Source organism: Lentibacillus kapialis (genome assembly GCF_014646635.1).
In the GTDB taxonomy this organism is placed as follows: Bacteria; Bacillota; Bacilli; order Bacillales; family Amphibacillaceae; genus Lentibacillus; species Lentibacillus kapialis.
Map to the genome: position 1 here is coordinate 1 of NZ_BMNQ01000016.1, position 53,765 is coordinate 53,765.

Below are 53,765 nucleotides of genomic sequence, written 5' to 3' on the forward strand. Positions count from 1 at the left end.
GTAATGAATCCTCATTCCGCTATTTGGGTAAGAATAGGGCAAAACTAGGATGAAAAGAGGAAATAGCGGAATGAGGATCCGCTAACGTGTTGGAAAGGCTTTAATTGACGCAAATAACGGAATGAGAATCCGCCAAAGCTGGACTATCCATACCGAACGGTTTCTCATTCCGCTATTCGTGTGAAAACAGGGCAAAACTATCGCGGCGGTTTTAGCCGATCAGGGCCCACGGGAGATAAGGAAACTCTTTAAGAGCACAAGCGAATCGCTATTGACTTATCGAGAAGTCACGCTACAACATTAGTGCTGGAGCCGGACGTGGCAATATTCGACGAAGTATCAATAGGGCTAAAAATTATATACTTTCTGATCTTTAAATAAAGAAGCACCGGCAAATCGGTGCTTCTTTTTAAAACCCTTCATCAAAGCGGTAAATTAAACGGAATTTGTCTTCATCCGACAGCTCCGTTACATGAACCGTAACATTATGCCCCATAAACACTTCATCTTCTGTCATGGCGATAATCATTGCTTTTGTATCATTTTTTAGATCATAATAAATATCACCGACAACTGGTGAGTCACCGCTGACATCACCGGATATCTGAGGTGATTCATCTTCTGCGAGTTGCACTTCCGATACTAGCGTTTTGTCATAATAGGCGATATCTTCGCTCTTCTCTGCTTTTCCAGGGACCAATACGACATATTCGCTGTGTTTCACACCATTATCCCGTGTTGTCACGACATTTCCGTCTTCCACATTATCGACCTTTTCAATCTCGTTAAGGGAATAATGATCAAGAAAATCGGGTGCGGGTTTGATAATTAAAATGTAATCACCCGGTTCAGGTTTCTTATTTTTATCAATAGTGTAACGTCTTCCGTAAAAGATAAAGGAATCATTATGTTTTGGTCTGCACGGTTCAATATTGCTCGCTCGTGTTATGTCCTGCTGCATATCCTTTAAACGATAAAGGTGTACGGATTGTTTAAACATAGGCTTCACGGAATATACCTTATGAAGTTCATTTTTATAATAGACAAATTGTCCTTTTCTGACTTGAAACAGCTTCATTCTCTTACCTCCTCCGATATTATCTATTATACCACTTTTATTTTCCGCAATACGATACAAAATAAACATAAAATTGATGATTATACAAATTTATGTAGTTATTTTTTCAAATAGTTATCTTCATTCAATTGCTTTCCAACTTCTCAGCCAGAGATGAAAGTTCTTCCCAGCGTGCCATTTTCGCTTCCAATTTATCCTCCATTTCCTGTTGCTCCTTATAAAGCTCCTGCACTTTTTCGGTATCACTCCCCGCGCCTGCTATCCGTTCCTGAAGGCTGTTAATGGTTGCCTCAAGCTCTGTTATTTCGTCTTCGATTGTTTTCCATTCCTTTTTCTCATTGTAGGACATTTTCTTTTTCTTTGGAGTTTTTTGCTCAGGTTTTTTTGCTGGTTTGGGATCGTGTTGTTTTTGTTCCTCTCTTTCCCGTTCCAGAAACTCGCTGTAGTTGCCGTAAAAATGTTCAATCGGATGCTGTTCCTTAAACACAAGCATATGATCAACGACACGATCAAGAAAATACCGATCGTGCGATACCGTCATGACAACACCCGGGAATTGATCCAAATATTCTTCAAGAACACTCAGTGTCTGTGTGTCCAGATCATTGGTCGGCTCATCCAACAGTAACACGTTCGGCTCCGACATCAGAACCTTAAGCAAATAAAGACGGCGCCGCTCACCGCCCGATAATTTCCGGATATAATTCCACTGTTCACGCCGTGAGAATAAAAACCGTTCCAGCATTTGTTCTGCTGTAATGGCCTCACCGTTCTTTGTATAGATGACTTCAGCCACTTCCCGGATGTACTCGATCAGCCGCTTATCTCCATCGAGTTCTTCATCATCTTGCGTATAATAACCGATTTTAACAGTAGGTCCAATGTCCATGCTACCTTTATCAGGCGTAATACGTCCGGCTATAATATTCAAAAGCGTTGTTTTTCCCGATCCATTCGGTCCCACAATCCCAAGTCGATCACCAGGGACAACCAGAAAATCAAAATCCGTTAACAGCTGACCGGAACTGTAACTTTTTTCAATTCCTTCAAGCTCAATCACTTTTTTGCCAAGCCTTGTTGACCCTGCTTCAATAGACACATCCTGCGATTCGGTATCAAACGTCTGCCTTTGCATTTCCTGAACTCGCTCAACCCGCGCCTTTTGCTTCGTTCCGCGAGCTTTTGGCCCCCGTTTCAGCCAGGCAAGTTCCCGACGCAATGTATTCCGGTGCTTCTCTTCTTCACTTTTTTCCAATGCTTCTCTCTCAGCTTTTTTCTCCAAAAACAATTCATAATTGCCGTCATACGTATAAAGATTGCCTTTATCCAGTTCAAAAATTTGATTAGTAACCCGATTCAAAAAGTAGCGGTCATGGGTTACGAGCATCAGAGCACCCTTGTACGAGGACAAATGCGTTTCCAGCCAATCGACCGTTTCATTGTCAAGATGGTTAGTCGGTTCATCCAAGATCAGCAAATCAGCGGGCTGAATTAGTGCTTTTGCGATAGCCACCCGTTTTCTCTGGCCGCCTGAGAGCTCCTCCACCTTTTTATGAAAGTCCTTAATTCCCAGTTTAGTAAGGATTGTTTTAGCGGCAGAATTAGCTTCCCAGGCTCCATATTCATCCATTTGCTGCTGCTTTTCCAAGAGCCGTTCCTGAACTTTTTTGTTTTCGGAATCATGTTGCAGTTCAAGAAGCACTTGCTCATATTCGCGCATGATTTTCATGATCGCCGCTTGCCCGTAATAGATTTGCTCGATTACATTCAATCCGGGAGCTAGTTCAGGTTCCTGGGGCAGATACTCAATCTGATAATCTTTTGCATGATCAATGGTTCCTGTCTCTGCTGTATCGATCCCCGCGATGACTTTCAAAAAAGTTGATTTGCCAGTCCCATTGACACCAATAAGCCCGATTCGGTCATCCGGTTTGATGATACACGAAATACCATTCAATAATGTTTTGTCGCCGTATGATTTATATAAATTTTCAACCGTAAGCATGATATTACCTTCCTATTATGAATCTTCATCGTTATGGCGTGTCTTAAATAGCTGCTTGATTAATATGACAATTAAAAATAACAGCCAGGACGTGGCAGCATAGAAAATAAACTTACTAAAGGAATCCATTTTCTGAAAAAAGAAGGCCATTCCTGTCCAGATAAGACCTATTATAACGATTTGATAGACTAACCCTTTAATTTTAATTGCCTCCAGATAAAATGTCTGCCTCCAGTGTACCTTATTATAGCCGACTGTACCATCATAAACATTTGAAAGCCTCACAAGCGACAAAAAACCGTTACAGCACTGCCTGTTCCGCAATCTGCTGACGATACGCGTACAAACTCAATCAGCCATTCAATTCCTTGATAACATTGGCTGTTTCAATAGCCGCAGCAGCTGCTTCCGATCCTTTATTGCCGGATTTTGTTCCGGCACGTTCAATCGCCTGCTCAATCGTTTCGGTCGTCAGCACCCCAAAAATAACCGGTTTGCCGGATTGCATTCCCGCTTGGGATATCCCTTTGGCCGCTTCACTGCATACATAATCGAAATGCGGTGTTGAACCGCGGATAACCGCCCCAAGTGTGACAACAGCATCATATTCATCCTTGGCTGCCATTTTCTCAGCAGCCACAGGAATTTCAAATGCGCCCGGAACCCAGGCAATATCAATATTCTCTTCTTTGACACCATGCCGTTTTAACGTATCGACTGCGCCTTCAAGTAATTTGCTCGTAATGAAGTCATTAAACCGTGCTGCAACCATGCCAATTTTCAAGTCTGAACCGACAAGGCTGCCTTCAAATGTTTCACCCAAATTAGATCTTCCCTTCCATTGATTAATAAGCATTCCGGCTAAATGGGCATTAGTTATGATGAAAACTGAATAAATGCCCCATCTTCTGATATTTCGTGTGCATATAGCGTTCATTTTCCGCCGTTGAACCTGTTTCAATCGGTACACGTGCATTGACTTGAATGCCATATGTCTGAAGCCCCTGCATTTTTGCTGGATTATTGGTTAAAAGATTCACTTTTTCTGCACCTAAATCGTTTAAAATCTGTGCGCTGATATTATAGTCACGCATATCCGGTGCAAACCCCAGCTGTTTATTGGCTTCAACGGTATCCATCCCAGTATCCTGCAGGTGATAGGCACGCAATTTGTTAAGCAGCCCGATGCCGCGGCCTTCTTGCCGCATGTATACAAACACACCGGTGCCTGCTTCATTGATTTTATTTAAAGCCTTCTGCAGCTGCGGCCCGCAATCACAGCGATGAGAACCAAATACATCACCGGTCAGACATTCGGAATGCACCCGTGTAAGCACCGGCTCTGCCTTGTGAATGTCGCCTTTTACAAGCGCAATATGTTCCTTATCATCCAAATCATTCGTGTAACCATATACGTTAAAGGTGCCAAATTCGGTCGGAAGCGTTGTTTCCACATCCCGACTGATGTGCACTTCATGTTGTTTGCGGTAAGCCATAAGATCAGCAATCGAAATCAGTTTTAAATCAAATTCTGCGGCCATTTTCCGCAAGTCCGGCAAGCGGGCCATTGTGCCGTCATCTTTGATAATTTCACAAATGACACCTGACGGGAAAGAACCGCACAATTGCGCCAGATCCACAGAGGCCTCGGTGTGACCCTGTCGTATTAAAACGCCGCCATCTTTAGCAATCAGCGGAAAGACGTGACCCGGCTGCTTGAAATCATCCGCTTTAACATCCGGCTCAAGCAATGACCGAATTGTTTTGGATCGTTCTTCAGCGCTTATACCGGTCGTTGTATCATTATGGTCGATACTGACCGTGAATGCTGTTCCAAACGGGTCACTGCTCTGACTCGTCATTAGCGACAACCTCAACTGCTTAGCTAAGTCTGCTTTAATGGATGTACACACAAGACCTCTGCCATTGGTGATCATAAAATTAATGACATCCGATGTCGCTTTTTCCGACAATGCCACCAGATCTCCCTCATTTTCCCGATCTTCATCATCAACCACAATAACCGGTTTTCCTGCCTTCAAATCATTTATCGCATCTTTAATTGCATCCAACACCTTGTCCACTTCCTTCGCTGTTAAAGTTACTGTTGATTCAGCATATTTTTCATATGTTTCGCCAGCAAATCACATTCAATATTCACGTAATCGCCTTGTCTTTTGTCCCCCAAAACTGTCTCTGACACTGTGTGCGGTATAAGTGATATCGTAAATGTTTTGCCGCTGATCCCGAATACTGTCAGACTGACGCCATCCACGGCAACTGAACCTTTCATGATAAAATAAATCATCAGTTCACCCGGTATTTCCACATCAAAATATAGCGCATTTTCCTGTTTTTCTTTACGAACAATCGTGCCGAGCCCATCCACATGACCGGAAACAAAATGGCCGCCAAATCTGCCATTTGCAGGCATCGAACGTTCAAGATTCACACTCGAACCATTCGCGAGCGTCCTTAAAGATGTTGCTTTGATCGTTTCCGGCATGACGTCCACCTGAAAACCTGTTTCCGAAAAAGAGGTCACGGTCAGACAAATACCATTCACCGAAATACTGTCGCCCATTTGAATATCTTCCAGAACTTTTGAAGACCCGATTGCCATCTGAATGGACGTGTCGGAAACCTGCTGTATTTGTTTAATGATTCCCTTTTCTTCAATAATCCCCGTAAACATTTGAATCGTCCTTTCGCGGTTCCGCTACTATTTTAAAATCCCCGCCAATCATTTCGGTCTTTAAGATATCCAACTGCAGTGTTTCTGTCATACGCTTAAAACCATTGCCGGCAATCGATGACGGTGCTTCTCTTCCCCCGATTAATTTCGGAGCCATATATTGCACAAGCTGATTGATTTTACCACTTCCCAGAAATGAACCGTTCACCGCAGCACCGCCTTCAACGAATAATGACAGGACTTTTTGATCTCCCAAATACGTGAGCACATTACCGGGTTCCAATGAATTAAGTGGAATAACGCTCACACCGCTCTTATTTTTAAATAGTGCTGTTTGTTCTTCGGTAATATTCTGTTCAGTTAAAATCCAAGTAGTAGCTTGTTGATCATTGACGACATTTGCATTCAACGGTGTGCGAAGATTGCTGTCAAGAATAATGCGCAGCGGATTTTTGCCTCCGGCAGGAATACGCGCTGTGAGACTTGGATTGTCAGCAAGAATCGTATTTACACCGACCAGAATCGCATCATGGGTATGACGGTACTGATGAACGTCACGCCTTGACGCCTCACCCGTGACCCATTTGCTGTCACCGGTATATGTTGCCGTTTTCCCGTCCAGACTGACAGCTGACTTCATGGTGACATACGGTGTTTTGGTCCGGGTATAATGGAAAAAATACTTATTTACTTCTGCAGCCTCTTGTTGCAATACACCCAGCTCAACATCTACACCTGCCGCTTCTATCTTTTTAATCCCGCGACCGGCAACTTTTTCATTCGGGTCCTTTACAGCAATAACTACCCGAGTTACCCCCTTTTCAATGATCAAATCAGCACACGGCGGTGTTCTGCCATGGTGGCTACATGGCTCAAGTGTGACATATATAGTGGCACCTCTTGCTTTGTCGCCGGCCATTTGGAGCGCATGAACCTCTGCATGCGGATGCCCCGCCTTTAAATGAGCACCAATCCCCTCAATTTCGCTATCTTTGACAACAACTGCGCCCACTGGTGGATTTGGACTCGTTTGCCCTGAAACTGATCTGGACAGGTTTAATGCCAATTGCATATAATGTTCGTCGTTCACAGCAGCTCCTCCCTTTGAAAAACATCTCGGGACTCCAATTGATCCCCAATAGGTATTAAAAGTGAATATTAAAAAAGCCCCTGAATTCGCTTCAGAGGCATAAGGACAGAATTTCATCGTATCGTTCATAAATCAAACCAACTAAGCATATCACAATTGAAAAACACCAATTGCATACACTTAACGCTTTGAAAACGATCCGAAAAATTCCTTCTCCCATCCAGACTGTCACTGTCGGTTCCGGAGTTTCACCGGATCCACCGCTTGGTTCTACACCGCGCGGGTCACGGACTTTGAGGCTAAGCCTCATCACCGTCGGTCGGGGATTTCACCCTGCCCCGAAGGAATGTAATTTATGAATATTTATTATAGTTATAACGTAAATGCGCGGAATATGCAAGTTTACAGATCTTTTTCACTATCGTACTTTTAAACACAGGAAAATAATTGTTGCTCACCCGAATACAACCATCATGAGAAGCTGCAGTCTCTACTACACACAAATGCAATCATCACTGTTTCGCTTCAATCCGCTCCTGTACAATTCCCAGCAAGTAATCAACCAAGATGGCCAGTATCGCTGCAAAAATGGCACCTCCGTATATTTTTTCCGTATCCCGTACGTTGATCCCGGCAATAATTTCCCTTCCTAAGCCATCGCCACCAATAAATGGTGCAAGGGTCGCTACACCTATCCCGATAACCAGTGCAATCCGCAGTCCGGCCAGTACAAAAGGCAGTGATAAGGGAAACTTGACTTTTAATAATAACTGAAGACGAGTCATTCCCATACCAGTTCCAGCCTCAATTGATTCCTTATTCACTTCCTTCAGTCCGACCACTGTGTTCCGGATAATCGGAAGGAGCGAGTAAAGGAACAGCCCAATCACCACTGTGTTAAATCCAAGTCCAAATATAATCATCAAGACTGCCAACAGGGCTAAGCTTGGTATAACCTGGATCATATTGGCAAGTGCCAGAATAATTGATTCAAACTTTTTATTTCCGGTGCATAAAATGCCAAGAGGAATGCCGACGATTAATGCAAAAAGAACGCCAAGTAAAACCATTATAATATGCTCATACGTCATTTCCAGCAGATCCATCCAGCTTCCGGAAAAATAGTCGAAAAAACTGAGCAGTGCTTCCATTAGCTATCACCTACTTTAGTAAGTCTTCTTTTTCCAGATACTCCTTGGCAACATCTTCTATTTCTTCTCCGTCAAGGTCAACTTTTCCATTCAAGTCACCCATTATTTCTTCATCAAACCGACCAATTAATGGTTCAATCGCATCAGCAATTTCAGGGTTCTCATCCAGTACTTCCCGGCGTACCACAGGGGCAGCATCGTACGGCGGGAAGAAATTTTTGTCATCCTCCAGAATCTTTAGATCGAATGCAAGAATACGCGGATCCGTAGAATAGGCAAGGACAACATCCACTTCCCCATTCTTCACCGCATCATACACAAGACCAATTTCCATTGGATTCGTATCGCCAAACTCAAACCCGTACGTGTCTACAAAGGCAGGGTAACCATCATTTTCGCGCTCCAGCCATGCCGTGTCGAAGCCGGCACTGAAATCGCCCGCCATATCTTCCAAGTCTGATACCTTTTCAAGATTATGCTTATCAGCAAGCTCTTCTCGTACCGTAAATGCATACGTATTCGCATATCCCAATGCATCAAAGAATTTAAAGTTAAAATCCTCACCACTGAAGAATTCCTTCGCCTGATCCAATGTAGCTTCGGAATCCTGGGGGTTATCAATATCAGTAAACGATGAAAGAGCAGTACCGGTGAACTGGGTCGACATGTCGATATCTCCGCCCTGCATTCCTTCCAGCACAATCGGACTTGTTGCCATATCCGGAGTTATCTCAACATTCAGGTCAGTCTCCTGTTCAATTAAATCCTTATACATATGTGCAAGAATTTTGGTTTCCGTATATGTCTGTGCCCCAATTGTGATAGTTCCACCACCCGAACACGCTGCAAGTGGTGCAATGAACAATAGGATTAAAAATGAAGTGATCCCTAATTTTTTCATGCCTTCTCCTCCATTTGCATTGAATTTTGTGCTGAACTTTCCCTTTTAACAAAAGTCTTCTCTACCCGTCCAAACAGAAAATCAATGGTAAGCGCCAGTACCATGGCAAGAATGGCAGCTGCCATAATAAGCGGTTTGTTGTTAACACCCATCCCGCCAATAATCAACTGCCCCAGACCCCCGGCACCGATCAAGGCCGCCAGTGTGGCCCAGTTGATAATATACACCGTTGTCAGCCTGATTCCAGACATAATATACGGCATGGCAAGCGGCACTTCAATTTGGATCATTTGCTGCAGAGAACTGTACCCCATACCTCTGGCAGATTCGATGATTCCGTCATCAATGGATTCGAAAGCAGCGTATGTATTGCGTAGAATGGGCATTAATGAGTATAAAAACAGCGCAATAATAGCCGGCTTTAACCCGATCCCAATCAAGGGAATAAAAATGGCCAGCATCGCCAGACTCGGAATCGTTTGGAAAATATTGGTAATAGTAAATACAATCGATTGAATCCATTTAAAACTTGTTTTAGAAAGAAAAATACCAAGGGGAACAGCGACCACACATCCAAGCAAAATAGCTACAACCGAGATCAGCAGATGCTGCAGAAGAGCTTCGAAAATATCAGACGAACGTTCGACAAACACATAGAAATAATCACTGAATTCATGCATTATATGCCCACCTTTCCTGCGAATACATATCCCGCATATGGCCGACAATACTCCCCCTGGTCAAAAGACCCACCAGTTTACCACTGGCCCCTACAACCGGAATGTAGGATGATTTGCTCTCGTCCAGAATATGAATGGCATCCGCCAGCAATGAATCCGGTGCCGCACTATGTGTGAATGGCTGGATAATATCTTTCACCTGCATATTTTCATTATCAAATTCTCTTGATACACCATAGATCGAAACATAACCTTCGATGTGGTTATCATCATCCACAACAACAAGGGAATCAACCTGTTTCTTTTCCATCATATTCATCGCAACTGCCAACCCCCGGTAAGGCAGGATTGTAGCAGGCTTTCGCATCATGACATCGGCAACAGTCGGCATATTGATTGCTGGTTGCAAACGCTTTTTTCCGATGAAGTTTTTCACAAAGTCATTGGCCGGTCGACGTAAGATTTCTTCCGGACTGCCATGCTGGACGATCTTCCCATCCCGCATTAACACAATTTTATCTGCAATTTTCAGTGCTTCATCCATGTCATGGGTCACGAACACAATTGACTTTTGGATTTCCTTTTGCAAACGAACCAATTCCTCTTGAAGTTGTTCACGACTGATAGGGTCCAGCGCACTGAATGGTTCATCCATTAAAATAGTCTCCGGTTCGACCGCAAGAGCCCTGATAACCCCAATACGCTGTTGCTGGCCACCACTTAATTCAGAAGGATAGCGCTCCCGGTATACTTTCGGGTCCAACCCGACAAGTTCCAGTAATTCATTCACGCGGCTATCGATTTGCGTTTTATCCCACTTTAATAAATGGGGTACAACCCCGACGTTTCGTGCGATGGTCATATGTGGAAATAATCCAATATGTTGAATGACGTAACCAATTTCCCTTCTCAGTTCAACCGGATTAACGGTTGAGATATTATTTCCGTTGATGAGGATGCTTCCCTGCGTCGGGTTGATCAGACGGTTAATCAATTTCATTGTTGTTGTTTTTCCGCAGCCGCTAGGTCCGATTAACACGGTAATTTCCCCGTCTTCACACGTTAGGTTAATATCTTTTAAAACATCTTGACCCCCTTCATATTTTTTATAGATATTTTTAAATTCAATCATTCGGACTCACCACCTTCTGAATATTTACAACCAAGATTGCCGCACCCTTCTAAATATAAGACCTTCCCACTCCATTTCGCGCCTTGCTGCTCCATTAGCCCACATAGATGCCCAAACCGCGTTTTTTGATTTGCCCGCCGATAATCGTACGCTGTATTTCTGATGTCCCTTCCCAAATCCGATCCACCCGGACATCGCGCCAGAGTCTTTCCACCGCATTTTCACGCATATACCCACGACCTCCGAGTATTTGCACTGCCTGATCACATACATTTCCGGCCATCTCGGAGCAATATAATTTTAAGGCGGCAGCACGGGCATGATTGGCTTTTCGATCATAACTTTCCGAGATATCGCTGCACACGCGATATAACATACTTTTCGCAGCCATAATCGCAACCGTCATGTCTGCCAATTTAAATTCAATCGCTTGAAAATTGCGAATGCTTTTGCCGAATTGTTGACGTTCGGCAGCAAAATCATTTGCCGATTCAAGAGCTCTTGTTGCCGCACCGACACACCGTGCTGCAATGCCTAACCGAGCTTCCACAAACCAGTCTTTTGTCAAATCATATCCTTCCCCGACGTTGCCGAGTATTTTCATTTCATCCACCAGTACATCTTCAAAAATAAATTCCGGATGCTCGTAAGCGAAATGATGCGTGTAAAGTGGGGTCCGTTTCACCTTCACGCCTTCCGTATCCTTATCGACAAAAAACACTGTCGCTTGACTCGGATCACCATCCACATGGGCATGCACAAGTAAATAATCTGCTGCATCACCAACTGTCACAAACCATTTTTCCCCATTGATGCGAAAACCGCCATCCACCCGATCAGCTCTTGTAATACATTGACTTGGATCAGAACCCGCCTGCTCCTCTGTAATCGCATAAGCATCACGGCGTAACCCCTGATTCGTCGGGATAACGTATTCTTTCTTTTGCTGTTCGGTTGCCAGTCTCAAAGGATAAGCCGGCTGAAACACCGTGTCCCAAATTGCGTTGGTTACTTTGCCCAGTTGTTCGTTAATCAGCATTTGTTCAAATATTGTAAGACCTTGCCCGCCATCTTCCTTAGCATGATTAATAGCATTCAATTCCCAATTCAAAACATCCTGATTAATTACGTACAAACTTGCCTGATCAAGGCCATCGTTTTCTTCACATTGCGACTCATAAGGCATCAAAACTTCCTCAGCAAATCGCTGTGCTTTTCTTTGCAGGTTTTGATGTTTCAAAGATAGAGACGACTGAAAACTATTCGTTTCTGTTAAGTTCGCCATGCTAACATTCCCCTTTCACTATCCTTTAATTTGATCGGATGCACCGAGCAAATGCTCACCCCCATCAACTTCAAGTGTTGTACCGGTGATATAACTTCCAGCTGGTGATAACAGATATGCTGCAGCCATCGCAATTTCATCAGCTCTTCCAATCCTGCTAACCGGAAGCCGGCTAACCCCTTTTTGTATCTGATCTGTGTTATATTGTTTCAAGCCACTCGTTGCAATTGTTCCCGGCGCAATAGCATTAACAAGAATCCCATGTTCCCCCCATTCATAGGCCAGTGTTTTTGTCATATTCATGACACCTGCCCGTGCAGCACCGGCATGAACCATACCGGGAACCCCGGATTGAAGGCATAGGACGATATTTATGATTCGGCCAACTCTGCCTTTTTCGATTAACATGCGGGCAAAGGCAGAACTCATTTGCCATGTACCTTGTAAATTTAAATCAACAACGGACCGAAATCCATTCGCAGAAATATTCAAAGCTTGTGCGGTAAATTGCCCTCCCGCATTGTTGATTAGAAAGTCACAACCTCCCCATTTAGCTGAAACAGTATCAAACAATTCCGTTACTTCCTGCTCTTCGCGGATATTGACCGGAATGCAGTCAGCACTGATATGTTCCGTGTGTAATTTCGTGACCGCTTCTTCCAATGTTTCGGCTGTCCTGGCAACCAAAATTACATGCGCCCCCAACTCTCCAAGCAACTGGGCCATGGCCAAACCAATCCCCGTACCGCCACCGGTTATCAGTACCGATTTCCCCGTCAAAAGTCCAGGTGCAAAAATCTCTTGTTTCAAGTGTCTATGCCCCCTTTTAGCTCGTTTATCTCCTCTGAAAGACAGATTATTTCCTTTCTGAACCCTTTATAGAAAGCGCTTTCAAATGTTACAGCACGCTCCATTCAATAACGAAGGGACAATTTTCCATACTAATACGGATACCTTCATCAACGGTTATGATTGCTTTATGACTTAGTCCCGACAAATGTTTTATATTGATCAACTATTCTTTCTTGTGCAGCCTGGTATTGTCCGGAAAGCTCTTCCACTATCTCAGTAACGGGTTGAATTTTTTGGTTTCCCCCAACACCTTGCCCCGCACTTAAGATATCCTTCCATGCCCGAATTTTTGAATTCTCCTCTCCGGATAAATCGAGTTCCCCTTTTTCCGGAAGATTGGCCGGGTCCAGGCCGGCATTCACAATACTGGGTATCAGATAATTTGCAGGTATGCCGCTGAATGCAGGGGTATAAATAATGTCCTCAATAGAAGAGGCAACTGTCATATTCTTGTATGCCATATCTGCCCCGCTTTCTTCTGCAGTTAAAAATCGAGTACCCAAATAAGTTAAATCAGCACCCAGGATCTCCGCTGCCAGAATATCTTCTCCTTTTGATATAGCCCCGCTTAAGATAATTGGACCGTCAAAAAAACGACGGATTTCGTGAATAAAGGCAATCGGATTTAACACACCACCGTGTCCGCCGGCACCATTTGCGACAAGAATCAATCCCTCACTGCCTTTTTCCAATGCCTTCTTGGCAAATTTCACATTAATAACATCCGATAATACAATCCCCCCGTATTGATGAACAATTTCTACAACAGCACTTGGATCACCTAACGACGTAATAACAATTGGTGGCTGATGCTTTTCAATTAACTGAAGATCCTCGTCATACCGTTTATTCATTGATTTCGATTTATGGCTAATGAAATTAATCCCCCAAGGGGAAACGACTTCATTCGGATGTTCCTTCTTAAATTGTTCCAATCGCTTGTTTATTTCGGTCATCCACTCATCCAGAATGTCGTTCGTTCGTGCATTCAACGCTGGAAATGTACCGATAATTCCAGACTGACATGCCTGAATCACCATTTCCGGATTGGAAATTAAAAACATTGGTGCCATGATAGCAGGAATTTTTAGTTGTTGCTTAAGTTCCTGGAATTTGTTTTGCATAAGTTTAACACTCCTTTTTGATAGAAAGAACCTTTATTGGCTCTTTTTGCAACATATGGAATATCTCATAGATTACTATGCAAAAAGCATGCCAGTAGCTAATCAATGCAAAAGCCATAAAAATAGTGTATATTCTGAATAAATGAAAAATAAATGAGTTGAAAAGGACTCAATGAGTTTATTCAAACTCATTTAATTAATCTTAAAATCCTTTGTGAAATTTTAACCCCCATGGGAATCATAACAATGCTGAAATTTTTCACGGGCTCATCTCGAAAGTCATTCCAATCAAAAGAGTGAGCCCAGCAACCAAACAATAGAAGTAATGATGTAAAACCACTAATTTAAATGTGTTATCACTACAAGAAACTCGTCCCCCCTTTTAAAAGTTCTTTTGCTATCGTACGTTTTTGCATTTCTGTCGTTCCATCCGGTATTCGTTGCTCGCGGGCCCATCTCCATACATGTTCAAGGCCCAGTTCATTCGTTAATCCCATACCGCCATGAATTTGCATACACTTATCAAGAACAGACTGTGTCATTTCGGTGGCATGTGCTTTAACCATGGAAAGTTCCTTGACAGGTGATTTGTTTTGGTTCTCTACTTTCCACGCACAATGCAGCACCATATTTTGAGCAGCGTATATTTCCAGCGCACAATCAGCGATCATCGTCTGTATTGTCTGATGCTTTCCTATTGTTACACCAAAGGTTTTTCGTTCATTTGCATACTCAATCGCCTTATCTAAAGCCCATTGTGCAGTGCCAACGCAGTTTGCTGCCACAGATAACCGTCCAAGGTTGATGCCATCCAGCGCTGTTTTATAAGCCTGATGAACATCGCCTATAATATATTTTTCATGCACCCGGGCATCCTCAAGTGAAATGATTCCGGTATCCCCGCCCAAATTGCCTAACAGGGGGATAGCAGAGTCACTTACACACGTAACCCCATCCAATGGTACAAGAAAACACGTGATGCCGCCGCTTTTTTGGCGCACCATTTCCGGATCTGTAATCGCAAAAATCATGGCATAGTCGGAATAGGGAGCATAGGAAATCCACTGTTTGGTACCATTTAACACCCAGTGATCACCGTCTTTCACTGCCCTGGTTTTTAAATTCCATATATCAGAACCCGCGTCCGGTTCCGATAATCCAAAACACAACCAGGTATCCCCACTCTGTACTCCAGGTAATATGTCAGCTTTCACTTCCGGCTTTAATCCTTTTAATACCGGTGTAAGCCCATCAGTAAATAAACCAATTGGGAATATATGCTGAGTCAGCAAATCCTGGCCATGTTTTCTGTACAACAATTCGTGGATCAGAACCATATTCAACGGACCGAATTCATCACCTGATCCTCCCAGTTCAGGGTCCGCAAACATATGGAAAAAACCTGCTTCGGCAGATTTCTTGCGGACCTTACGTATTGCATCCATTGTTTCCTTAGCGTATAATCCATTTTCGTCATAAAAATACCTGTCATTTGTTAATTGCTGCTGATATTGCTTTTTAACAGGGTCAACTTCCTGTTCTATAAATTTATCAATGGAGGCAACGACTTCCTTTACCTGATCTGGAATCTTAAAATCCATTATCATCCGCTCCTTTGCTTATGAGTTCGATACGTTATTTCCTTCCGGCTATGATATACGTGCATACTTAAAGTCCATCAACAAGACTTTCTGGTTCACTTGTACTGACAGCTGTTCTAATGAAAGCGTCAACAGCAACAGCACCCTGACCTTCAGGAAGTACTAAAAGTGGGTTGATATCCATTTCTAAAATATTATTCCAGTTCGCCTCAGCATAAGCTGCCACAGATTCCGCCGCATGTACAACCGCCTCTATATCCCCTTTAGCGCGTCCCCTGAACCCTTGTAGTAATTTTATTCCTTTGAGTGAGTAAAGCGCTTCCAAAATTTCACCTCGATTTGTTGGCAGTAGAATGGGAACACTGTCATTTATCAAATTAACGAGTTCGCCCCCCATACTAATGACCAAAGCCAATCCGAATTGGTCATCCCGTTTAATGCCCAGATTTAATTCTGTTACAGCATCCGGTATCATTTTTTCCACTAAAAACTGCATATCATGTTCCACCTGATCCGCCAAATTCTCATTCATTTGCATAAGTGCCTGCTTAATTTCATCTTCCGCCTGCAAACTCAGTTTGACTGCACCGATATCGGTTTTATGGGAAACCTTGGAGCTTACACCTTTCACCACAAATGGACCTTCCATTCCGCTGTCCAGCAGATGTTCATCATGAATGGAGACAATCTTTCCATAAGGTACCTTGAGACCGTATGCATAGAGTTCTTGTTTCCCCCTCCATTCGTCTAACACAACAGCGTCGTCGTTCTGTTGAAGTTGATCACTGGATTGTAATAAGGTCGTTAAAACAGGGTTGAGATTCCTTCTTCTTTCGTTATATTCGGTAACAGCACGAATCGCGGTAAATGCATCTGTCATCCCCTGCAGCGGTGCAATACCATTCGCAATCAATTTTTCACGGAAAAGGAAAGGCATCCCTTCAGGCAATACAGATACTACGAGCATCTGTGCCTGCAGTTGGTTATTCACCCGTATGAATGCATTGATGGCAGCTTCCCAGGACCGGATATCACTGTTATCCTTACTCAAGTAATCCAAAATGAGTAATGTCGTATGGAAAGGTCCTTTTATAAAGCTTGTAAAACATGCTGTTAATTTCTCTTCATCCCCCCATATGGATGTATTATAGTCAAGCGGATTGGACACATGTTCAAACGTCGTCAGCAAAGAGCTCAGTTCCTCCTTTTGCCTCAACGTTACATTTGGAAGCGCAAACCCTTTTTTCTCTGCTATATCAGCAATAATGGCAGATTCGCCACCTGAACATGTCAGAGCACCCAGTTCGCGCCCTTCGAAAGTGCCCGCTATGGAAAATAATTTTAATGTTTCCAAAAACGCTGACAGTGAATCAACACGGCAAATGTTGAAACGTTTGAACAACGCCTGATACAGGTCATCCGATCCAGCCAGGGAACTAGTATGACTCAAGGTTACCTGACCCCCGACTTCAGAAACCCCGGTTTTGAATGCTACAAGGGGGATTCCTTTTTCCAAAGCCGTTTTCGCCGCCTGCATAAATTTTTCCACATTACCTAACCCCTCAATGTGTAAACCAATTGCTGTAACCCTTGGATCGTCGCACAATGCTACGATATAATCCGCAATATCAAGTACTGCCTGATTACCGACACTCATTACGTACGCGAGCGGCAATGATCGATCATTCATAGTTATATTAAGACTAAGATTTCCACTCTGGCTTATAACAGCCACACCTTGCTCCGCCGACAGCGATCCATAACTATCCGGCCATAACGGTACATGATCCAGGAAGTTGATGATCCCGTAACAATTCGGACCTGCCAATGCCATATCACCAGCAGCCTCTATGAGACTTTCGTGCAATTGGTAATTGCCGATTTCTGAAAATCCTGCAGCATAACAGACACAACCGGAAACGCCCATAACTTTCAATTCCTTTACAACCTCAATTGCCTTGTCGCCGCGTATCGCAATAAAAGCTGCGTCAGGCACCAGCGGAAGTTCACTTATGCTACTATAGCAAGGGACACCTTCCACTTCTGTCACGGTTTTATGGACAGCATAAATTTCCCCTTTGAATCCTGCTTTTTTGCAGTTTTGAACACCATGCCGGATAACGTTTTTTCCCCCTATAAAAACGATACATTCCGGTTTAAGCATCCGCTTTAAATTTTCCTGCTTACGATCCACGTATTACCACCCCCATCTTGCTAAAGCGTATTCATCAATACATACTGCAATTTTCATGCCAAAAATCAAAAGCCTTGTGCTGCCATTTTCATCAACCGTTAAATCATTGAAATTGAGTATTTTAATACTCACTGAGTTCTTTTAAATTACATATCTGTCACTCCAGGCAATAAGGAATGCGTTAATATTTCAGGCATTTTATATATCATTTATGCTATACTTATAATAGGAATATTCTTACTTCTTGGATTGAGGGTGTTACAGAGTGGATGAATCAATCAACACGGATAAAGTCGAAATTACAGGGGAGACACTGAAAGAGCTGTTGGATTATTTATCCGACGAGATTATTATTTTTAATCACAACAGACAAATTATTTATGCCAATAAGGCTTGTGAAAAGAATTATGGTTTAACAAGAGAAATGCTGCTGGGCAAGTTCAATCATGACTTATTTCAAAAAAAGCTTTGGACACCATCCATTTACCCGGAGATTGATAAGAGTAAAAAGCCCATCTCCATTATTCAAACGACAAATACGGGAGCAGAATTGCTTACCTCAGCCATCCCTATTTTAAATGACCAGGATGAGGTTGAATTACTGATTACAACGGCAAAAGAGTTACATGACCACAAAACGGTCACGTTAAATACAAACAATAAAACGCCGACACTGGAGGAACATGGAATCATAACACATTCCTCGAAAATGCAGGATATCATTGCTTTTTGTCAAAAAGTTGCCATCACAAATTCCACTATTTTAATTCAGGGGGAATCCGGTACTGGAAAAGGGGTTCTGGCCAATTATATTCATCAAATCAGCAAGCGGAAAAGCATGCCTTATTTAACCATTAATTGTGCAGCTATACCCGAGGAGTTATTAGAGTCCGAACTATTCGGATATACAAAAGGGGCCTTCACCGGCGCTAATCCTTCAGGAAAAGCCGGCTTACTTGAAATGGGGAATAATGGAACCGTTTTCCTTGATGAAATAGGCGATTTATCACTGTCTCTGCAAGCAAAATTACTCCAAGTGATGCAAGATAAGGAGTTTATTCCAATTGGAGGAAATGCAAAGAAAAAGGTCAATATTCGTTTCATTGTTGCGACCAATCGTAATTTGGAAAAGCTTATTGAGAAAGGACAGTTTAGAGAAGATTTATATTACCGTTTAAATGTAATCGATATCACATTACCACCACTCAGAGATAGAAAGGAAGATATTATTCCACTCATCTATCACTTCTTACATAAATTTAACGAAGAATATGAATCAGATAAGCCTATTTCACAGGATGCTCTGGATATATTGGAATGGTACTCCTGGCCGGGGAATATACGTCAACTGGCAAACTTAATGGAGAAGCTGGTCATTATAAGTGATACGGTTATTGATCATCATGCACTTCCCGAGGTATTCCACCAAAAAAAGAATACACCTATTCCGTTAAATCAACCTGACACACTGGATGATGCGGTTGATCAAGCAAAGCAGCATATGATACGCCATTCCTTTAAAAAACATAGAAGTTCGAGAAAAGTTGCAGAAGATTTAAAGATAAGCCAAACCACTGCAACAAAGCTTATTCGGGAGTATTGCAACGATTTACGCCAAAAACAATAATGTTGGATGAAGCCCAATGTTATTGTTTGGGCTTCATCCAATGAAATGCCTCCGTCTAATGTTATTGAGGGATTTTCAAAACAATTTTTCCAAAACTTGTTCCTTCATCCATATAATTTAGTGCTTTTGCAGTTTGCTCGAGTGGAAATGATTGATCGACAACCGGTTGAAGCTGATGACTGGTATATAAATCAAGTAACCGTGAAAAGTCTTCAGGGCTCCCCATCGTTGTTCCTCTAATGTCCATATTTTTAAAGAACATTCGGGGCAACACCAATTCCGGCACCGGGCCGGTAGTTGCTCCAAAACTGACAATGCGTCCACCGGGAGAAATCACCTTAATAAATTGATTGAAACTGGGTCCTCCTACTCCATCAATAATCAGTTCGAAGCTGCCGACTTGATTGCGAAGTTGTTTGTCCCAGTCTTTTGATCGGTAGTTCACACCGTCAACAGCACCGAGCCGTTTGGCATGTTTAATTTTTTCCTCACTGCTTGATGTTACATAGACATTTGCACCTGCTGCAACAGCCATTTGCAAAGCAAAAAGTGCTACACCACTGCCAATACCCGGTATAAGTACATTTTCTCCCTGTTTCACCTGACCTCTTGTGAATAGGGAACGATACGCCGTAACCCCTGCTAAAGGAAGAGAAGCAGCTTCTTGCCATGCAAGGTGCTGCGGTTTTTTATAAATGTTTTCGGCCGGGACTGAAACATATTGGGCATAGGTACCATCTACAGGCATACCAAGAATATTAAAGTCTGAACTTGAGTATTCTTCTTTCCGCCCCCAATTCAAACCCGGATTAATCACCACCTCCATACCAGGTTCAAGTTTATCTGTGTTTGCTCCAAGTTCAACAATCTCTCCCGCTCCATCCGCACCTAAAATGGATGGAAGTTTCATTTTGGGATAAAGCCCTTTCGTTATAAAAAAATCCCTTCGATTTAAAGCAGCATATTTTAATTTCACAAGTACCTCACCACTTTTGGGTTTCGGCCTGTCAACTTCTTCGTAACAAACCTTTTCCGGACCTTCAGCCTCTTTTAGTACAATCGCTTTCATTTTTACAACCACTCCTTTCAATTCGCTCATACGTTATGATGTATAGTCGATATGATCGCATCTTATAGTATAACGCATGAAGAAGTCAGTGAAGTTAATGTGAAACAGGGCCACTGAACAGCCAATAATGTAAATATAATATGTTTTCTGAAATGATTCAAGATGAAAATACGTTTTACGGGGTTTTATGCTCTTTCATATTTTTTCTCTCCTAGTTTTCCAGGGCATAGCTTCGATGCAGTTTATCATGTTATCCGAAATACCTTCTTAAGAAAAACTCGGCGTTCGCCTCGTCTTATAGGGAATGCTGAAGCTTTTCTTATAAGGTCATCCATAATTTATACTTTCTGACGTTACAAGTAAAAGGAATGCCTACATCTTTTCACCTATATGCTTTCTATTTTCCCCAACGAAACTACCATTTAATATATTCCCGCTTTATATTACGATATTAATAGAATTAAAATATTTTAAAATTAGTAAGGAGGAGAATTATGGCTCGAAAAGCATTGTCCGTTTTTGTCCTATTAATGTTAGTTGTGGGAACTGTGCTGATGGTTACGACTGAAACTTCTCAGGCCGGCAATGGGAAACACAAAGACGGTTATCCGAATAATGGCAACGTTAAAAATGTCATCGTCATGATCGGCGACGGGATGGGTCCGGCATTTCCGACGGCATACCGATATATGAATGATGACCCGTCCACACCAAAAATGGAAAGAACGGTATTTGATAACCATCTCGTTGGAAGTGCTGTAACTAATCCGGAAGACCCTGAGGAAAATGTAACGGATTCAGCGGCTGCAGCTACCTCAATGGCGGCCGGTATCAAGACGTATAATGGCGCCATTTCCGTGGACAACAACAGGAAGCCTGTTGAAACAGTATTGGAGGTTGCCAAAGATAACGGGATGGCTACTGGACTTGTAGCCACATCACAAATTAATCATGCCACACCTGCCGCATTCGGAACACACAATGAGTCGCGCCATAACTACAATGAGATTGCCGACGATTTTTATGATGACATGATAAACGGTGAACACAAGGTAGACGTTATGCTCGGCGGCGGTACGGATTACTTTGACCGTGAGGATCGGGATCTGATCGATGAATTTGAAAGCGACGGCTACAATTATGTGACTGAAACAGAGGAAATGGTAGAAAACAACAACAATCAGCTTCTTGGCCTGTTTGCCCCGGTCGGATTACCAAAAGCAATCGATCGTGAAGAAGAAACCCCTTCCCTTAACGACATGACAACGGAAGCATTGGAACAGCTGGACAAAGAAAAAGATGGTTTCTTCCTGATGGTTGAAGGGAGCCAAATTGACTGGGCAGCGCACGCCAATGATTCTGTCAGCGCCATGAGCGAGATGGAAGATTTCGCAAATGCCTTTAAAAAGGTTATCGAGTTTGCCAAAAAAGACAAGCATACACAAGTTGTACTCACAGCTGATCACTCAACCGGCGGATTTTCAGTAGGCCGCGATGGCGACTATAACTTTAACCCCGAAGTTATTGAAGCTGCCAAGCGCACGCCGGAATTTATGGCTCAAGAAATAATTGATGGTGATGATACTGAGGATGTGCTGGAAGAATACGTCCAATTTAGACTTACAGAAAAAGAGCTTTCATCTATAGAGGAAGCTGCTGAAACGGACGACTTTGATACAGTATACAGTGCTATTTCCGATGTGTTTAACAAACGTGCCGGTGCAGGATTTACAACCGGCGGGCATACAGGCGTTGATGTCCCAGTGTATGCATATGGACCTCAGAGCGAAGTCTTCTCAGGCTTGATTGATAATACGGATATTGCCAACGAAGTCTTTAAGTTTTTGAAATAAAGACTGTTCACCAAATACAGATAAACAGGCTGCCAATTAGATGACAGCCTGTTTATCTGTATATGACTTAATAAATGTCTACTCAAGCGGCAATTCAAACCAAAATGTATTATAGCATCCTTCAGACATGACGCCGATTCTGCCGCCGTGATTGTCTATGATTTCTTTAGCGATTGCCAGTCCAAGACCGCTTCCGCCTGTTGTTTTGTTTCGGGAATGATCCAGCCGATAAAAACGTTCAAATATATTGTCAGCTTCTTCTTCAGGGATAAGTTCACTTTGACCACCTACTGAAACAAAATAAACCGAAGCCTGCACCTCACCCTGAACGTCAATCATTTCGCTGCCGGTGTAATAATAGATCGCATTCTCCAGTAAATTGCTGATAACCTGCTGTATTCCCTCCACATGAATAGACAATCGCCGCGCTTCAGCTTGTACAGTAATTGGAATGTCCTCCTGTGCCCGGCGCCAGCTGAACATATCCGTACACTGTCTAATCAGATCTGACATCTCAGCTTCTGTGTACTGGGCATAATCCCTGGAAGCGAGATAATCCCATTCTTTCAGCTGCTCCACCTGTTCCATCATCAGCGTCAGCCGTTTGGACTCATTATGCAGTGATGTGTACAGTTCCCGGCTGCCTTCAATGTCACCGTGCTCCAGCAACTGAAGGTAACCATTCAAATTGGTTAAGGGCGTCCGCAATTCATGGGATAAATCTGAAATCAGCTTTTGTCGGTACTCATCGTTCGCTTTGAGCTGCTTAACCAGCCCATTAAAATGAGAAGCAAGCTCGCCTATTTCACCTCTTGTTGTCACCTCAATAAATTCCGGATATTCACCTTTTTTCAGCTGTTTGGCAGATACGATTAAACTTCTGACCGGCTTAATTAATTTTTTTGTCAAGTAAAAATGAAGCAGGCTTCCCCCAACAATCGTTATCACTGAAAAAATCAGCAGGTAGTTGAACAGAACAGCATTAAACTGACGCTGTTGCGGGCGGTTCAACGTCCCCATAGCATCAACTAGAAAGCAAGCTGTATTATAAATTGCGAGGCCGCTGAGGACGATAGCTGAAGCAACTACCACAATATTCAACAGCGATAAACGCCACAGGAATCCATTCGGAAACAACGATTGCATCCATTTACGCGCTGACAAACTTATACCCCATTCCCCGGACTGTCTGGATGCGTTCCGGCCTGGAGGCATCCACCTCAATCTTTTCACGGAGTTTCTTAATATGCGCATCAATCGTCCTGTCCAGTACCGTATGATCCGCATACGGATAAAGCTGCTCAATCAGTTGTTCACGATTAAACACAATGTTCGGGTTTTGCATAAAATAATAAAGAAGGCTAAATTCATGTTTGGTTAATTTAATCTGATCATTATAAAGCAGTACTTCACCTTTTCGAGGTTTGATGCAAAGACCACCATGGACGATTTTTTGGCAAAATTGCCCTGTACGTCGCAAAACCGCCTCAACATGAGCCATAAGCTCATCCGGATCAAATGGCTTCGTGACATAATCATCAGCGCCAATTCTTAAACCGGTTATCTTATCACCCGTCCGGGCTTTTGCGGAAAGCATGATAATCGAAACATCATGACGCTCCTTTTCACGCACCCACTCACAGAATTCTTCCCCGCTCATTTTTGGAAGCATCAAATCAAGAATGACGAGACACGGATGGTGCTCTAAAAAAACTTCTTTTGCCGTCTCACCATCAGGAGCTTCAATCACATCATAATGATTTTTCTCCAAATGCAGACGGATCAGCTGCCGTATCATCTGATCGTCTTCCACTACTAAAATTGTCTGCTCCATGAATAACACCCCTATCCCATTTTAAGCCAGATTAGGGTTTATTGCATCTTTTCAAACTCCTGCACCATCATCTCATAATTCATAGCTCCCAAGGCCTTAAACTGAATTCGTCCATCTGAATCAATCATGAAGGAAGATGGGATTGGCTGTATTTGATACTGATTAGCCACTTCTGTATTTTCATCCATTAATATAGGAAATGTCATGCCGAATTCCTCGGAAAATTCCTGTACATCACTTCTGCTGCTTTCGGTGCCGGTAAGATTTACCGCTAAAATTTCGATATCTTTATTCTCATAAAACTTCTGAAGATCCGGGACCTCTGCCCTACATGGCGGACACCAGGTTGCCCAGAAGTTCACCATGACTCGCTGACCGCGCAATTCGGATAATTTGATTTGTTCACCCCCCATTGTCTTCAGCTGAAAATCAGGTGCTATATTGCCTACTTGAAGCCCTACTGAATCCGTTTCAGTATTGTCATCAGATCCACCTGTACTTCCGCCGGATCCTCCCGAACCTTCAGCCGCATCTTCCTCAACCGTAAACGCATCATCTTGTGCCTGCTGTTTATCCTGTGAATCAAAAGCAAGATCATAAATAGCCCACACAAACATTCCTGTTAACACAACAATAATGATTCCTTTTTTCATTTATACCCCTCCTATTAACCGAGATTTGATAACCATGTACCTTCGACAGCTTTCAACAGGAAGTTTGAAAGACGTGTCATGTGACCTGTAAACAGTAAAACCCCCATTAACATCATAACTGCCCCGCCGACTTTCATGATTTTCTGGCTGTAGCGGACGATCAAACGAGTCGAGCCGAGGAAAAATGTCAATATAAGAAAAGGAAGCGCAAAGCCAATCACATACATGATGGTATAAAGCGTTCCTTGTGCAGGATTGCTTGCAGCCACCACCAATATAGAGGCAAAAATCGGCCCAATACAGGGTGTCCATCCTGCCGCAAATCCCATACCGACAAAAATCGTTCCGAAGTAACCGGCCGGTTTCCGTGCGAATTGCATCCGTTTTTCCTTCATAAAGGATGAGATGTTAAGCCAGCCTGCTACGAAGAGCCCCATTATAATGATGAAAATACCGGCAATACGCTGAATGAATAAACCTGAATCGCCTGTCAGCATTCCTTGAATCCATTGACCTAAAAAGGAAATACCAACACCAAGACCAATAAATACGGTTGAGACTCCCAGCAGGAAAAATACAGAATGAATCAGCAGTTTACTGCGTATCTTCATGTCTTTATTGTCTTTTAGTTCTTTCACACTCATCCCGGTAATATATGATAGATAGGCCGGGAAAATTGGTAATGTACATGGCGATAAAAATGACAGAATGCCGGCCCCCAATGCCAGCCAAACCGTTAAATCTGCAGCTGCCGTCATCATGTCACCTTCCTTTTGTTATAGATAAGAGCGATCAAACTTATGGTAAAGACAAGAATCAAAAACCATAAGGACATCATATAGCCATAAAGTGTTGTATAGGGCAGGATAAATGTTAATATAGTTTGCCCCAGGCTCCAGATAGTGAATATCAATGCCGTCATCGTAAAAGGCCTGATCTGTTCATACCGGATTAAAAACAAGATCAGCAGTATGAAAAGCAATCCCATATGGCTCCAGGACATTGTATTATCATTCCATACGGCTTCAATAAATTCATACAAAAACGCCGATCCGAGAAATATCGGAACAAGCGCCGATAATACCGTCCCGACATACATCTGTTTGCGCGTGGCTTTGTACACAATATTTACCAATAATAGCAGGACTGCCATATAAAAAGCATGCGCATCGCTTGGATAAGCAAGCACTGCCAGCGGGTCTGTCACGAATATATGGATATTCAGCACAATTTTACCCGCCCATATAAACAGGACAAAATTGATGATAAGCGACGTGCCTTCTTCCAATTGCTGTTTTTTTTCATGCTTTACTGATGGACTGCTTATGTAAAAAAAGATGATGCCCGCTAGAATGCTCACAAAAACAATCGCAGCCTCTTCAAATACCCAACCTGATGTCATGATATATCCTCCGTTCATTTCGCACCCATTATAAAACATTTATGTGAAAATTTAATGAAAAGAACCCGACTTTTTTATAGTGTTGGAAAATATCAATTTTGGAAACCTTACAGCTTCTACGCTCGCTATAAGACGGGTCGAGTGCCAATTTTTTCTAAAAGAATGATAATACAAATCGAAAACACTCTACTATAAGTGCGTGTTCAAAAAGGAGGATAAAAAGGACCAAGAAGTTCGAGGCGGCGCAGTTTCGAGCAGCGGAATGTATGCTTTTAAATACATGAGCAGCGGAGAAACAAGCCAACGAAGAAATTCGAAGTGTCATTTTTACCGGACTATTTGAACAACCTCTATAATACGATTAATATCATTACATGGAGGGGGCACATTGATGAAAATGCGAAAGGGATGAATAATTGTATTACAGATCGGGATGTACCGGCAGCTATGTGGGGCATGGCAGCGGCGATATCACGCCATTGCCTTCTCAAATTGATGGGACCCCGCGCGAAATTGAGGCTGCCTCGCGCGAAATCAGGGCTGCCTCGCGCGAAATTGAGGCTGCCTCGCGTGAAATCAGGGTTGCCTCGCGCGAAATTGAAGCTGCCCCGCGCGAAATTGAGGCTGCCTCGCGCGAAATTGAAGCTGCCTCGCGCGAAATTGAAGCTGCCTCGCGCGAAATCGAGGCTGCCTCGCGCGAAATCAGGGCTGCCTCGCGCGAAATTGAGGCTGCCTCGCGCGAAATTGAGGCTGCCTCGCGCGAAATCAGGGCTGCCTCGCGCGAAATTGAAGCTGCCCCGCGCGAAATCAGGACTGCCTCGCGCGAAATTGAGGCTGCCTCGCGCGAAATCGGGGCTGCCTCGCGCGAAATTGAGGCTGCCTCGCGCGATCTTGTTATTTCCCTGAGTCAACTTGCCGTTGCTCACTTGGATCAGATTTTATCCGCTTATAAACAGCATCAAGTCGATTAAATACCCACTGCAGGGCAAGTCCTTGAATCGCAATGCCAAGAACGGAGACCACGGTCAGTGTCCAGACCGACATGGACTGGTCAATTTCAAACACCCTATGGCCAAAGAAGAGCAAGTAGCCAAAGACCACGAACAATCCTTCAAAATAGGTGCTTACAGAGTTCTCGATTTTCCAGATAAGGGCACCTTCTGTAAGCAGCAAAAGCAGAACAATGAACAGGATCAGTGATTTTGACTGAATCGTCAGCTTTTCAACAAAGGGCACGACATAGTATTTTGTGATTGTTTTTATACGAAAAAAATAGATGATCCTTACGATTCTGGCCATCTGGAAAAATTGATCAAATGGGATAATCGCGATTAACAGGAAGGGATTTTGCTTGATAAAATCCCATTTTGCATCCGATAAGACAGTACGAACCATAAAATCGGCAAAGAACACAGCCCATACAATCCAGCTAATTGTCGAATTATAGGTATCATCTGTCCAAACCGTTATAATAGTAAGCATAACGAGTATAATCATGATGCCTTCATAAATGATCTTTGCCACTTTTTGCATGGTTTGTCCCTCTTCCAGTTAGCTGATATCACCTATTATATTAAAAAAACCAGGGAAGTGTAACCCTGGCTGATTTCACAATGATGATACCTGTTATTAGGCGAGTACATCTTTGTATTCAGGCGTCTCTTCTATTTTCTTTTTGGCATATGAACACGTAGGATAAATTGTCTTCCCCTCATCACGTGCATAAGAAACCATCTTTCCAACAAGCTTACCGGCGATTCCTTCACCACGAAGTTCTTCTGTTACATACGTATGATCGACATTCAGCACCTGTTCGCCGCTTTCCTTAAACGTGATTTCCGCCTTTGGATCATGTTCATTTTCACCGATATAAAATTTGTGATCACCTTTTTTGATATCTTCCATCAAGATTACCTCCTTCTTTTAAAAGGTTCGCTGCTTCCCTTCCCCAATTTCTAAACATTGAGATTTATATTTACATTTTTCCCGTTTACAGCAAAAATAATCTTTTAGCCTTAACCAACCCACGGACCCGTAACTATAATGGCAACAACAAAGATGACCATCAAATAATTCACCGAAACCATAAACATTTTATCCGCCCATTTTCGGGTATCTTTAACAAACAGACCGCTGATCGCCAAGGCAAAGTATCCGATATTAAGTAATGTTGCAATGACAACAAATGCGGTACCAAGTGAAAACAGATAAAACGGCAGCGGTAAAAGACATGTGATATAAATAACCATCTGCCGCTTCGTCATTTCCATGCCATGAACGACCGGCAGCATCGCAACATTTGCCGCTTTGTATTCATCATACTTCCGGATAGCAATCGCAAATGTATGCGGCATCTGCCAAATGAAAATCATCAATGCAAGCATAACCGGAACAATATTAGACACTGGTGCTAGCGCAGCCCAGCCTATTAACGGTGTTACTGCGCCGGAAATACTGCCTATGACTGTATTTAGTGTATAGCGGCGCTTTGACCACATCGTGTAAAGCACAACATAGGTAAACCATCCAACAAGTGCATAAATAACAGCCTCCAGTGTGGTAAAGGCTAACATCACTATACCACTGACGCTTGACGCCACGCCAATCCACAGAACTGTGCGAAGCCCGATATTGCCGGTAACAGTCGGACGCGTTTGTGTCCTGTTCATCACAGTATCAATATCGACATCATACCAGTTATTAAGGACAAGTGCTCCGCCCATCACAAGTGTGCTGCCAATGATCGTCAATAAAAATATACCAAAATTGGCTGCAAAGGAAGCGTCGGTAAAATAGACGGCAAGCCAAAATCCTGCAAAAATCGGAACAGCATTGGCAATCAGCACCGGAAGTTTAAAAAGTGACTTCATGTCCGCCGCGATTGAAGTTTGGTCTTCTTTCTCTGATGCAAAATCAGTACTACTTAAATCTGATGAGGTGACAACTTGCCTGCTCATCCTATTCATCCTCTCAGTTAGCATATAGTGACATTTCATTGAGTGGGGTGATTTTTCCCACTGACAATAATCGGTTTACTATACCTTACTACACGATTCATTAGAAAAACTCGGCATTCGCCTCGTCTTTTAGCGAGTGTTTCGTATAAGGTCATATCTTACAAACCTATACCGGCTCCAATGTATCTTCATTATAGAATACATTTCGGCTGGCGAACTCTTTTGGTGCAGTTATGATCCTTTTAATGCGAGCTATGCTTGCACTTTCGACTCCGGGTGTATAAGGCGTATCCAGCTTTAATTTTGCTGAATATATCCAATTGGGCAATGTTGCATGTTTTTGCCTGTTACCGACATATTCGATGACTGCAGCAACCTTTGTCAGCTTATCCCGATCTGATTCACTTAGATTGTCTATCTTCTGTTCTTCAAAATTCAGCTCATCAAAATATTTTACATAATCGGTTGAATACAAATCAATGAGCAGATTCGTTAATGCAAAATTAAAATCAGCGGCCTGTATTATACCGTGAACTCTTTCCATGATTTACCCAGATCCTTTCCGACATAATTCAGGAACATTTTTTGCCTGTCGCGCAAAAACTTTCTGCCGATATATTTATCGAAAATTCCAAGCACTTGATCCAGCGTCTCAATTCCAAGAAAATCAATTAAGTATTCCGCATCAGTAAAGTCCCTGAATGGTTCCGCTCTTGATGATAATATTTTCATGGCCAGCATCTGCTCTGCGCTGGGTCCGAATACTTTGAGGTGCTTGTAAGTGAATAATTCTTCCAGTTCCTCATTTTTAACATACTTTAATGGCTCTTTAATATCCTGATTAATCCACTCTTTATCTAACTTGTACGTTTCAGCAATATCAGTCAATATAGCTTCAATTTGTGGTGATGTTTCAAATATCGCGTCAATATCTTTTGTCGCCGGTCTGACATCGAAAGAGATCATCATGACCGTTCCACCATATATGTTTAACGACATGTTCAACATATTTTCCCCGAGACGCTCATCCAATACGTCGAGAATTTCCAGAAATAGCTCTTTTGAGATCTTTTCTGTAGCCATATGAACAATCTCCTTTATCTGAACCGATTATTCACGCTTATAACAGTAACGACGTGGCGCATTTCCCTTTGGATAACGACACAGAATCGCCCAAAACATACTTTTCTTTATTATATCATGTTTCAGTTCTGCATGCCCGACTTCACAAAAATGTCATCCTAATCAATCCGCAGCACCTCGTATTTAAATCCTAAATACTGATAATGTTGCCGTTGGTACATCTCCCTTGCTGTATCCTCGCCATCAGCAACCAGGATAATGATCCGGTCCTGGAACTTGTCCATGACAAATCGCTGCAATTGACCGCCGATACCTCTTCGCTGCATTGTCTCTCGGACGTTCAGGTCATCTATTTCCACGATGGAATCTGATACAATCACATTCATCGTTCCTGCAGGATTACCTTTATAATAAGCGAGCACTTTTATATTGTTTTTATCGTTAAATTGCTTCTGATTCAGATGCACCTTTTCATTGGCAAACGTTTCCCCGTTTTGCTTATCCGTTTCATACTGCAAGTTAATGAAATCATTCAAATTGGGCTCAAAAACTTCCTCAACCCGGATATCCGGGTTATCCTGTTGAACCGGAAAATCGCTTGGTTCAATGGCATATAATTCGATAAATCCAATGTCACATCCATTACTTTCCATATACCTCTGCAACTCCGGTGTCGGTTTCTTATTTTCCGGAAACACAAATTTTAAATGCATCTGATTGTGTTTCTGATGGAATTTATTTTAGAAAAACTCGGCATTCGCCTCGCCTTATAGCGAATGCCGAAGCTTTTCTTATAAGGTCATCCATAATTTATACTTTCTGACGTTATAAAAAATCCTCTGTATACCTAAATTCTTCCAGTGAAGGCATTTGTTTAAATTCAATAAAATTACTGTCATATCGGATCAGCATCTCCGGATAATGATAATGTCTATATTGCGCATTCTCCTCGACAATATACCCTATCGTCTCGATATCTTCAAATGTTGGTTTCTCCATTTGTAACCCCCCTGCTATATGGCAACTGTCTTATGAAACAGTTCTATTATACCAGAAAAACAGAAACCACATTAGCGCGGTTTCTGTTTTTCATTCGGCTTTCATTTTCACCTTAAGCTGTTGCAGGTGTTGCTTTACGCTCTTTCGTTTTAAAGCAGCAATCAATGCGAATACGGCCTAACAAAACGAGTCCTTTGATTTTGGAACCGATAAGCCAAACTTCGGCCTGAGATACAGCGCTACGAATGTTCCTGCCAGTGCCATAATACCCCAAATATAGCCGTGCAGGCTAAATGATGCAATGCCACCGAAATATGCACCGATATTGCAACCAAACGCCAATCGGGCGCCGTATCCCATAAGTAGTCCGCCTATAATAGATGCGGTGGCATTTTTGCCGGTAATCTTGGAAAATTTGAAAAGTCCGCCGGTAGCTGAAGCAAGAAACGCACCAAGGATAACACCAAAGTTGAGAATAGTGGTGGAGTCAGCAAAAATTGATGATTCCAATGCTGCTGCGTTCTCCCCCTGCCAGTAACCCCAGCTGGCAACGTCCACACCAAAAAATTGGACAGTTTTGGATCCCCATAAGGCAAAAGCTGATGTAATGCCCCATGGTGTTCCCCGGGTCATTAACGTTAAGGCGTTCAGCAGCGCTAACACCACCGCTGCTGCGAACAACGGCCATGAACCGCGGAAAATGCGTTTCCATCCTGCAGCAGATGGTTTCGGTGCCATTTTCGGCGGCTGTTTCTTCTTCTCCACAACTAACGTAATCCAGGCAATCAGGCCAAACAATACAATCGATACTATCCAGGCGCCGCCATAACCAAATCCTGTTGATGTTGCCAGTGAGACAGGTTCAAATGCCGGCAGATCTTCTGTCCAAAAAGGCAGATGATGCGCTCCAACCGTTGCACCGACAACAAAGAATAGTAGCGTGATAAACATAACGGAACGCCCGCCACCGACTGCGTAGAGTGTTCCAGACGCACACCCGCCGCCAAGCTGCATACCAACACCAAACATAAAGGCACCAACGAAAAGACTAACGCCTATCGGTGAGACATAACCGGAAACACCGCCTTCAAAAAACGCGTACCCAAATGCCAGAATCGGTGCAAATAATGTAACAGCAACCGCCAACATGAACAGGTGTGACCTTAGTGCCTTCCCATTCCCAACCGAAGCCAATCTACGGAACGCTGATGTGAAACCAAAACGGGCATGGAATAATGTATACCCAACTAAAAGACCGATTACAAGCAGTAACGACTGTACGCTGTTCTGTGTTGCCAAGAGGTAAACGAGCAGAATCGCTCCGACAATCAGACCGCCAATGATCAATGGCATTTGCGGTTTATTTAGTTCGCTATTTTTTTGCTGCGCCGGGTCCTTCACGTCATCTACCAACTGAACTTTTGCAGTGGAACTCATTTATAAAACATCCTTTACCTATCGTTTTACTTGGATTTATTTTATATCATAATACAGGGGAATTGGTTTTGTGTCAAAATGTTTTTCGTTTAGAAATTAAAACAAACCTTTATACCATTCCAGACATGGCTTCATCAATTTTTGTGACCTCAAGCGAAAATTGTACACAAATTATGTCCATCACTTATGCACAACGACTTATCAATGTCGTATGAACATCCGATCCCGATAGGCATATATTATAAATGAGTTATCATAAAGGAGTTGTCATACTAATGGAAAAGTGGCTTGGCAGTTTAAAAACCAAAAACCCTCAGGAGGGATTTGAATTAGCTATTACACTGGCGCAGAAAGGTGTGCAATACACACAACCGTCTGAAAAGATTAGAAAAAAATTGCGTCCTAAATACTCAACTAATGCAAAGAGTCTAATAGCTGCTTCTCAGGTTATTGCCATAAATTTTCAAACAGTAGCTGCGGCAAATAACTATTGGAAAAAAACCTGAATAGGATGCTTTCTCACTATTAATATGTAAGCGTCAAATAATCCCCGCCTGCTTGAAATCAGGAAGTATATTTGACGCTTAATGGCTGTCTTATTTATAAGAGGTTGTTCAAAAAGTCCGGTAAAAATGACACTTCGAATTTCTTCGTTGGCTTGTTTCTCCGCTCCTTGGAAAAGAACACCACTTTTCCTGCGTGCGATGCAGATTCATGGAAGCATTACTTATGCTCATGTATTTAAAAGCATACATTCCGCTGCTCGAAACTGCGCCGCCTCGAACTTCTTGGTCCTTTTTATCCTCCTTTTTGAACACTCTATAACATTAGAAATTATAGATGACCTTATAAGATAATCTTCGGCACTCGCTATAAGTCAAGGCGAATGCCGAGTTTTTCTAAGATATTTTTCTCTCAAGCCAGCAAACCGCTTCAACATGATGCGTCTGCGGGAACATATCAACCGGCTGAACTTCCTGTGCCGCATAGCCCCCGTCCTCCAGAATACGCAGGTCGCGTGCCAATGTTGACGGATTACATGAGACGTAGACGATTCGCTTTGGCTCCATCCCAATCATTGCCTTCAGAAGGTCTTCATCACAGCCTTTTCGGGGTGGATCCACGACAACCACATCTGGATGCATGCCCTGAGCAGTCCACCATGGCATGACTTTTTCCGCTTCACCGACGTAAAACGCGGCATTGGATAATCCGTTCAGTTTGGCATTTTTTTTGGCATCGTCAACAGCTTCCGGGACCACTTCCACCCCATAAACGTTTTTAGCCTCCTGCGCCAAAAATAACGAAATGGTTCCGATTCCGCAATAGGCATCCACAACTGTATCATGGCTGCCAATCCTGGCATATTCCAGCACTTTATTATATAACTTTTTCGTCTGGGGCGGGTTGACCTGATAAAAAGATTTGGCGGAAATGGCAAATTTAATGTCGCCGATTGTGTCATAAATATAGTCATCTCCCCAAATAGCCTTTGATTCCTTACCCCAGATGGAATTCGTCTTCCGATCATTGATATTATGAACAATCGATGTGATGTGTGGGTAAGTCTTAATCAGTTCTGTGACCAGCTCACTCTGATGCGGCAAATCGGGTGTCCGGGTGATAATGACAATCATCGTGTCCTTAGTCTCTTCTCCCGTGCGTACAACAATATGTCTTATAACGCCTGTATCTTTCTCTTCGTCATAAGCCGGAATGCCAAAGCGATCAGCCAGTCTGCGTACCGCTTCAACCATTCGGTCATTCACTTCATCCTGAATATTGCACGTTTCCATCCCCTCAATAATTCGGTGGCTCCGTTTTTGGTAGAAACCTGTCATCAGCTCACCGTCTTCCTTTTCTCCGACAGGCATCTGCACTTTATTGCGGTAGCGCCACGGGTCTTCCATGCGCATAATCGGATGAACCGGCACATTTTCCAAATGAGCGATCTTCCGCATCGCATTTTTGACCTGCTCCTGTTTCATATCGAGCTGCATATTATAACTCATATGCTGCAGCTGGCATCCCCCGCATTTATAATACACATCACACGGCGGTTCGACACGCTCTGAGCTGGGTTTTGTCACGTTGAGCAATTTGCCGAAACCGAAATTCTTATTGACTTTAACGACCTTCACATCACCTCCTTCGCCCGGAAGCGCATAAGGGACAAATAATGGATAGCCATCGATTTTTCCCACACCGCTCCCTTCATGGGTCAAATCCTCAAACCGAAGTGTAACGGTCTGATTCTTTTTTACTGGAGCTGCTTGTTTCGCCATTGCTATCTTCCTTTTTGTACGTATATATAGTTCTAATCTTACCATACCCTTTTTTAAATGAAAAAGACTGCCATTGTAAGCAGTCCTCTCAATTAACCTTCTTCATCTTTTTCAACAAATTTATCCGGCACGAAAAATTCAATATGCTGCTGTAGGTTTGTAAATTCTCCCGGCAGCAAACCGCCGTATTCACCATCAATATTCAATTGCATCTTCTCATCGGTTTCAACACTAATACGTTTGGCCTGTGTATAAAAAATCCTTTTATCCTCAAGGTGTGCGCCTCTTACGGCCAGACTGGCAATGCGGACGAACTCGGCCAAATTCATTTTCCTTAAAATCAGCAAATCAAAATAGCCGTCGTCAAGACGCGCATCAGGAGCCAGTTTTTCATAGCCGCCGACAGAGTTGGTATTGGTTACAAGAAACAACATTATATCGTCATCAAACACATTGCCGTCATATTCAATCCGTGCTCGTGTTGGCTTCACAGACGGGAGCATTTCTATCCCCTTCACATAATAAGCTAAGTGCCCGATCATTGTTTTCAGCTTGCTCGGAACTTCATATGTAAGTTCGGTCAGTTTGCCGCCCCCGGCTATATTCATAAAATAGTGATCATTAACCCGCCCGATGTCAAGGAGCATCGGTCGACCTTCCAAAATAATATCGACTGCCTTTTGAATGTCCCGGGGGATGCACAGGGCCCTAGCAAAGTCATTGGTCGTTCCGGTCGGGATAATGCCGAGTTTCGGACGGTGCTCCTGCTCCGCCAACCCATTAATGACCTCACTGATTGTACCGTCCCCGCCTGCTGCAATAACCAGATCAAAACGCCGGTCAACAGCAATCTGAGCGGCATTTATAGCATCGCCTTCTGCCGTGGTGGCATGTGCCGACGTTTCAAAACCGGCGACTTCAAACCGCTCCAATACAGTGGCCAGTTCCCGTTTAAAGGCTTCCCTTCCAGATGTGGGATTATATATAATGCGGGCTTTCTTCATGTTACTCCCCCTCACAGAACACAACTCAATTTTTGCACCTAAAATCTAGCATAGCCTTTTTTGTCCCGATTGAAAAGTTATTGACCGCAAATAATGGACTACTGCCAAAAAGTGACAGTAGTCCCAACGTTTCTGTATAACTTACAAACGAACTACCTCTTATCTATCTCCTGCTGTAGAATTTTATTAACCATTGGCGGGTTTGCCTGTCCTTTTGTTGCTTTCATGACTTGACCGACAAGATATTTGATGGCACGATCTTTCCCGTTTTGATAGTCAATGATCGACTGTTCATTTTCGTCGAGCACTTTTGTGATGATTTCAGTCAGTTGACCTTCATCGGAAATTTGCACAAGACCCTTCTCTTTAACAATTTTCTCAGGGTCACCACCGTTTTCCACCAGCTCTGCAAATACTTTTTTGGCAATTTTGGACGAAATGGTACCGTCCTCGATCAGCTTGATCATGGTTGCCAGTGCTTCCGGTGTCAGGGCTAGCTCGTTCAGCTCCATATAATGTTTGTTCATATATGCTAAAACATCGCCCATCAGCCAGTTGGAGGCCTGCTTAATATCGGCACCATGATGGACGGCTACCTCAAAGAAGTCAGACATTTCTTTGGAACTGGTCAAAACGGCAGCATCATATTCAGGCAGTTCCATTTCATTGATATAACGTTGTTTTCGGGCATCAGGTAATTCAGGTATTTCAGCACGGATACGTTCTTTCCATTCATCGTCAATATAAAGCGGCACTAAGTCCGGCTCCGGGAAATAACGATAATCGTCTGATCCTTCTTTGACGCGCATAAGAATCGTTTCTTTTGTTTTTTCATCATAACGGCGTGTTTCCTGGAGGATTTCACCGCCGGAGAGGAGCTCTTGTTCCTGGCGTTTCTCTTCGAATTCAAGCCCTTTTTGCACGAATGAGAATGAGTTCAGATTTTTCAACTCTGTTTTGACGCCAAATTCTTCCTGCCCGATGGGACGAATGGAAAGATTCGCATCACAACGCAGTGAGCCTTCCTCCATCTTGCAATCGGAAACACCGGTATACTGAATGATATTTTTTAATTTTTCCAGATAGGCATAGGCTTCTTCAGGCGTTCGGATATCCGGCTCCGAAACAATTTCGATCAGCGGGGTACCCTGACGATTAAAGTCTACCAGCGAATGACCGTCATCCTGATGGGTCAGCTTGCCCGCGTCCTCTTCCATATGCAGACGGGTAATTCCAATACGCTTTTTCTCACCGTTCACCTCAATCTCAATCCAGCCATTTTCACCAATCGGCTGGTCAAACTGGGAAATTTGATAGGCTTTCGGATTGTCTGGATAGAAGTAGTTTTTTCGGTCAAATTTTGTATTGGCTGCAATGTCACAGTTCAATGCCAGTGCCGCTTTCATCGCATAATTAACTGCCTCTTCGTTCAATACGGGTAAAACACCCGGATAGGCAAGGTCAATCGGATTGATGTTCGAGTTTGGTTTATCGCCAAAAGCATTGGGACTTGAACTGAAAATTTTCGATTCCGTTTTTAGCTCGACGTGTACTTCAAGTCCGATGATTGTTTCAAAGTTCATGATTTGGCACCCCCCAATTGAGGCCGTTTGGTATGATGGTCAGTCGCTTGTTCATATGCATGAGCCGCACGATAGACAGTCCCTTCATCAAACGCATTGCCGATGACCTGCAGACCAATCGGCAGTCCACTTTCTGAAAAGCCGCATGGCACGGAAATCCCCGGAACACCCGCCAGGTTAACCGGAATTGTCAGAATATCGTTGGCATACATCGTTAAAGGATCATCAACTTTTTCGCCGACTTTAAAAGCTGGCGTTGGCGCCGTTGGTCCAATTACGACATCATAATCTTTTAGAATGTTATCAAAGTCATTTTTAATAAGCGTCCGTACTTTTTGGGCCTTTTTATAATAGGCATCATAATACCCGGAACTTAGTGCGAACGTTCCCAGCATAATCCGACGTTTGACTTCATCACCGAATCCTTCGCTGCGGGAATAGGTAAACATATCCATCATGTTATCTGCCTTCTCAGAACGCACACCATAGCGAACACCATCAAAACGGGCCAAGTTGGCGGATGCTTCGGATGATGCAAGCAAGTAATATGCTGCAACAGCGTATTTGGAATGCGGCAGGGAGACTTTCTCCCATTCAGCACCAAGTGATTCATACACGCTCAATGCGCTCATGACCGCTTCTTTCACTTCCGGTGCAACACCTTCAGCAAGATATTCTTTCGGTACTGCAATTTTCATGCCTTTGACATCACCTGTCAGCTTGTCCGTATATGAAGGCACATCAACATCAGCGCTCGTTGAATCCATTTTGTCGTGACCCGAAATAACCTCCAGGATGCGTGCATTATCTTCCACACTGCGGGTGATCGGGCCAACCTGATCAAGCGATGAGGCAAATGCGACAAGACCGAACCGGGAAACACGTCCATATGTCGGCTTCATGCCGACAACACCGCAAAACGATGCAGGCTGACGGATTGAACCGCCTGTGTCAGATCCAAGCGCAAATGGGACTTCACCGGCAGCAACAGATGCGGCCGAACCACCGCTGGATCCACCCGGAACATAATCCGTGTTCCATGGGTTGCGTGTTGGGGTGTAGCTGGAGTTTTCATTCGATGATCCCATGGCAAATTCGTCCATGTTCAATTTACCGACCGTAACAATTTTTTCAGCATTCAGTTTATCAACGACCGTTGCATTATAGAGCGGATCGTCAAAGTTTTTCAGAAACTGGCTCCCGCACGTGGTCCGCAAGCCTTTCGTGACGATATTATCTTTAATACCGGCCGGAATGGCAAACAAGCGTGCATTTTCATCCGGAGCAGCGTCCAGCTGTTTTGCCTGATTCCGGGCATGTTCTTCATCAAGTGTCAAAAAGGCCTTAACCTGATCATCGACTTCATGAATGCGGTCATATGAAGCATCAACCAGGTCTTCAGCTGAAATTTCCTTTTTATGTAACATCTCTTCCAATTGTTTGATGCTGTGATCAAATAGCGACATCTATTTCCCTCCTTATTCCATAATCGATGGCACACGGAAATAACCTTCCTGCTTATCCGGTGCATTCCTTAACGCTTCATCTTTTGAAATCCATTCTTTTGGTTCATCCTTGCGCATAACATTTTTCAAATCCAGAACATGCGTTGTCGGCTCTACATGCTCTGTATCCAATTCATTTAACTGTTCAGCGTATTCGATGATTGAACTCAGCTGTTTTGTAAACATATCCGCTTCTTCTTCGGAAATGGCAAGCCGTGCTAAGTTGGCTACATGCTTGACCTCATCTTTTGATATATCAGCCATGCCAGGCACCTCCATCTAAATGATTGTATCTTTGTTAATGATGATTATATTTTCCTAAAGACACTATTGATAATAGCAGAATTTGCCGCCATTAGGCAAATGAACAGAAAGAAACCGCATCCTTTGATATCTTCTCGCTCCGGGTGATACTTTAGAAAAACTCGGCATTCGCCTCCTTATAGCGAATGCCGAAGCTTTTCTTATTAGGTCATCTATCATTTATACTTTCTGACGTTATAAATAAAGAGAAAGCTGCTGAACAGTGTCAGCGGCTTTCTCTTTGGCACACTGTTTGTTTTGTTTCCCAACAACCATTTCGCCATTTTTTGACATCTACTGTTGACAACAACTTTTTGGACTGTTTCGTCTCGTTTTGGCCGACACCGATTTTTTAATAAAAGCGGATTTCACCGTTGAATTTATCTTTTACACATGCAGCCTTGACATGGTTTCATCATATTCAGCTTCGACGCCATCCCGAGGTGTGCCTGCCTTACTCACAATAATGGCGAGGATCAGGTTAAGCAAAAAGCCTGGAACAATTTCATACAAGTCGAAAATGCCACCTGAGAGAACACCACCCCAAATGATGACTGTGACAGCACCTGCTAAGATACCGGCAAATGCACCATTGCGGGTGAATCCCTTCCAGAATAACGCCAGTAAAATAGTAGGGCCGAACGCTGCTCCGAATCCTGCCCAGGCGTAACTAACCAGCTCAAGCACGCTGCTGTCCGGATTTGTGGCAATCATCGCAGCAATCAAGGCAATGATAAGCGTCGCAATACGACCAACCCATACCAGTTCCTGATCACCTGCTTCTTTTTTGAAAATAGCTTTATAAAAGTCCTCGGCAACGGCTGAAGACGAAACAAGCAACTGTGAGTCAATAGTACTCATAATAGCTGATAGAATCGCAGCAAGCAGAATCCCGGCAATCACCGGATGAAATAACAATTGCGAAAAAGCAATAAAAATCTTTTCAGGATCTTCAAGCATCTGAATACCATTTTCCGTTATAACCGAAATACCAAATTCACTTAAAGCATTCACTTCTTGTGTACTGATGAATGCCAAGCCGACAAAGCCGGTGAATATAGCACCATATAACCCCAAAACCATCCAGGTTGTTCCAATAAACCGGGCCATTGGAACATCTCTTGGTGATCTTAACGCCATAAAACGGACGATGATATGAGGCTGCCCAAAATAACCAAGTCCCCATGCCAAAGATGAAATGATCGCTATCATACCGACACCTTCGATCATATTTAAATGATCCGCACTGATATCCCCGACAGCCTGGACAGCAGTATCCCAGCCGCCCATTTTGTTAATTGCAATAATCGGTACAATAATCAACGCAAGAAACATTAAACTGCCTTGGATGAAGTCGGTCCAGGCAACTGCCAGAAACCCGCCTAACAAGGTATATGAAACGACGACAACCGTCCCGATCCACAAAGCCGTCTGATACTCAAATCCAAATGATGCCTCAAATAATTTTGCTCCGGCCACCATCCCGGATGATGTGTAGAATGTGAAAAATAATAATATAACAAGTGCGGAAATAATGCGAAGAATGTGCGAGCTGTCTTTAAAGCGGTTTTCCAGAAAATCCGGAACCGTTATGGAGTTATTCGAAACCTCTGTATAAACCCGTAGCCGTTTCGCTACAAATTGCCAGTTTAAATAAGCACCAATTGACAAACCAATCGCCATCCAAGCTTCGGCAAGGCCAGTAGCATAAATAGCGCCCGGCAATCCCAATAAAAGCCACCCGCTCATATCGGATGCGCCTGCGCTCAGAGCTGCAACCCCGGGACCCAGCTTTCGTCCGCCCAGAACGTAGTCAGAAAGATTGTTCGTCATACGGTACATAATGATACCGATTGCAAGAATTCCAATCAGATAGACAATAAACGTTATTAGCGTTGCGTGCCCCATTTAGTTTTTCCTCCCCTCTGTAAATAGTGTAATAATCGACAGCAACACCACAATGGGCATTGGGATAAACATCCACATCCATGTTGCACCGGAAATAGCATATTCCATTATTAGCCCCCCTTTTCTGAATAGTATTATTATATCATATGTTTCATCTACTGAAATCATTTCTTATAGTAACACGATTTTAAATCATGCATAAAATACAGCAGACAAAAAGGCCTGAAACGGTTTTCCACACCGATTCAGGCAAATTAAATCATAATGTAATAGGGTAAATGTTACTGGTTCTATTTACTGTTAGTGACTTAAAAATTACTAACGTCATGACCGACTGAAAATATTCTAGGCTCCAATTCCATTGCAGAATCAGTCGGTGCATCCTGCATTGCTGCAAATCCTGCAACTAGCATAGTTCCCAATGCAACGGTTGCCATCAACTTTTTCATGATATCCCCCCCTTTACAGGCTAATCAATTCTTCATAAGTATCATTAGCCAACTTATAATATTTAACAGATTCTTTGTATCTGTTATTCCCTTCAAAATGTCGTGCCAGCATATTAGCATAATTCACTAAATTAGCGTAGTCTTTATGCTTCTTTAAGTAAGGTATAAATTCATCTATTACAAAGGTCTCAAACTTTTTAGCTTGTAGGTTGATTGCATAATCATACGTATAGGTAATATAGTAAAATAATTGAAACCTTTCTTTGTCATAGGCTTTTTCCAATAAATCCAAGCTAATTTCTATCATTTCCTTTGCCTTGTCATAATTATATATATTGTAATATTCCTTAATTAATGACGTGGATGCAGTAATCCGCTCCAATAACATCAGTTCTTCTTCCTTCACTATTTCCTCATAATTGGAAATAGCTTTTCTGTTCTCTCCAATTGTTGAATAAAGATATCCTAAATTCTGGTTAGTCAATTGAATAATCTGTGTATTTTGCTTTAACTCGCCTAAATGTTTGGCAAGATTATAGTTTTTGATTGCCTTATTATGCATTCGGATTCGGCGGTAGGAAATGCCCAATACAATATGGCATTGCGCACACCGGCTGAAATTATACGTAACCCGAAACGTAGCAATTGCCTTTTCGGCATAATCTATCGCCTCTAAGGTATTTCTTAACTTACTATGTGTTACGGCAATCGTATACTGTAAATCAGCTATCCCTTCCTCAGACAATTCTAGCTGATTAAATTTTTCTTCGGCAGCCTCATACATGCGTATTGCCTGGTTAAACTCATTACTGGCAGAACTATAATTCCCTTTAAATTTGTACCAGTAGAATTGATGTAGGGTGTCAAACGTACCGGACATTTCCGACAGTTTATTAATCTGACTTAGAGCATTATCCATTTCACCCAAAACCAGATAGTACCGTATCTTATGAATCTCAAACATGACCAAACTGTCCGCTGAATGGTTATCATACATGACCTGATTCAATTCCCGGTAAGTTTGAACCATTTCATCCATATCATGTTCCGAGGACAGCATGCCATACCAATTTTGCAATTTCTCTCTGATCATTTCGTCAGTTCCCGTGTCCAACTGAATCCCCAGTCTGGTGCATAATAAGCTTATGACGCTTGGACTCGCTGCTGTTTTTTCGTTTTCAATCTTTGATAAATAGGCGCTTGAAACAATTCCTTCAGCCAGTTCTGCCTGGGTCAGTTCCTGCTTAATTCTGTGAAGTTTGATATAGGCTCCGATTTCCATCTTTTTACCCACCTCACCAGCTGAATTTTTAGAATGAATTGGTAATAATGTTATATTTATATCATAACATAAATTCTAAAAATTCATATTGGGAAAGTTGAAGGGTTTATATGCTGATAAACCTGTCTGTAACTTGCATACTTTCCTGAAATGAGGAAAGTTAGTCAAAAATAGCCCTTTTTCCGCATATTTCTTCCAGAAAAAAGGCTATTTTTACATTTTTGGGTCTATTGACTTATATTCATTCGTCGGTAATCGCCATAAACGAAAATGTTAAATTGATTATTGCGAGTGGTCATGAATGTGCTCAAGCCTTATACTAAGGTAATAATGGTAGAATCAGAAGGCTCTGCGTTTAATTCATCCTGCGTCGACGTTGTCCCAGCGGATTCTCATTCCGTTATTTGCTTCAATTCAGGCTTTTGAAACACATTAGCGGATGCTCATTCCGCTATTTCGCCATTTTTGCGCTCGTTTTATCCTATTTTCACACGATTAGCGGAATGAGCATCCGTTCCGCCTGGTTATCCGTCTTTTGACAGTTACTCCCTTCCGCTATCTGGTTCTTTGAAACGTTAGCCTGAGCATACGCGAACAGGGAGGCCGGAACATGGTCGTGAATTTCAAAATATGTTCCCGGAACAGGATATTTGATTACGAATCATACACATGAACTGTGGCTTCATCGTCGCCCGGGTTTTGATATATAAGACTTTCCATTTTTTGGTTGGACTTAATTTTGACTTCGAGTCCGTAATAGTCCTGGAACATTTCTTCCACAAGACCATACGTGTATTGTGTAAAGCCGATAACTTCTCCTTTTCCGTTAAACTCAAGCGGGATTTCGAGTGTCAATTTCTGCAATTCTCCGTCAATGTAAAAGCCTTCACCAATTACACCGACATAATCCGGAAAGTACTCTTCAATGCGTGTGCTGAAATTTTGGACCAACTTCTGGGTATCGGCATATTTTTCCTTCCCTTGTTCGGACGGAAACAACACATTCTCTTCTGTTATAGTTTCCCATTCATTTATTGACGCCTGATCCCCTTTAACACTTGTTTTGGCTACAAAACTGCCTGGGACCGGTGAACTTTGGTCTTCTTCCCTGTATAAGGCGATCATAATGGGAATGTTACCCATCCCCTCAATGTTCCGGACGCGCTCCAATACAGTCTGGGCAATTTCTTTTCCTTTTTCCATCATTTTCGACTTGGAAATTTCTTTATGATAGGTATTGCCGTCAACTTCAAAGGTATATTCTGACTTCAACGCTATACCGAGTGAAGCCCCAATCAACTCCACTTTATTATCGTCAGTTTTTTTAAGAAAATTTTGTTCCAGAATGTGCGTCAGGTATTTTGGATTATTCTCGTAATCTTCTTTGCTTGCCGTTTCTTCCGTTAAGTTTTTTTCTTCATCCAGCGGTGGATTTAATGCAAGTTTCGCTTTTTCGATAGCCGTCTCATCATAATTGTCACTCTCTTTCATCTGATTGAGCATCTCGTCCGTTGGATAGGTGTCCAGCCAATTATAAAGCATATCCGAGGTTATATATTGGCCTTCTTCAAAAAAGTATTTTTCGGGATCGAAGTTATCCTTTGATAGTCTTCTCAGTCCGGTTTCCATCTCGTCAATGTCCACACGATTTCCCATCTGGTTGGTGATGACGCCTCGCGATGCACTGGGGCGGTATGGAAGAATAGTCCGATAATCTTCATCCGGCAATCGCTGGCTGGAAACAATCGATTTCTGCTGTTCTTTTGAATTGTCTTTGTTCTGGACAACTTCCTCATCATTACCAATCGATGGTGCACAGCCGGCGAGAAACAAAACGGCGCCTGACAGTATAATCATTATCTTTTTCACGTCGCCCACTCCTTAATCGTTCAAAACTTCTCTCAGCTGCTGCTCGTCCCAAACCGCTACGCCAAGTTTTTCGGCTTTTTCCAATTTTGAACCGGCGTCTTCCCCGGCAAGCAAAATATCAGTATTCTTGCTCACACTGCCGGTCACTGATCCGCCGAGCTGTTCAACCAAGGCTTTCGCCTCTGAACGTGTGAAATTCTCCATTTTTCCGGTTAAAACAACTGTTTTGCCTGAAAAGGCAGTGTCTCCTTCCATGTCCTGCGCTTTTGGTCCTTGATATGCCATATTCAGACCGAGTTCGCGCAATTCATGAAGCAGATGTTTCACTTCGTCTTCCTCAAAATAACGGACAATGGAGTCGGCCATCTTCTCCCCCATTTCATCAATCGCGATGATATCTTCAAATCCAGCCTTCTGCAGATTTTCCATCGATTGAAAATGCCTGGCAAGTGTCCGGGCGGCTTTAGAACCCACAAAACGGATGCCAAGTCCAAATAACAGCCGTTCCAGTGAATTGTCTCTTGACGCGTCAATTGCCTGCAGCAAATTACTAGTCGACTTTTCTCCCATTCGTTCCAATTGCAGCAGATCGTCACGTTCAAGCCGGTACAAGTCAGCAATGGTATGAACCAACTCTTCCCGGAACAGCTGGTTGATCACTTTCTCCCCAAGACCTTCAATGTCCATGGCATCACGAGAGACAAAATGAATGAGCCCTTCTCTTAACTGGGCGGGGCAATTCGGATTAATGCAGCGCAGTGCCACCTCTTCCTCAAGCCGGACAAGTTCGCTTCCGCATGCCGGGCATTCATCGGGCATAAAAAACACCTTTTCACCGCCTGTCCGTTTTTCTTCAACAGCCCGAATCACTTCCGGGATTATGTCGCCCGCTTTTTTAATGACAACCGTATCCCCCAGCCTGATATCCCGTTCCCGGATCAAATCCTCATTATGAAGAGAAGCACGCTGGACGGTTGTTCCAGCAACCCTGACCGGATCCAGAACAGCAGTCGGCGTAACAACACCGGTCCGGCCAACACTTAATTCAATAGTGCGGAGAGTCGTCATGACTTCTTCAGCCGGAAATTTATAGGCAATGGCCCAGCGCGGATTTTTTGCGGTAAATCCTAATTCCTCTTGCTGATCCAAATTATCCACTTTAACAACGATGCCGTCGATCTCATAACCTAAGTCCGGCCTTTTTTCTTCCCAGTAATTAACATAATCAATGACCTCATCCATCGTATCACAACGCCGCCATTCAGGATTGATTTTGAAACCAAGCTCCAGCAAATAGTCGAGCCGCTCACTGTGTGATACCAATGTGCCTGTTTGCCATTCACCAACACCATACAGAAAAATATCCAGATTGCGGCTCGCTGCGATTTTCGGATCAAGCTGGCGCAGCGATCCCGCCGCTGCATTGCGCGGGTTTGCAAACGGCTCATCACCTTTTTCCTTCCGTCGTTCATTCAGCTTTAAAAACGATTTGTGCGGCATAAACACTTCGCCGCGTACTTCGATCGTATTTTCCTCCGGGATAGTAAGCGGAATGCTGCGAACCGTTCTTAAATTGCTGGTAATATCTTCACCGGTTGTGCCATCGCCACGGGTAGCACCGCGGACAAATTTGCCATTCTCGTATGTGAGTGATACCGCGAGACCATCAATCTTCAATTCGCAGACAAACGAAATCGGCTCATCAGTCCCCGCTTTGGCGCGTCGGGCAAAGTCGCGCAGTTCACCTTCATTGAACGCGTTCCCCAGGCTCATCATGGCTACATTGTGCTGCACTTTCTGAAACGCATCCAGCGGCTCACCGCCAATACGCTGAGATGGTGAATCAGCCGTGACCAATTCCGGAAATGCCTCTTCCACTTTAAGAAGCTCCTGCATTTTCCGGTCATATTCTGAATCAGGAACACTAGGACTATCGAGCACATAATATTCATGACCATATTGATTTAAAAGTTCTCTCAGTTCCGTGATCTGCTGCTGTGCTTGCTGTTTATCCAACTGCCAAGCACCTCCTATTGTTTCGTGATGGGTGCGTATTTGGCCAAGAGCCGTTTGATGCCTGTCGGTGCAGGAAAAGCGATGTCAAGCTCCATCCCATCACCTTCCCCCTGGACTTTGACAACTGTACCAACGCCCCATTTCTTATGTTCTGCTTTATCACCCGAACTCCAGGTCTGTGATTCGGCACCTGATGTCTGTTGCATTCTTCCGGCACTCCGTTTTGGCCGGGATGATTTGTCGTCGGGTTTTTCTAACGATCCATACATCGACGCTCGCACCTGTTCGATTCCATCAACCAGATCTTCCGGGATTTCATTAATGAACCGGCTGATCGGATTCATATTCGTCCGGCCATAAATGGTGCGCATTTTAGCATGGGTCAGGTATAACTGCTGCTCAGCTCTGGTAATCCCCACATAGGCGAGACGCCGTTCCTCTTCCATTTCCTCATTATCAAACATTGATCGGCTGTGGGGAAAAACGTTTTCTTCCATGCCAACTAAAAAAACAACCGGAAACTCCAGCCCTTTGGCAGCATGCAGTGTCATGAGCGTTACTTTCGGTTCATCATCCATTTCCTCCTCATCAACACGGTCTATATCGGCCACCAATGCCAGGTCCGTCAAAAATGCGATCAAAGTTTTATCCTCAGCGCCTTCTTCAAAATCGTGGGTGACAGTTTTGAATTCCTCAAGGTTTTCCAGACGGCTTTGCGATTCCAGCGACCCCTCATTTTTCAGCATTTCCTCATAACCCGTCCGCTCCAGAATTGCCTCAACCATATCAGTCGCTGTCAAAAATTCCTGTTGCTGTGAAAGGGTTCGAATCAGATTGCCGAAACCTGCCAGTGCGTTGGCTGCTTTTTTTGTCACACCGACGAAATCGACTTCCTTCACCGCCCGGTTAAATGAAATCGCATGTTCAGCCGCATAGGCGCGCAGCTTGTCGACAGATGTTTTTCCAATTCCGCGTTTCGGTACATTCACAACCCGTTCGAAGCTTATATCATCATCAGGGTTGGTAATAAGGCGCAAATAAGCAGTCAGATCCTTAATCTCTTTTCGTTCATAAAATTTGGTTCCCCCGACCATCTGATAACCGATATCTGATTTAACCAATGTATCCTCGATCGCCCTTGACTGCGCATTTGTCCGGTAAAGAATCGCAATATCATTCAGGGACAACCCCTCTCCGGTCAGTTCCTGAATTTTATCGGTCACAAATAACGCCTCTTCCTGTTCAGTACCGCCCTGAAAATAATGGATTTTGTTGCCGTCATCATTTTCTGTCCAAAGATTCTTCGGTTTGCGGCCGGAATTGTTTCCAATAACTTTATTTGCTGCATCCAAAATAGACTTGGTTGAACGATAATTTTGCTCAAGGTAGATCACCCGTGCCGATGGATAATCCTCTTCAAACGACAGGATATTCGCAATATCAGCGCCCCGCCAACGGTAAATAGACTGATCGGAATCCCCGACAACGCAAAGGTTCTGATATCTGTTTGCCAACTGCTTTACCAAATAGTATTGGGCATGATTGGTGTCCTGATACTCGTCCACATGAATATACTGGAACCGGCGCTGATAATATTCCAGCACTTCCGGAACGCGTTTGAATAAATGAATCGTCTGCATAATCAGATCATCAAAGTCGAGTACCTGGTTTTTCCGCAATGTTTTCTGATAACGTTCATAAACCTGCGACACTTGACGCTGAAAAAAGTCACCGACGTTTTCACTGTACTTTTCTGGTGTGATCAGTTCATTTTTCGCGCCGCTGATCTGTCCAAGTATTGCACGGGGGTCAAATTTTTTCGGATCTATGTTCAAGTCTTTCAGAATTTGTTTAATGACCGATAACTGATCACCGCTATCCAGAATCGTAAAGTTCCGGTTATAGCCGATCCGGTCAATATCCCGGCGCAAAATACGCACGCACATTGAATGAAAAGTGGAGACCCATATCTGCCCACCCCCTGCTCCAACAAGCTTGTTAACGCGCTCTTTCATTTCACGAGCTGCCTTGTTTGTAAAAGTAATCGCCAGCACATTCCGCGGCGAGACATCCTTTTCACCGAGTAAATAAGCAATCCGGTGTGTCAATACCCGCGTTTTGCCGCTTCCTGCTCCGGCCATAATCAGTAATGGTCCTTCTGTATGTTTGACAGCCTCTTGCTGTTCTTTATTTAATCCGTTTAGTAAGTCGTGCATTGTCTGACTCACTATGACACACCACCTTCTGATGAACTGTTATTAACGCATATCTTTAACTGCGCCAACTGTTTTCAAAGCTTTGTTGATATCCGAATAAATCAGATTACCAACAACGATTGTATCAGCCTGTTCTTTCATTTCACGGGCCCGGGAAGCACTGTTTATTCCGCCGCCGTAGATCAGCTTCGTGCTGTCAAGCTGCTTTCTCACTTCTTTAACGAGTTCAGGTCGACCATACTTTCCGCTGTATTCCATGTAGAATACCGGAAGCCGAAAAACGTGCTCCGCCATATAGGCATATGCCACAACATCCTCATGATCCGGCATCTCACATTTCGTCTCTTTATAAGCTTTGGCATTTTCGTTTAAAATACAGTAGCCCTCAACCATAATCTGATCCCAATTCATTGAATCCCGGTATTCTTTGATAGCTTCATGATGGAGATCCATTATCCATCTTTTCTCCGTACTGTTCATCACCATCGGGATAAAATAAAAGTCGAAACCGGGCGTAATCGACGCCATATTGGATATTTCCAAAACACACGGAACAGGATGCCGCCGGATTCGCGACAGCAAATCAAGCACACCATCCAGCGTAACATCATCAGTCCCTCCGACAACCACGGCATCAGTCCCTGACTCGCAAATCGCATCAAGGTCCTCATCCGGGATGTCTTTGGCAGGATCCAATTTAAATAAATGCTCCCAATTTGTTGATATTTCATTCACTGTAAATTCCTCCATATTAAAGAATTGATTCATGGATTCAGCTTTCTGACATGCTGATTACTGCCTGCTTTACAAAAGTGCTGTTAATGCGAATTCAGATGGCAGCATACACGATTCACCTTCATTTTTAAAGTATATCAAAAATCGCGCTATGAATTTAGGAAAAACAGGATTAATAATGAGGAATTTCCTGAAGAGAAACGTTGAGGGCAAAGAGCATCGGAGCATTGACCGCAGCAAAAAGCAAGCTATCCCCTACTTGGGGATAGCAGCTGATTTACGCGTTATGATCAAGTAATCGATCCAGAACAATTTTATACCCGCCGCTCCCATAATTAATACAGCGGCGCACACGTGAAATCGTTGCAGTCGAAGCGCTTGTCTCTTCCTCTATGTAGTTATAGGTGTAACCTTCTGTCAGCATTTTGGCAACCTGCAGCCGCTGAGCGATCGAGTGGACCTCGGACATCGTTGCAATATCATCAAAAAATTGATAGCACTCCTCACGATCTTTTAACGCCAGAATCGCGTCAAACAATTGATCCAGCTGATTTCCGCGCAGTTTGTCGATCTGCATGATGACATCACCTGCTTTCTAATCATTTGATACCGTAACCGATTGGCTGATTCCCGGTTCTGTCGGTATAACGTTAATCCATGTGTTGCCCTGAACAAATTGCACCGGCTTACCGTTCTTCACCGGGATAATCCTGCCATCACGATTTTCCCACTTGACGTCGCGAATTTTTCCCTTTTGCACCAGATACGCATCACCGCCCGATGTTATATCGATTTTCCGTCTCCCTGCATCATCAATGACTTGATGCGGTGTTTCCACGATAAAAATATTATCAGCCGTTATCGGCTCGCCCGAGTCCAGTTCAACAGATTTTTCCCCATCACTGTAACGTGTGTAGGTCCCGTTCTTTTTATCGTATTTGTAATTGACTACGTATGACAGCCGCTTGGAGGAGTAATCCACCTTAACATTCCCGGCAGGGTCACCGGAGATACCGGCAGTTCCCTCGTCTGCAGCAAATGGCAGCGGGTCGTGCGTCTGTGTCACATTATACCCTTTTTTCTTTGCTGTGTCATACACACCGTCAAACTGCAGATAGGAATTATGTGGCGCATTCCTGAATGATTCGCGTTTAAATAAATGTCCATTATTATCATAAGCCGCACCATCCAAATGTTCAATTCCACGGTTTTGAATCATATCATTTACAAAATTGGCTGCCCCATGATAAATATATATGGCGTCATAACCCTCAGCAAGTTCAAAATAGTATTCGCGCGCACTCCGGACAGGGCCTGCAACATCCGGCATTTCGCTCTGAAACATGGCCATAAATCGTGTGATCCGCCCTTCCGCCAGCATTTCAAAAACGATATCTGCCTTGCTGAGACCTGATTGCGGCCGGGCTTTACGATGATTATTGATCATCACACTAACGATCCGATTGTTGGCCGGGCGGTCGGTCTGTACCCCTGTCAGCGGAAACGTATTCATGTTGTCCGATGCTCCCGGTTTTTCTTTTTCTGTTACAGTATTTTCTTTTGATTCACTGTCTCCTGCGCCCTTTTCCTGATCATCTGAACAAGCTGCAAGAAACAGCAGTATGAAAAGTGATAGATAAACAATAACCTTTCTCAATGCCGCCACTTCCTTTAGAAAAAAGGTTCTTTCCGCACATCGTTATCGCATTGTTGCCGGAAAGAGTACTTCACGCTTTTTCACATCAATAACGCCTTGTTGTGTAATCCGGATGTATGGTAAATGAGTTGCTGATAAAAAGAGAATCGAGTAGACCGGATCTCCAAATGTATACCCGAAGTCCGCCAGCAATTTTCTCAGTTGCTTTTCCTTTTCTATCAATACGCGCATCGTTCCGGCGAACATGATACCGCTCAGGGCAAGCGGCAGCTCGAATATGACTTCACCCTCATGAGCAAGCACTATCCCGCCGCCCAGTTCTTTCAGTCGCCTCCATGCAAGCAACATATCTTGCTTGCTTTTCCCGATAAAAATAAGGTCACCGGTCGCTGAAAATGAGCTTGCCAATGCGCCCAACCGATTCGTGAAGCCTTTAATCGCGGTATTGACACGCCAGCTTCCTTTTCTATCAATCAGCATAAGAAAGGCATCATCGGTGCTTGAGGGAATCACATCAAGTGTTACGTCTGTTTTGATCGCATATGGCTGAATAAGCACATCGTTCATCATGTTGAGCCCGATAGGAACAGAAAATTGCATATCTTCCAATGTCAGGTCCCATTCGAATGCAATGGGTTCAATTTCATATTTCCCCCAGTCGATTTTTGAGGAAAAGTCTTTCGTTTTATGGTCTTTTTTCAACCATTCACCTTTTGCCAAAACACTGATCGGATGCGGATTATCCTTTTTCTGCAGGATATTGATATTGGCTATTCGACCCGGAGCGATACACCCGACATCATTGATCTGGCCGTAATGTACCGCGGCGTTGTGTGATGCCATCCGGTAAGCATCCGCCAGCGGAACACCTTTTTCAATCGCAATCGCCACACAAACATTCATAATACCACGTTCATAAAAAGCAGGTGCTGCACCATCCGTATTCATTGTAACATGGTCAAATGTGTTCACACCCTCTGCGAGCAACTCTTCCAGTAACTTGGGAAGATCAGGGCGGATGGATGAGTAGCGCAGACCGGTCTGATAACCAAGCTGCAGACGTTTAGCTGCTTCCTTTCCGGTCATGGCCTCATGCTCTGCGTCCACACCTAACAGCTTCATTTTTGTCAGCGTTCTTTCAGATGCCCCGGGTAAATGGCCTTCAACCGGTTTATCAAGCCGATTTGCCTCCTGAATCCAATAGAGGAGACGGTCATCCCCATCCAGTAAATGCGGCCACGCTGTCAGTTCACCACCTTGAATGACAGACGGATGCTTGAGCCAAGACAGAACTTTTTCTGTGTCGAAATATTCCCCGGGATGCTGCAGTGCCGTCTGAGAATCAAATCGTGCCCACCAGTACATCGTAACCGGTGATTGATTAAAGTCTTCCAATAACGTAAACGCTTTCTTTTTATCCAATAAAAAATTGAACATAAGATTATCATTGATAAATGTTGTCGTACCGTACTCACCCCCGTGCATTGCCAGATTTTCAGGATTGTACAATAGGAAGGGGTGCGCATGCGGTTCGATATAGCCCGGTACCAGAAACAGACCGTTACAGTCAACGACTTCCGTTGATTGACTCTTTTCGGGAAGTTTATCGCCGACATAAACAATCCGGTCATTAAAAATCCAAATGTTGGCACACAGCCATTGCTTTGTATATGTATTTAAATAAGTGCTGTTTTTCAATACGATTGTAGGTGCTTCTTCCCCATCAATAACAGCAACATGTTTTCTCAATTCACGGTTTCTCCAATAGATACTTTCTGACATAACAACAACGCTCCAATATATGGTTTATTCCAGCTTAACATAAAATGCACTTTCATACGGTATTGGGTTTAAAAAGGAAATGAATTTTTTGTGACAACTTTTAAACCGTTAGAAAAACCGGGCAAAGTGCGGCCCAGTCCTTTTCTTCCTAACTTCGTTAGAGGATATCCGATAATTTGTATTCCTGTCCATGCATACCTTTATAATACTCCGGATACATCTCTCCTCCGCACTGTTCACAGTTAAATCTCGGTGGAGTTGTTGGATCTCCTCCATCCATCAAATCAAAATCTCTTACAACGTCATAAGGAATTTCCTCTTCCTCATGACACATTAAACAATGATTGATCGACGTCTTCTTGGGTTGTAGATGATCGGCCCCCTTTTTCTTTTTGTATTTCTTCCGTTTGTTTTGGTTTCGGAGTTTCTTCGAGATAGACAATCATCCTCTCCATATAGCGTCTTGCAT

At 43.3% G+C, this 53,765-nt stretch carries 48 protein-coding genes and 1 riboswitch; of the genes, 4 read left to right on the top strand and 44 right to left on the bottom strand.

The genetic code is table 11. The annotated features are described in order from the left end of the window. Positions 1-409: 409 nt before the first annotated feature. From IEW67_RS07680 to IEW67_RS07750, 15 genes are all read right to left on the bottom strand, one after another. The gene (locus tag IEW67_RS07680) at positions 410-1,078 is read right to left on the bottom strand and encodes a hypothetical protein (RefSeq protein WP_188632481.1); all 669 of its coding nucleotides are present in this window, start codon (positions 1,076-1,078) and stop codon (positions 410-412) included. A 124-nt stretch (positions 1,079-1,202) separates the two neighbouring features. Continuing rightward, the gene (locus IEW67_RS07685) at positions 1,203-3,083 is read right to left on the bottom strand and encodes an ABC-F family ATP-binding cassette domain-containing protein (RefSeq protein WP_188632482.1); all 1,881 of its coding nucleotides are present in this window, start codon (positions 3,081-3,083) and stop codon (positions 1,203-1,205) included. Positions 3,084-3,435: 352 nt separating this feature from the next. Further along, positions 3,436-3,906 (bottom strand): 6,7-dimethyl-8-ribityllumazine synthase, encoded by a 471-nt coding sequence (ribH, locus tag IEW67_RS07690; RefSeq protein ID WP_268238651.1) that lies wholly within the window; start codon positions 3,904-3,906, stop codon positions 3,436-3,438. Positions 3,907-3,955: 49 nt separating this feature from the next. Beyond that, positions 3,956-5,158, bottom strand: coding sequence for a bifunctional 3,4-dihydroxy-2-butanone-4-phosphate synthase/GTP cyclohydrolase II (locus IEW67_RS07695; RefSeq protein WP_188632484.1), 1,203 nt, complete (start codon positions 5,156-5,158; stop codon positions 3,956-3,958). Between the two features lie 26 nt (positions 5,159-5,184). Beyond that, a complete protein-coding gene (gene ribE, locus IEW67_RS07700) occupies positions 5,185-5,778 on the bottom strand; it encodes a riboflavin synthase (protein ID WP_188632485.1) in 594 nt (197 codons plus the stop codon). Next, positions 5,759-6,850: a bifunctional diaminohydroxyphosphoribosylaminopyrimidine deaminase/5-amino-6-(5-phosphoribosylamino)uracil reductase RibD gene (ribD, locus tag IEW67_RS07705; protein ID WP_188632523.1), complete on the bottom strand. Its 1,092-nt coding sequence runs from the start codon at positions 6,848-6,850 to the stop codon at positions 5,759-5,761. The genes ribE and ribD overlap by 20 nt, the downstream gene beginning before the upstream one ends. Positions 6,851-7,072: 222 nt before the next feature. After that, positions 7,073-7,218, bottom strand: a riboswitch (FMN riboswitch). Positions 7,219-7,380: 162 nt separating this feature from the next. Then, the gene (locus tag IEW67_RS07710; RefSeq protein ID WP_188632486.1) at positions 7,381-8,019 is read right to left on the bottom strand and encodes an ABC transporter permease; all 639 of its coding nucleotides are present in this window, start codon (positions 8,017-8,019) and stop codon (positions 7,381-7,383) included. A 10-nt stretch (positions 8,020-8,029) separates the two neighbouring features. Then, positions 8,030-8,920, bottom strand: a complete 891-nt coding sequence (locus tag IEW67_RS07715; RefSeq protein ID WP_188632487.1) for a glycine betaine ABC transporter substrate-binding protein — start codon at positions 8,918-8,920, stop codon at positions 8,030-8,032. Beyond that, a complete protein-coding gene (locus tag IEW67_RS07720) occupies positions 8,917-9,600 on the bottom strand; it encodes an ABC transporter permease (RefSeq protein WP_188632488.1) in 684 nt (227 codons plus the stop codon). Before IEW67_RS07720 ends, IEW67_RS07715 begins: the two co-directional genes overlap by 4 nt. Beyond that, positions 9,593-10,732 (bottom strand): ABC transporter ATP-binding protein, encoded by a 1,140-nt coding sequence (locus IEW67_RS07725; RefSeq protein WP_188632489.1) that lies wholly within the window; start codon positions 10,730-10,732, stop codon positions 9,593-9,595. The genes IEW67_RS07720 and IEW67_RS07725 overlap by 8 nt, the downstream gene beginning before the upstream one ends. Before the next feature lie 94 nt (positions 10,733-10,826). Beyond that, positions 10,827-12,017: an acyl-CoA dehydrogenase family protein gene (locus IEW67_RS07730; protein WP_188632490.1), complete on the bottom strand. Its 1,191-nt coding sequence runs from the start codon at positions 12,015-12,017 to the stop codon at positions 10,827-10,829. An 18-nt stretch (positions 12,018-12,035) separates the two neighbouring features. After that, positions 12,036-12,827, bottom strand: coding sequence for an SDR family oxidoreductase (locus IEW67_RS07735; RefSeq protein ID WP_229671698.1), 792 nt, complete (start codon positions 12,825-12,827; stop codon positions 12,036-12,038). A gap of 167 nt (positions 12,828-12,994) precedes the next feature. Continuing rightward, positions 12,995-13,993 (bottom strand): NAD(P)H-dependent flavin oxidoreductase, encoded by a 999-nt coding sequence (locus tag IEW67_RS07740; protein ID WP_188632491.1) that lies wholly within the window; start codon positions 13,991-13,993, stop codon positions 12,995-12,997. 359 nt (positions 13,994-14,352) lie between these two features. After that, on the bottom strand, positions 14,353-15,594 hold the full coding sequence (locus IEW67_RS07745; protein ID WP_188632492.1) for an acyl-CoA dehydrogenase family protein: 1,242 nt from the start codon (positions 15,592-15,594) through the stop codon (positions 14,353-14,355). Between the two features lie 67 nt (positions 15,595-15,661). After that, positions 15,662-17,788, bottom strand: a complete 2,127-nt coding sequence (locus IEW67_RS07750) for an acetate--CoA ligase family protein (protein ID WP_188632493.1) — start codon at positions 17,786-17,788, stop codon at positions 15,662-15,664. Positions 17,789-18,053: 265 nt separating this feature from the next. Here IEW67_RS07750 and IEW67_RS07755 point away from each other — a divergent pair, with 265 nt between their 5' ends. After that, positions 18,054-19,415, top strand: a complete 1,362-nt coding sequence (locus IEW67_RS07755; RefSeq protein ID WP_188632494.1) for a sigma-54 interaction domain-containing protein — start codon at positions 18,054-18,056, stop codon at positions 19,413-19,415. Between the two features lie 61 nt (positions 19,416-19,476). On the opposite strand, the gene IEW67_RS07760 is transcribed toward IEW67_RS07755, so the two are convergent. Next, positions 19,477-20,484 (bottom strand): quinone oxidoreductase family protein, encoded by a 1,008-nt coding sequence (locus IEW67_RS07760; RefSeq protein ID WP_188632495.1) that lies wholly within the window; start codon positions 20,482-20,484, stop codon positions 19,477-19,479. Between the two features lie 494 nt (positions 20,485-20,978). On the opposite strand from IEW67_RS07760, the gene IEW67_RS07765 reads away from it, so the two are divergent. Continuing rightward, the gene (locus tag IEW67_RS07765) at positions 20,979-22,337 is read left to right on the top strand and encodes an alkaline phosphatase (RefSeq protein WP_188632496.1); all 1,359 of its coding nucleotides are present in this window, start codon (positions 20,979-20,981) and stop codon (positions 22,335-22,337) included. A gap of 78 nt (positions 22,338-22,415) precedes the next feature. Here the strand turns inward: IEW67_RS07765 and IEW67_RS07770 are convergent, their stop codons facing one another. The 5 genes from IEW67_RS07770 to IEW67_RS07790 are packed head-to-tail and all read right to left on the bottom strand — an operon-like array spanning position 22,416 to position 26,226. After that, a complete protein-coding gene (locus tag IEW67_RS07770) occupies positions 22,416-23,501 on the bottom strand; it encodes a sensor histidine kinase (RefSeq protein WP_188632497.1) in 1,086 nt (361 codons plus the stop codon). Continuing rightward, on the bottom strand, positions 23,488-24,171 hold the full coding sequence (locus IEW67_RS07775) for a response regulator transcription factor (RefSeq protein WP_188632498.1): 684 nt from the start codon (positions 24,169-24,171) through the stop codon (positions 23,488-23,490). Before IEW67_RS07775 ends, IEW67_RS07770 begins: the two co-directional genes overlap by 14 nt. 38 nt (positions 24,172-24,209) lie before the next feature. After that, positions 24,210-24,824, bottom strand: coding sequence for a peroxiredoxin family protein (locus IEW67_RS07780; RefSeq protein WP_188632499.1), 615 nt, complete (start codon positions 24,822-24,824; stop codon positions 24,210-24,212). A gap of 14 nt (positions 24,825-24,838) precedes the next feature. Next, a complete protein-coding gene (locus tag IEW67_RS07785; protein ID WP_188632525.1) occupies positions 24,839-25,582 on the bottom strand; it encodes a cytochrome c biogenesis CcdA family protein in 744 nt (247 codons plus the stop codon). Beyond that, positions 25,582-26,226 (bottom strand): hypothetical protein, encoded by a 645-nt coding sequence (locus IEW67_RS07790; RefSeq protein ID WP_188632500.1) that lies wholly within the window; start codon positions 26,224-26,226, stop codon positions 25,582-25,584. The genes IEW67_RS07785 and IEW67_RS07790 overlap by 1 nt, the downstream gene beginning before the upstream one ends. Positions 26,227-26,642: 416 nt before the next feature. On the opposite strand from IEW67_RS07790, the gene IEW67_RS07795 reads away from it, so the two are divergent. Next, a complete protein-coding gene (locus tag IEW67_RS07795; RefSeq protein WP_188632501.1) occupies positions 26,643-27,197 on the top strand; it encodes a hypothetical protein in 555 nt (184 codons plus the stop codon). On the opposite strand, the gene IEW67_RS07800 is transcribed toward IEW67_RS07795, so the two are convergent. From IEW67_RS07800 to IEW67_RS07830, 8 genes are all read right to left on the bottom strand, one after another. Continuing rightward, positions 27,121-27,759 carry a transporter gene (locus tag IEW67_RS07800; protein ID WP_188632502.1) on the bottom strand — a complete coding sequence of 213 codons (639 nt, stop codon included), beginning with the start codon at positions 27,757-27,759 and terminating at the stop codon, positions 27,121-27,123. The two genes, IEW67_RS07795 and IEW67_RS07800, sit on opposite strands and share 77 nt — an antisense overlap. Positions 27,760-27,855: 96 nt before the next feature. After that, complete coding sequence (locus IEW67_RS07805) at positions 27,856-28,131, bottom strand: GNAT family N-acetyltransferase (RefSeq protein WP_188632503.1); 276 nt, start codon at positions 28,129-28,131, stop codon at positions 27,856-27,858. A gap of 110 nt (positions 28,132-28,241) precedes the next feature. Beyond that, positions 28,242-29,183 carry a heme o synthase gene (gene cyoE / locus IEW67_RS07810; RefSeq protein ID WP_188632504.1) on the bottom strand — a complete coding sequence of 314 codons (942 nt, stop codon included), beginning with the start codon at positions 29,181-29,183 and terminating at the stop codon, positions 28,242-28,244. A gap of 166 nt (positions 29,184-29,349) precedes the next feature. Next, complete coding sequence (locus tag IEW67_RS07815) at positions 29,350-29,727, bottom strand: hypothetical protein (protein WP_188632505.1); 378 nt, start codon at positions 29,725-29,727, stop codon at positions 29,350-29,352. Next, a complete protein-coding gene (locus IEW67_RS07820; RefSeq protein ID WP_188632506.1) occupies positions 29,706-30,266 on the bottom strand; it encodes a DUF6036 family nucleotidyltransferase in 561 nt (186 codons plus the stop codon). Before IEW67_RS07820 ends, IEW67_RS07815 begins: the two co-directional genes overlap by 22 nt. A gap of 158 nt (positions 30,267-30,424) precedes the next feature. After that, positions 30,425-30,979 carry a GNAT family N-acetyltransferase gene (locus IEW67_RS18115; protein WP_268238652.1) on the bottom strand — a complete coding sequence of 185 codons (555 nt, stop codon included), beginning with the start codon at positions 30,977-30,979 and terminating at the stop codon, positions 30,425-30,427. 112 nt (positions 30,980-31,091) lie between these two features. Next, the gene (locus IEW67_RS18330; RefSeq protein ID WP_268238653.1) at positions 31,092-31,265 is read right to left on the bottom strand and encodes a DUF5613 domain-containing protein; all 174 of its coding nucleotides are present in this window, start codon (positions 31,263-31,265) and stop codon (positions 31,092-31,094) included. A 177-nt stretch (positions 31,266-31,442) separates the two neighbouring features. Next, positions 31,443-32,702, bottom strand: a complete 1,260-nt coding sequence (locus IEW67_RS07830) for a YeeE/YedE family protein (protein ID WP_188632507.1) — start codon at positions 32,700-32,702, stop codon at positions 31,443-31,445. A 275-nt stretch (positions 32,703-32,977) separates the two neighbouring features. Here IEW67_RS07830 and IEW67_RS07835 point away from each other — a divergent pair, with 275 nt between their 5' ends. Next, complete coding sequence (locus IEW67_RS07835) at positions 32,978-33,208, top strand: hexameric tyrosine-coordinated heme protein (RefSeq protein WP_188632508.1); 231 nt, start codon at positions 32,978-32,980, stop codon at positions 33,206-33,208. Between the two features lie 393 nt (positions 33,209-33,601). Here the strand turns inward: IEW67_RS07835 and rlmD are convergent, their stop codons facing one another. The 15 genes from rlmD to IEW67_RS07910 all read right to left on the bottom strand — a co-directional run bounded on the left by rlmD (position 33,602) and on the right by IEW67_RS07910 (position 53,296). Beyond that, on the bottom strand, positions 33,602-34,987 hold the full coding sequence (gene rlmD / locus IEW67_RS07840; RefSeq protein ID WP_188632509.1) for a 23S rRNA (uracil(1939)-C(5))-methyltransferase RlmD: 1,386 nt from the start codon (positions 34,985-34,987) through the stop codon (positions 33,602-33,604). A 92-nt stretch (positions 34,988-35,079) separates the two neighbouring features. After that, complete coding sequence (locus tag IEW67_RS07845) at positions 35,080-35,991, bottom strand: diacylglycerol kinase (RefSeq protein WP_188632510.1); 912 nt, start codon at positions 35,989-35,991, stop codon at positions 35,080-35,082. Positions 35,992-36,143: 152 nt separating this feature from the next. Further along, complete coding sequence (gene gatB / locus IEW67_RS07850; RefSeq protein WP_188632511.1) at positions 36,144-37,574, bottom strand: Asp-tRNA(Asn)/Glu-tRNA(Gln) amidotransferase subunit GatB; 1,431 nt, start codon at positions 37,572-37,574, stop codon at positions 36,144-36,146. Further along, on the bottom strand, positions 37,571-39,040 hold the full coding sequence (gene gatA, locus IEW67_RS07855) for an Asp-tRNA(Asn)/Glu-tRNA(Gln) amidotransferase subunit GatA (protein ID WP_188632512.1): 1,470 nt from the start codon (positions 39,038-39,040) through the stop codon (positions 37,571-37,573). The genes gatB and gatA overlap by 4 nt, the downstream gene beginning before the upstream one ends. A 12-nt stretch (positions 39,041-39,052) precedes the next feature. After that, on the bottom strand, positions 39,053-39,343 hold the full coding sequence (gene gatC, locus IEW67_RS07860) for an Asp-tRNA(Asn)/Glu-tRNA(Gln) amidotransferase subunit GatC (RefSeq protein ID WP_188632513.1): 291 nt from the start codon (positions 39,341-39,343) through the stop codon (positions 39,053-39,055). Positions 39,344-39,769: 426 nt separating this feature from the next. Further along, entirely contained in the window at positions 39,770-41,290 is a 1,521-nt protein-coding gene (gene putP / locus IEW67_RS07865; protein WP_188632514.1) for a sodium/proline symporter PutP, read from the bottom strand. Between the two features lie 308 nt (positions 41,291-41,598). After that, positions 41,599-41,739 carry a hypothetical protein gene (locus tag IEW67_RS07870; RefSeq protein WP_188632515.1) on the bottom strand — a complete coding sequence of 47 codons (141 nt, stop codon included), beginning with the start codon at positions 41,737-41,739 and terminating at the stop codon, positions 41,599-41,601. 13 nt (positions 41,740-41,752) lie between these two features. Continuing rightward, a complete protein-coding gene (locus IEW67_RS07875; RefSeq protein WP_188632516.1) occupies positions 41,753-43,021 on the bottom strand; it encodes a helix-turn-helix domain-containing protein in 1,269 nt (422 codons plus the stop codon). Positions 43,022-43,675: 654 nt separating this feature from the next. After that, positions 43,676-44,890, bottom strand: a complete 1,215-nt coding sequence (locus IEW67_RS07880; RefSeq protein ID WP_188632517.1) for a CamS family sex pheromone protein — start codon at positions 44,888-44,890, stop codon at positions 43,676-43,678. Between the two features lie 12 nt (positions 44,891-44,902). Next, entirely contained in the window at positions 44,903-46,906 is a 2,004-nt protein-coding gene (gene ligA, locus IEW67_RS07885; RefSeq protein WP_188632518.1) for an NAD-dependent DNA ligase LigA, read from the bottom strand. Positions 46,907-46,920: 14 nt separating this feature from the next. After that, the gene (gene pcrA / locus IEW67_RS07890) at positions 46,921-49,122 is read right to left on the bottom strand and encodes a DNA helicase PcrA (RefSeq protein WP_373288503.1); all 2,202 of its coding nucleotides are present in this window, start codon (positions 49,120-49,122) and stop codon (positions 46,921-46,923) included. 42 nt (positions 49,123-49,164) lie between these two features. Continuing rightward, positions 49,165-49,848, bottom strand: a complete 684-nt coding sequence (gene pcrB, locus IEW67_RS07895) for a heptaprenylglyceryl phosphate synthase (protein WP_229671702.1) — start codon at positions 49,846-49,848, stop codon at positions 49,165-49,167. 286 nt (positions 49,849-50,134) lie between these two features. Next, entirely contained in the window at positions 50,135-50,434 is a 300-nt protein-coding gene (locus IEW67_RS07900) for a YerC/YecD family TrpR-related protein (protein ID WP_188632520.1), read from the bottom strand. Between the two features lie 18 nt (positions 50,435-50,452). Next, positions 50,453-51,514 (bottom strand): DUF3048 domain-containing protein, encoded by a 1,062-nt coding sequence (locus IEW67_RS07905; RefSeq protein ID WP_188632521.1) that lies wholly within the window; start codon positions 51,512-51,514, stop codon positions 50,453-50,455. Between the two features lie 42 nt (positions 51,515-51,556). Further along, positions 51,557-53,296, bottom strand: a complete 1,740-nt coding sequence (locus IEW67_RS07910; RefSeq protein WP_188632522.1) for an adenine deaminase C-terminal domain-containing protein — start codon at positions 53,294-53,296, stop codon at positions 51,557-51,559. Between the last annotated feature and the right edge of the window lie 469 nt (positions 53,297-53,765).

Bases quoted from the DNA above. Each gene is read 5' to 3' on its own strand.
- IEW67_RS07710 (WP_188632486.1), bottom strand. From the start codon at position 8,019: ATGGAAGCACTGCTCAGTTTTTTCGACTATTTTTCCGGAAGCTGGATG.
- IEW67_RS07830 (WP_188632507.1), bottom strand. From the start codon at position 32,702: ATGAGTTCCACTGCAAAAGTTCAGTTGGTAGATGACGTGAAGGACCCG.
- IEW67_RS07870 (WP_188632515.1), bottom strand. From the start codon at position 41,739: ATGAAAAAGTTGATGGCAACCGTTGCATTGGGAACTATGCTAGTTGCA.
- IEW67_RS07785 (WP_188632525.1), bottom strand. From the start codon at position 25,582: ATGACGGCAGCTGCAGATTTAACGGTTTGGCTGGCATTGGGGGCCGGC.
- IEW67_RS07835 (WP_188632508.1), top strand. From the start codon at position 32,978: ATGGAAAAGTGGCTTGGCAGTTTAAAAACCAAAAACCCTCAGGAGGGA.
- putP (WP_188632514.1), bottom strand. From the start codon at position 41,290: ATGGGGCACGCAACGCTAATAACGTTTATTGTCTATCTGATTGGAATT.
- IEW67_RS07745 (WP_188632492.1), bottom strand. From the start codon at position 15,594: ATGGATTTTAAGATTCCAGATCAGGTAAAGGAAGTCGTTGCCTCCATT.
- IEW67_RS07720 (WP_188632488.1), bottom strand. From the start codon at position 9,600: ATGCATGAATTCAGTGATTATTTCTATGTGTTTGTCGAACGTTCGTCT.
- IEW67_RS07845 (WP_188632510.1), bottom strand. From the start codon at position 35,991: ATGAAGAAAGCCCGCATTATATATAATCCCACATCTGGAAGGGAAGCC.
- ribD (WP_188632523.1), bottom strand. From the start codon at position 6,850: ATGCAATTGGCATTAAACCTGTCCAGATCAGTTTCAGGGCAAACGAGT.
- gatA (WP_188632512.1), bottom strand. From the start codon at position 39,040: ATGTCGCTATTTGATCACAGCATCAAACAATTGGAAGAGATGTTACAT.
- IEW67_RS07800 (WP_188632502.1), bottom strand. From the start codon at position 27,759: ATGCAAAAAGTGGCAAAGATCATTTATGAAGGCATCATGATTATACTC.
- gatB (WP_188632511.1), bottom strand. From the start codon at position 37,574: ATGAACTTTGAAACAATCATCGGACTTGAAGTACACGTCGAGCTAAAA.
- gatC (WP_188632513.1), bottom strand. From the start codon at position 39,343: ATGGCTGATATATCAAAAGATGAGGTCAAGCATGTAGCCAACTTAGCA.
- IEW67_RS07765 (WP_188632496.1), top strand. From the start codon at position 20,979: ATGGCTCGAAAAGCATTGTCCGTTTTTGTCCTATTAATGTTAGTTGTG.
- IEW67_RS07815 (WP_188632505.1), bottom strand. From the start codon at position 29,727: ATGGAAAGAGTTCACGGTATAATACAGGCCGCTGATTTTAATTTTGCA.
- IEW67_RS07790 (WP_188632500.1), bottom strand. From the start codon at position 26,226: ATGACATCAGGTTGGGTATTTGAAGAGGCTGCGATTGTTTTTGTGAGC.
- IEW67_RS07685 (WP_188632482.1), bottom strand. From the start codon at position 3,083: ATGCTTACGGTTGAAAATTTATATAAATCATACGGCGACAAAACATTA.
- pcrA (WP_373288503.1), bottom strand. From the start codon at position 49,122: ATGCACGACTTACTAAACGGATTAAATAAAGAACAGCAAGAGGCTGTC.
- IEW67_RS07780 (WP_188632499.1), bottom strand. From the start codon at position 24,824: ATGAAAAAAGGAATCATTATTGTTGTGTTAACAGGAATGTTTGTGTGG.
- IEW67_RS18115 (WP_268238652.1), bottom strand. From the start codon at position 30,979: ATGCATTTAAAATTTGTGTTTCCGGAAAATAAGAAACCGACACCGGAG.
- IEW67_RS07900 (WP_188632520.1), bottom strand. From the start codon at position 50,434: ATGCAGATCGACAAACTGCGCGGAAATCAGCTGGATCAATTGTTTGAC.
- IEW67_RS07740 (WP_188632491.1), bottom strand. From the start codon at position 13,993: ATGCAAAACAAATTCCAGGAACTTAAGCAACAACTAAAAATTCCTGCT.
- rlmD (WP_188632509.1), bottom strand. From the start codon at position 34,987: ATGGCGAAACAAGCAGCTCCAGTAAAAAAGAATCAGACCGTTACACTT.
- IEW67_RS07820 (WP_188632506.1), bottom strand. From the start codon at position 30,266: ATGGCTACAGAAAAGATCTCAAAAGAGCTATTTCTGGAAATTCTCGAC.
- IEW67_RS07760 (WP_188632495.1), bottom strand. From the start codon at position 20,484: ATGAAAGCGATTGTACTAAAAGAGGCTGAAGGTCCGGAAAAGGTTTGT.
- IEW67_RS18330 (WP_268238653.1), bottom strand. From the start codon at position 31,265: ATGGAGAAACCAACATTTGAAGATATCGAGACGATAGGGTATATTGTC.
- ribE (WP_188632485.1), bottom strand. From the start codon at position 5,778: ATGTTTACGGGGATTATTGAAGAAAAGGGAATCATTAAACAAATACAG.
- IEW67_RS07910 (WP_188632522.1), bottom strand. From the start codon at position 53,296: ATGTCAGAAAGTATCTATTGGAGAAACCGTGAATTGAGAAAACATGTT.
- IEW67_RS07715 (WP_188632487.1), bottom strand. From the start codon at position 8,920: ATGAAAAAATTAGGGATCACTTCATTTTTAATCCTATTGTTCATTGCA.
- IEW67_RS07775 (WP_188632498.1), bottom strand. From the start codon at position 24,171: ATGGAGCAGACAATTTTAGTAGTGGAAGACGATCAGATGATACGGCAG.
- IEW67_RS07805 (WP_188632503.1), bottom strand. From the start codon at position 28,131: ATGGAAGATATCAAAAAAGGTGATCACAAATTTTATATCGGTGAAAAT.
- IEW67_RS07680 (WP_188632481.1), bottom strand. From the start codon at position 1,078: ATGAAGCTGTTTCAAGTCAGAAAAGGACAATTTGTCTATTATAAAAAT.
- IEW67_RS07730 (WP_188632490.1), bottom strand. From the start codon at position 12,017: ATGGCGAACTTAACAGAAACGAATAGTTTTCAGTCGTCTCTATCTTTG.
- IEW67_RS07725 (WP_188632489.1), bottom strand. From the start codon at position 10,732: ATGATTGAATTTAAAAATATCTATAAAAAATATGAAGGGGGTCAAGAT.
- IEW67_RS07875 (WP_188632516.1), bottom strand. From the start codon at position 43,021: ATGGAAATCGGAGCCTATATCAAACTTCACAGAATTAAGCAGGAACTG.
- cyoE (WP_188632504.1), bottom strand. From the start codon at position 29,183: ATGAGCAGGCAAGTTGTCACCTCATCAGATTTAAGTAGTACTGATTTT.